This window comes from Streptomyces sp. NPDC051315, from assembly GCF_044455165.1.
Lineage (GTDB): Bacteria > Actinomycetota > Actinomycetes > Streptomycetales > Streptomycetaceae > Streptomyces.
On sequence record NZ_JBITEN010000022.1, the window covers coordinates 1 to 56082 of the forward strand.

Sequence of the window (56082 nt, forward strand, 5' to 3'; positions counted from 1 at the left end):
CGGCCCCCCCGCGGCGCCGGGGCGGGCGCGCCGCCCCCGGGGGGGGGCGCCCCGGCCCCCGCCCCCCCCGCCGGCCCGCGGCCCCCCCCCCCCCCCCCCCCCCCCCCCCCCCCCCCCCCCCCACCGCTACTTCATCGGTGCCGCCGGTCCCGCCGGAGTGATCGGCGTAGCCGCCTGGGCCTGCGGGGACGCCGAGTTCGAGTACACCGACGGGGGCGCCACGGCGGCCGTCGGGTCCGCGTCCGGGGTCTCCTCCGCGGGAGCGGTCGCGCCGCCGACGATGCGGATGTCGGCGGCGTCGAAGGCGCGCTTGATGCGCCAGCGCAGCTCGCGCTCGACCGCCAGGGCCTTGCCGGGCATCGTCTTCGCGGAGACCCGGACGACCATCGAGTCCAGCAGCACGCTGTCCAGGCCGAGCACCTCGATCGGGCTCCACAGGAGCTCGTTCCAGGGCTCCTCCTTGCCCATCTTGTCGGCGACCTCGTCGAGGGTGGCCTTGACCCTGTCCAGGTCCTCGCTCGCCTTCACGGTGACGTCGACGCCGGCCGTCGCCCAGCCCTGGGAGAGGTTGCCGATCCGCTTGACCTCGCCGTTGCGGACGTACCAGATCTCGCCGTTGTCGCCGCGCAGCTTGGTCACGCGCAGTCCGACCTCGATGACCTCGCCGGTGGCGACGCCCGCGTCGATCTGGTCGCCGACGCCGTACTGGTCCTCGAGGATCATGAACACACCGGAGAGGAAGTCCGTGACCAGGTTGCGGGCGCCGAAACCGATCGCCACGCCCGCGACACCGGCGGACGCCAGCAGCGGGGCCAAGTTGATCTCGAACGTGCCCAGCACCATCAGCCCGGCCGTGCCGAGGATGAGGAAGCTCGCCACCGACCGCAGCACCGAGCCGATCGCCTGCGAGCGCTGGCGGCGGCGCTCGGCGTTGACCAGCAGACCACCCAGGGCCGTGCCGTCCACCGCCTGCACCGTGCGGTTCATGCGGTCGATGAGCTTGGTGATCGCCCGCCGCACCACCACTCTCAGGATTCCGGCGATCACCAGGATCAGCAGGACCCGCAGACCGATCGCGAGCCAGGTCGACCAGTTCTGCTCGACCCAGCTGGCGGCGTTCGTCGCGCTCTCCTGGGCGTCCTGGAGCGTCGGGACCGTCACCGTCGGCGACTCCGAGGGGGTCGGCGACGGCGACGAACCGGCGGCCAGTAGGACGGCGGGCAAGGACACGGCAGGTACCTCCACGTGCGGCACTGCTCCGTCCGGTGCGGCGGTCAAGGTGTTCAAGGTCACGAAAAGGTCACCGGACGGGCAGGAGAACCACACTAACGGGGCATCGTGTGTGCTTCGGCGGGATACGAGAAGGAGAGACCGTACTCACCCGCGCTTGAACAGGTTGTCGGCCGGGGGATGCTTTTTCCTGTGGTCGAAAACACTCCCAGCCCGTTACCGGGACATGGTGGCGCGTCCACCAGGCGAGAGGGGAGACTGACCACAGATCGTCCCGGCGCGAGCCACGCGCCGCCGACGCCCGAGGAGGCATCCGTGCCGCATGTCCTGGTCCTGAACGCGTCGTACGAGCCACTCGGCGTCGTACCGCTCCGCCGCGCGCTCGTCCTCGTCCTGGAGAACAAGGCAGTCTCCCTCGAGGAATCCGGCGCCTTCCTGCACAGCGCGACCGTCACTGTCCCCGCACCCAGCGTGGTCCGGCTCAAGCGATTCGTCCGGGTCCCCTATCGGGGGCCCGTTCCTCTCACCCGTCGCGCGCTCTTCGCCCGTGACGGGGGCCGGTGCATGTACTGCGGTGGCGTCGCAACCAGCGTCGACCACGTCATCCCGCGCAGCCGCGGGGGCAAGCACGTCTGGGACAACGTGGTGGCGTCCTGCCGCCGCTGCAACCACGTCAAGGCCGACCGGCACCTGGTCGAGCTCGGCTGGCGGCTGCGCCACAAACCCGCCCCGCCCACCGGTCTGGCCTGGCGCATCATCGGCACCGGCCATCGGGACCCGCGCTGGCTGCCGTACCTGCAGCCGTTCGGCGCGGACGACGCCCTGGCCCGGATCGACGGCATCTCCGCCTGACGACCCGGGCTCTCGCACGCCCCGTGGCCCGACGGACGGCCCGGCCACGGGGCCCTTCGGGGCGGGCGGGGCCCGATCTGCGGCCATGCGCTCAGGTGCGCGGTCCCTCCGGACGGGCCCCCCGGGCCGCGTACAGGGCGGTGCCCGCCGCGCAGGCCGCCGCGGCCGTCAGCCACGCGGCCGGTGTGTGCCCCGGCTGCGTCGGCCACGCCCACACGGTGACCGCGTGGCCGTGCACCCCCTCCGACGCCAGGTACACCGACCAGACGTAACCGCAGGCCGGCAACCAGCTCAGCCGGGCGCCCAGCAGGACGGCCGCGGCCGCCGTGAGGCCGGTGCAGCCGAGCAGGTTGCGGACCATGCCCCAGGGATCGGCGGCGAGCCCGTCGCCGCCGAGCACCGCGAGCGGCAGCAGCACGGCCATCGGGGCGGTCAGACCGAGCAGGTGCACCAGCCGGCGCGGCCACCAGGGGCGTACCGCCGTACGGTCCAGCTCGTCGCAGGCCGCGTACAGGCTCGTGCCGATCAGCGCGGCCGCCAGCAGCGGGGCCAGCGCCAGGACCGGCATCCCCCCGCCGGGGGCCGGCCCGGACGCCGCCCACAGGACGAGTCCGGCGGTCCCGGCGAGTCCGGCGAGGGTGCGCGGGAGGACGCGGGAGCGGACGTAGAGACGGACACCGGTCACAGGGCCGGCACCCCGCTCGGGTCGCAGTCGCCCACCGTCGCGAAGTACGCCGACAGCCAGGCCCGGCGCTCGTCCGCGTCCATCGCCGCCAGCCGGGCGCGGGCCGCCCGCCGGTCCTGGAGCTCGGCCCGCTCGGCCGCGTCGCCCTCGGCGGCGATCTCGTCGAAGACCCGCTGCGCGGGGCTCGGCGCGAGGAGGTTCTCCACGGCGTCGTCCGCCCGCCTCACGCGCGCGTCCAGCCTGTCGCAGTCCCCCCGGCCCAGCAACGCCATCACCGCCTCCCACGCGTACTGCTCCGGATCGGTCAGCCGCCCCCGCACCACCGACCAGCCGATCGGTGTCAGCATCGGCAGCTCCGCCTCGTCGGGCCCGGGAGCGCCCGGCCGGTCCTCGAACCGGACCGGCAGGTTGCGTACGCCCTCCAGCCGGCCGGTGACCCCCGACAGGGCCTCGGTGACCTGCGGCAACAGCTCGCCGTAGCGGGCGTTCACACAGACCTGCGGGCTGACGGAGGTGTCGCACACCTGCCGGGTCCGGTCCGGGTCGGTGTGCCACAGCCCGTCCCCGGTCTGCACCAGCAGTGCCCCGGCCGCCGTCGCCGCCGCCAGTGGCAGCAGGGCCGTGTACCGGCGGCGGGCCGCGTACGCCAGCACCGCGGCCGCCGTCAGCCCCGCCGTCCACACGGCCATCGCCGCCGGCTGCCACGCCACCGGGAGCAGGCTCTCCCCGACCGGGAGCACCGGGCTGAGGTAGCGGCCGGGGCCGACGTCCGCCCGGCCCGACAGGCCCAGGACGACATACCCGCCCAGCGCCAGGAGCGGGGCCGCCGCCCGCCAGGTCACCAGCCGCCCCACGACGTGACCCGCGACCGCGGCGGCCGCGACCACCACCGCGTCCGTCGCCAGCAGGTCCGGGCAGGGCCGGTCGCCGCGGGCGTACGGCCAGGTCGCGAGCAGCGCGCCGACCGCGGCGAGCAGATACCCGGCCGCCATCCACGACGCGAGCGGCAACGCCGCCGCCAGGAACCGCGCCAGCGGCCCGCGCACGGCCGTCTCCCACAGCTCCTCCGTGCCCCGTCGCCGCTCCCGCCCGCCCTGCCAGCAGCCCGCGGCCGCCGCCAGCGGCACGATGACCAGCAGCACGCCGTGCAGTTGGGTGCGGGTCTCGGCCCAGCCGCCCTGCCAGCGTTCCGCCTCGGCGGCCAGCAGCACGGCCGGCACGAGGAAGGCGGCGGCTCCGGCCCAGGGGGCGAAACCGCGGGTCGTCTCGGGGCGCAGCGGGTGGGCCGGGGGGCGCCGCGTCCGCGTGCGTTCCGTCATGAGGGTCACCGCGCCGACCCCAGGGGCGTGCGGGCGGCCCGGTGGGCGCGCAGGGCCGCCGTGTAGCCGCGTTCGATCGGGTTGTCCCCCACGCCGTCCGCGGTGTCCTCGCCCAGCGCCGTCAGCGAGGCCGGGGTGCCGCGGTACGCGACCCGGCCCGCGTCGAGGAGGGTGACCTCGGTGCAGGCGGCGGTCACGTCCTCCACCAGGTGCGTCGAGACGACGACCGTCGCGGAGGCGCCCAGCTCGCGCAGCAGCGCGCGGAACTCGACGCGCTGCTCGGGGTCCAGGCCCGCGGTCGGCTCGTCGAGGAGCAGGACGTCGGGCTCGTTGACGATGGCCTGGGCGATGCCGACGCGGCGGACCATGCCGCCGGACAGCGTCCTCACCTTCGCGTCGATGCGGTCGCCGAGGCCGACCCGGGCGACGGCCCGTTCCACGGCGGCCGGGGTGCCGGCGGCGGGCAGCTCCTTCAGCCAGGCCACGTACGCGACGAACTCGCGGACCGTGAACCCCGGGTAGTGGCCGAACTCCTGGGGCAGGTAGCCGAGCCGGCGGCGGACCGGGCCGCGCCGCCGGGGCTCGCCCACGTCCTCGCCGAGGAGCTCCACCCGCCCGGCGTCCGGCCGGGCGACGGTGGCCAGGACGCGGATCAGGGAGGTCTTGCCGGCGCCGTTCGGGCCGAGCAGGCCGTGCACGCCCGGGCCGAGGTCGAGGTCGACCGCGTCGAGGGCGACGGTCTTGCGGTGCCGGACGCGCAGGCCGGTCACTCGTATCGTGCTCAAGGGGTCTCCGTGTTCCGGGGAGGGGGTCACCGTCGGACCGGGCGGTCGTAGGCGGAGCGGCGGACGGCCAGCGCCGCGGCGCACAGCGCGGCCGCGCCCGCCCACGCGCCCTGGGCGAGCGGGCCGTCGAGGCAGGTGGACAGCTGGTCGGTCAGCCGGGTGAGCGGGGCGTCGGCGGATGAGGTCAGCGCCGGGGCGAGGACCGCGACCAGCCAGCCCGCGCCGGTCACCGAGGTGGCGGCACGGCAGCCGACGTACCCGGCCAGGGCCAGGGACGCGAGCGTCAGCGCGAGCCCCGGCAGCAGCCAGGCGGCCGCGCCCGGCGCACCCGAGGCGGGCAGCAGCAGGGCGGCGAGGGTGAGCAGCGGCAGGCTGACCGCCAGCACGGCGGCCGTCCGGGTCAGCAGCAGCCGCAGTCCGCCGGACGGGGTGGCGGCCGTGATCTCGTGCAGCGGGTCGGCGTGCGGCCCGTAGGACAGGGCGACCCCGAGGACGGGGACGACCGGTGCGACGGCCAGCAGCAGCGGGCGGGCCGCCTCGACACCGGCCCCGTACGCGAGCCCGACCGCCCCGAGGGCGACGAGCAGCACGGCCACCGGCCACGTCCCGCGCACGGCGGGCCCGGCGGCCCACCGGACCCGCGCGAGCGGGACCGAGACACGCGAGGACCAGAGCCGGGCGCGCGGAGACGGGGAGAGGGAAGGGGACGGGGACGTGGAGGGGGTGGGCGAGGGTCGCGGGGAGGGAGTGGGGGAGGGGGCCGGCGAGGGCCGTGGAGAAGAGGGGACGGGGGACGGCAGCGGGGCGGCGGCCGCCGGTGCCGACTCCCGCAGCACTGCCTCCCGCAGCACTGCCTCCCGCAGGTCTGACTCCCGCAGGTCTGACTCCCGCAGCGTCGCCTCGCGTACGTCCCGCAGCGTCGCCTCCAGCACCGCCTCCCGTACGTCCCGCAGCACCGCCCCCGCCGGTCCTTCCCGTACCGCGCGGGAGACGCGGGAGGCGCAGCCGGCGCAGTGCTCCAGGTGCTTGTCCAGGGACCAGGCGTCCGCCTCCGGGAGGGAGCGGTCGGCGTAACGGGCGACCATGTCGTCGGACGCGTGCCAGGGGGTCGTGGTCATGCCGGGCCTCCCGCCGGGGTCGGGCTCATCTGGGCCAGGGCCGCGCGCAGTTCGGCGCGGGCGCGCATCGCGCGGGTCTTGACCGTGCCCTCGGGTATGCCGAGCAGCCGCGCCGTCTCCCGGGTGGTGAGCCCGTCGACGACGGTCGCGCGCAGCACCTCCCGCAGCTCGGGGGAGATCCGCTCGAGGGCGGTGCCGACGTCGCCGAACTCCAGACCGGCCAGCACCCGTTCCTCGGCGGACGGCAGGGCACCCGCGGGCGCCCGCTCCACACGGGCCGTGTCCATCGGTGCCGTCTCGATCCGGGTGGCCCGCTCCTGGGCCCGCCGGGCGTCGACCAGACGCCGGGCGGCGATCGTCCACAGCCAGCCGCCGGCCTCCCCGCCGCCGTGTCCGGCCGCCGACCGCCACACGGTCACGAAGGTGTCCTGCACGACCTCGCGCACCACCTCGGCGTCGGCACAGCGCCGGGTCAGCCGCGCGTGCAGCCAGCCGGCGTGCCGGTCGTACAGCGCGGCCAGCGCGGCCGCGTCCCCGCCCGCGACGGCCCGCAGCAGCGCCGCGTCGGTGTCGCTCTCCCCCTGGCCCCTCATGGGGCGGAACAGTTTCACACCCTCTCTGTCGGTCGGCCCGTCGCCGACGGTTCACGGTCGCGCCCCGATGTCGGCCGACATGTCTGGATCGCGGGGTTCTGTAAAGAATGTCCGGGTGAGGAATGTGACGAGATGCGCGTTGTCCCCTCCCCGACGTCTGCGCGCGCGCCCGCTGGGTAGGGCTGCGGTTGACCCGTCAGACGCCGTACCCGACAAGGAGGCCGCCATGGCCGCATCGACCCACTCCTTGCTGCCGGTCCACTCCAAACGCCCGGCGGAGCTGACCGCCGTCCTCGAAGAGACCCACTTTTGCGTGTTCAGCGCGGAGGGAACCTGCGCCGAGGCCCCGCTGACCAGCGAGCCGCCGCTGCCCGACGCCGAGCCCCTCACCAGCGAGCCGCCGCTCGCCGCCGCGGATTCCGACGTCACGAGGCCCTAGATGACCGCACCCCGGCCGGCCACACCCCCCGACGAGGAGCTGACCCGTCTCGCCGCCCTGCACGGCGTCGCCTCCTCCTACAGCCCGTCCCCGGGCCGTACGGTCACCACCTCGGCCACCGCCGTCATCCGCGCCCTGGCCGCCCTGGGCGTCGACGCGAGCGGCCCGCGAGCCGTCCGCGCCGCGCTCGCCGCCCGGGAACGGGAGCTGGACGAACGGCTGCTGCCACCGACCGTCGTGTCCTGGACCGGCAACGACAGCGACAGCCGCGGTGGCGGTGAAGGCGACGGTGGCAGCGGCGATGGCGGTGGTGGTGCCGTGCCGGCCGCGTTCGCCGCGCTCCCGCCCGGCACCCGGCTGCTGGTCGAGACCGAGCAGGGCGAGACCCACGCGTCCGTCGAGGGACTGCCGCCGGGCGTGCACCGGGTGACCGCCACCGCGCCCGACGGGCGCACCGCCCGCGCCCACCTGATCGTGGCCCCGCCCCGCCTGCCCACGCCCGCGGGACGCATGTACGGACTCCTCGTCCAGCTCTACTCCCTGCTGTCCGAACGGTCCTGGGGCATGGGGGACCTCGGTGACCTCGCCGAGCTGGCCGGCTGGGCCGGGCGGGCGCTGGGGGCCGGGTTCGTGCAGGTCAACCCGCTGCACGCGGCCGTGCCGGGGGCGCCGACCGACCCCTCCCCGTACCGGCCCTCCTCACGCCGTTTCCCCGATCCGGTGCATCTGCGGGTGGAGGACGTCCCCGAGTTCGCCCACGTCGCCGACCCGGAGCTGGTGCGGACGCTGCGGGAGCGGGCGGGCCGGCTGCGGGAGACCGTGCTCGACAAGGGGGCGTTGATCGACCGGGACGCGGTCTGGGAGCTGAAGCGGGAGGCCCTGGAACGGGTCGCCGGTGTGCCGCTCGGACCCGGCCGCCACGCCGCCTACCGCGACTTCCTCGCCGAGGAGGGCCGGGCGCTGGAGGACCACGCCACGTGGTGCGCGCTGGCCGAGGTGCACGGCTCCGACTGGCACCGGTGGCCGGAGGGGCTGCGGGACCCCCGGTCCGCGGACACCGTGCGGGCCCGCGGTGAGCTGATGGACCGGGTCGACTTCTGGTCGCGTCTCGCCTGGCTCACGGACGCCCAGCTCACCGCCGCCCAGCGCGCCGCGCGCGAGGCGGGCATGCCGGTCGGGATCGTGCACGACCTCGCTGTCGGCGTGCACCCCGTCGGCGCCGACGCCTGGGCCCAGCAGGAGTATCTCGCCGCCGGCATGTCGGTCGGCGCGCCGCCGGACGCCTTCAACGCGCGCGGCCAGGACTGGGGCCTGCCGCCGTGGCGCCCGGACCGGCTCGCCGAGTCGGGCTACGCGCCGTTCCGCCGGCTGCTGAGGGCGCTGTTCCGTTACGCCGGCGCCCTGCGCATCGACCACGTCATGGGCCTGTTCCGCCTGTGGTGGGTCCCCCAGGGCGAGCCGCCCACCGAGGGCACCTACGTCCGCTACGACGCCGAGGCCATGCTCGCCGTCCTGGTGCTGGAGGCGTCCCGGGCGGGCGCGGTGGTGATCGGCGAGGACCTCGGCACCGTCGAGCCGGGCGTACGGGAGGCCCTGCGTGACCGCGGGGTGCTCGGCACGTCCGTGCTGTGGTTCGAGCGGGACTGGGAGGGCGACGGCCGCCCCCTGCCCCCCGACCGCTGGCGTGCCGACTGTCTCGCCACCGCCACCACCCACGACCTGCCGTCCACCGCCGCCCGCCTCACCGGCGACCACGTCGAACTCCGCGACCGGCTGGGTCTGCTGACCCGGCCCCTGGAGGAGGAGCGCGCGGAGAACGCCGCCGACACGGGGGAGTGGCTCGACCTGCTCGCCCGGCTGGGACTCCTGCGGGGCACCGGCGGGGGCGGCGGCCCGTCCGCCGAGGAGGCCGAGGTCCAGGCCGTCCACCGCTTCCTGCTGCGCACCCCCGCCCGGATGATCGGCGTCTGGCTCCCGGACGGCGTCGGCGACCGCCGCCCCCAGAACCTCCCCGGCACCTGGGACCAGTACCCGAACTGGCGACTGCCGATCGCGGACGCGGAGGGGCGCCCGGTGACACTGGAGGAGCTGGTGGCGTCACCGAGGCTCCACGCGCTGATCAACGTCCTGCGGGACACCGATCCGCCCGCCGCCTCCCGGGCGACGGGGGACGGGGCCGGTGCCGACGGCCCGTCCGGGTGAGTTCGCCGACGAGGTCCGTACGGGTGAGTGCGCGGCGAGTCGGGGGTTCGGGGGGGGCGGCCGGTCAGGGCCCAGGGGGTGGCCGGTCAGGGGCCGGAGGGGCGGACGGTGGCCGGGGTCCGGGACGGTCGGCGGTGGGTCCGGGGTGGTCGGCCGGGTCGTCGGAGGGCGGCCGGGGTCCGGGACGGGCAGCCCGCGGCCCCGCCGGCCGCGGCGTCGGCCGTCCATACGGCACCCCGGCCGCGCGTCCCCGCCCGCCGTTCGCTAACTTGGGCACCGTGGACAAGAAGAACGCCCTGCGCGCCGGCGCCCTGGCCGCCGGTACGACGCTGATGATGCTGCTCATGTCGTCCCCCGCGCTCGCGCTGACCCGCGACGACGGCGACGACCCCGGCCCGGGCCTGAGCGTCATCGAGACGCTGGGCCTCTTCGTGGTGGCCCCGATCGTGCTGTTCGTGGGCATCGCCGCCCTGGTGTGGGTGCTCGACAGGTCCAAGGACCGGCAGGACCCCACCAGCTCCAACATCACCGTCAAGGGCGGGGCGAAGGCCGAGGCCTGACCGGGGCGCTCCGGCGCTCCCTCCCCCCCGCCGGGCCCGCACCGGGCCCGCCGCACGCACCGCCGAGGGCGCCGCCCCCGTCGTCGTCCGCGCTTCCGCGGTCCGACGAGGGGAGCGGCGCTTTCGTGCGCGACGCCTGAGTGCGTGACGCTGGCGTGGGCGACGCCTGCGCGCGCCGCTCGCGTGCGGGACGCGGGGAACGCGTGCCGCAAGGGGAAGCGTGCCGCTAGGGAACGCGCGACGGTAGGAAGGGGACGTCAACGGCCGTCCGAAACCGGTCGGTGCGGGTGCGGGTCACCGTCATGGTTGACTCGTCGGCGTTGGCACCAGGAGGCCCCCATGAACGGCACCTCGCACGACGTGAGCACCCCCCACCCCCACTCGGTCGTCGTCGTGGGTTCCGGGCCCACCGGTCTCCTGCTCGCGGGTGACCTCGCGACGGCCGGCGTCCCCGTCACCGTCCTCGAGAAGCGGCCCCACAGGATCAGCAACCTCTCCCGCGCCTTCGTCCTGCACGCCCGCACCCTCGAACAGCTGGACGCGCGGGGCCTCGCCGACGAGCTGGAGGCCGTCGGCCGTCCCCTCGACCGCCTCCGCCTCTACGAGCGGCTCACCCTCGAGCTCGACACGCTCCCCTCCCGCTACCCCCACGTCCTCGTGATCCCGCAGTACGAGGTCGAGAAGGCCCTGGAGCGGCGTGCGGTCGAGGCCGGGGCGCTGTTCCGCCACGAGACCGAGGTGACCGGCCTCGCCCAGGACGCGGACGGCGTGACCGTCGAGACCCGCACGGCCGCCGGCGCCACCGAGACGCTGCGCGCCGCCTACGTCGTCGGCGCCGACGGGATGCGCAGCGCCGTGCGGAACGCCGTCGGCCTGCCCTTTCCCGGCCGGTCGGCCATTCGTTCCGTGGTCCTCGCGGACGTCCGTCTCGCCGAGGAGCCCGAGACACTGCTCACCGTCGACGCCGTCGGTGACGCCTTCGCCTTCCTCGCCCCCTTCGGCGACGGCTACCACCGGGTGATCGGCTGGGACCGGAGCCGTGACGTGCCCGAGGACGAGCCGCTCGACATCGAGGAGGTCGCGGAGATCACCCGTCTCGCCCTCGGCCGTGACTTCGGGATGCACGACGCCCGCTGGCTGTCCCGCTTCCACAGCGACGAGCGCCAGGCACCCGCCTACCGCGTCGGCCGGGTCTTCATCGCGGGCGACGCCGCACACGTGCACACCCCGGCCGGCGGTCAGGGCATGAACACCGGGCTGCAGGACGCGGCCAACCTGAGCTGGAAGCTCGCCCAGGTGATCCACGGCCACGCGGGGGACGCCCTCCTCGACACCTACCACGCCGAACGCCACCCCGTCGGCCGGACGGTGCTGCGCAGCAGCGGCGGCATCGTGCGCATGGCGATGGCCAAGAGCCCCTGGATGCGCGCGGTGCGCGCCGTGGGCGCGTCCTTCCTGAACTTCGTGGGCCCCGCCCGCCGCCGGGCCCTCGGTCAGGTCACCGGCATCGGCTACCGCTATCCGGCCCCCCGTGGCGCCCATCGCCTGACCGGCCGCCGCGCCGACGACGTCTCCCTCGCCGGCGACCGCCGCCTGTACGAGGCCCTGCGCGGCGGCCGCTTCGTCCTGGTCACCCCGCCGGACGCGTACGACGAGCGGAGCGGCGCCCGCAAGGAGCGGCTCGCCGTGGAGCACTGGGCGGACGACCGGCGTACGGCGCTGCTGGTGCGCCCCGACGGGTACGTGGCCTGGGCGGCCGACACCGCCGATCCGGCCGCGATCGAGGGCGCCCTCGCCACGCACGTCGGCTGAGCCGGCGCGGCCCCTCCGAGAGGGCCGCCACCTGGGCGCCGCCCTCTTCTCGTCGCTGTCTCCGCGCCACTGCCGCTGCCCCCGCCACCGCTCCTTCGCCACCTCTGCCCCGCTCCCGCTCCTCAGCTACCGCTCCGTCGCGAGCAGCAACTCCCGCAACAGGCCGGCCAGGTGGCCGGCCTGTTCGGCGTCCAGCGCGGCGGACAACGCCTGCGTCTGGACGGCGAGGCCCGCGCCGACCGCCTCCTCGACCAGGGCCAGCCCCTGCTCGGTGAGCGTCACCTGCAGGCCCCGGCGGTCGTGCGGGTCGGGGGAGCGGCGCAGCAGTCCGGCCCGTTCCAGCTTGTCGAGGCGCCCCGTCATGCCGCCGGTGGTGAGCATGAGCGTCGCCGACAACTGGCGGGGCGAGAGGGCGTACGGCGCGCCGGAGCGGCGCAGCGTGGCGAGGACGTCGAACTCGCCGCGCGAGATCCCGAGGGCCGCGTAGGCCTGCTCCATCCGGTCGCCGATGGCGCGGGAGAGGCGGTTGATCCGGCCGAAGACCTCCATGGCGGTGGTGTCGAGGTCGGGCCGCTCGACCGCCCACTGCTCGATGATCGCGTCGACCGGATCCCTGCGCTGTGCACTCATGCGGGGAGTATCGCCGCGCTCACGGTCACCCGCAAGAAAGTGGCTTGACGGCAAGTTGCTTAGCATTAAGCTACTTGCAGCCAAGTTATTTGTCTCGCCTCGGAGAAGGGTGCCGGCCATGCAACGGCCCGCGACCGTCCTGATCACCGCCCTCGCCCCCGTCTCCTGGGGCACCACCTACGCCGTCACCACCGAGTTCCTCCCGGCCGACCGTCCCCTCTTCACCGCGCTGACCCGCGCCCTGCCCGCCGGTCTGCTGCTGCTCGCGATCGCCCGGGTGCTGCCGCGCGGCATCTGGTGGGGCAAGGCGGCGGTGCTCGGCGCCCTCAACATCGGCGCGTTCCTGCCGCTGCTCTTCCTCTCCGCCTACCGGCTGCCCGGCGGTCTGGCGGCGGTCGTCGGCTCGGTCGGCCCGCTCTTCGTCGTCGGTCTGTCGGCCCTGCTGCTCGGACAGCGGCCCACCGCCCGCACCCTGCTCACCGGCATCGTGGCCGCGTCCGGCGTCAGCCTGGTCGTCCTGAAGGCGGCCGGGGCGCTGGACGCGCTCGGCGTGCTGGCGGCACTCGCCTCCACGGCCTCCATGTCGGCCGGCACCGTCCTGACCAAGAAGTGGGGCCGTCCCGACGGCGTGGGCCCCCTGGCGCTCGCCGCCTGGCAGCTCACCGTCGGCGGCCTGCTCATCGCCCCCGTCGCCCTCCTCGTCGAGGGCGCACCGCCCGCCCTGGACGCCCGTGCCGTCGGCGGCTACCTCTACCTGGTCCTCGCGAACACGGCGGTGGCGTACTGGCTCTGGTTCCGCGGCATCGGCCGGCTCACCGCCACCCAGGTCACCTTCCTCGGCCCGCTCTCCCCGCTGACCGCCGCGGTCGTCGGCTGGGCCGCGCTCGGGCAGGCGCTGACGGCGGTCCAGCTGGCGGGCATGGCGCTGGCGTTCGGCGCCACGGTGGCGGGCCAGCTCGGCCCGCGCACGACACCGGCGCCGACCGCCCGACCTCTCACTTCCTCCGAGAGGAATGCCCGAGAGGACTCGATGGACCTGACGGGTCCGGCGCTGCGACGGTAGAGCGGAACCCGCCCACCGCCCGAGAGGCGCCCCGCGGAGGAGGCCCCGGCGGTGGACGCGTCCTGGCGGCGCTGCGGGAGGTGGCCGCCGAGTCGGGCCTAGGGAAGCCGGCGCAGCAGCCGCACGCCGGGGCGGCCGGCGATGTCGACCTCCGCCACGGTGGTGAAGCCGTTGCGGGCCAGCACGGTCCGGGAGGCGAGGTTGTCGAGGGTGGTGACGGCGGTGAGCGCGCAGAGGCCGTACTGGTCGGCGGCGAGGCGGCAGACGTCCCCGACGGCGGCCGTGGCGACGCCCCGGCCCGCCCAGCGCTCGCCGATCCGGTAGCCCAACTCGGCGGAGCCGTCCGTGACGTCGATGAGATTGACGCGGCCGGCCAGTTGGCCGTCCTGGTCGAGAACCACGTGGAAGTGACAGACGCCGGCCTCCTGTTCCGCGAGGAGGGCCCGGTGCCGGGAGGGGAACTCGGCGAAGTAGGCGTCTCCGCGATCGGGGATGGACCGTGCGAAGTAGACGCGGTTCTCCCGCTCGAACGCGAGCAGGGCTTCCGCGTGGTCGGCCCGCAGCCTTTCCAGCCGTGTCATGCCGCCAGCATAGGGACGCGGCCAAAGGAGCGCGCCCGCCGCCCTCACCTGCCCGCCCGCCGGCGGCGTCCGCGCCGGTGCGCGGTGGACGACAGGCGGGCGTCGCCTCCGGGGCCCGGTCGTCGCCCAAGGCCGTGGTCGCGTGGAAGGATGACGCAACCGACACATCACGAGGAGATGACCGCGTGCCTGGCACAAACCTGACTCGCGAAGAGGCGCAGCAGCGGGCGAAGCTGCTCACCGTTGACTCGTACGAGATCGATCTCGACCTCTCCGGCGCGCAGGAGGGCGGCACCTACCGGTCCGCGACCACAGTGCGTTTCGACGTCGCCGAGGGAGGCGCGCAGTCCTTCATCGACCTGGTGGCGCCGACCGTCCACGAGGTGACGCTCAACGGCGACGCCCTGGATCCCGCCGAGGTCTTCGCGGACTCGCGGATCGCCCTGCCCGGCCTGCTCGAGGGCCGCAACATCCTGCGGGTCGTCGCCGACTGCGCCTACACCAACACCGGTGAGGGTCTGCACCGGTTCGTCGACCCGGTCGACGAACAGGCCTACCTGTACACCCAGTTCGAGGTGCCGGACGCCCGTCGCGTCTTCGCCTCCTTCGAGCAGCCCGACCTCAAGGCCACCTTCCAGTTCACGGTGAAGGCGCCGAGCGGCTGGACCGTCATCTCCAACTCCCCGACGCCCGAGCCCCAGGACGACGTCTGGGTCTTCGAGCCGACGCCCCGGATCTCGACGTACATCACCGCGCTCATCGTCGGCCCGTACCACTCGGTGCACAGCGTGTACGAGAAGGACGGGCAGTCGGTGCCCCTCGGTATCTACTGCCGGCCCTCGCTCGCCGAGTTCCTCGACTCGGACGCGATCTTCGAGGTCACCCGGCAGGGCTTCGACTGGTTCCAGGAGAAGTTCGACTACCAGTACCCCTTCAAGAAGTACGACCAGTTGTTCGTGCCGGAGTTCAACGCGGGCGCGATGGAGAACGCGGGCGCCGTCACCATCCGCGACCAGTACGTCTTCCGGTCCAAGGTGACCGACGCCGCGTACGAGCTGCGCGCGGAGACCATCCTGCACGAGCTGGCCCACATGTGGTTCGGCGACCTGGTCACCATGGAGTGGTGGAACGACCTGTGGCTGAACGAGTCGTTCGCCACGTACACCTCCATCGCCTGCCAGGCCTACGCCCCCGACAGCCGCTGGCCGCACTCCTGGACCACCTTCGCCAACTCCATGAAGACGTGGGCCTACCGGCAGGACCAGCTCCCCTCCACCCACCCGATCATGGCCGAGATCCGCGACCTGGACGACGTCCTGGTCAACTTCGACGGCATCACCTACGCCAAGGGCGCCAGCGTCCTGAAGCAGCTCGTCGCCTACGTCGGCATGGACGAGTTCTTCACGGGCGTGCAGGCCTACTTCAAGCGCCACGCGTTCGGCAACACCCGCCTCTCCGACCTCCTCGGCGCCCTGGAGGAGACCTCCGGCCGCGACCTCAAGGCCTGGTCGAAGGCCTGGCTGGAGACGGCCGGGATCAACATCCTCCGCCCGCAGATCGAGACGGACGCCGACGGCGTCATCACCTCCTTCGCCATCCGCCAGGAGGCCCCCGCCCTGCCCGCCGGCGCCAAGGGCGAGCCGACCCTGCGCCCGCACCGCATCGCCGTCGGCTTCTACGGCCTCGACGAGGCGAGCGGCAAGCTGGTGCGCGACGAGCGCGTCGAGCTCGACGTCGACGGCGAGCTGACCGCCGTACCGCAGCTGGTCGGCAAGCGCCGGCCGGACGTCGTGCTGCTCAACGACGACGACCTGTCGTACGCGAAGGTCCGCCTCGACGAGCAGTCCCTCGCCTTCGTCACCGAGCACCTCGGCGACTTCGAGGCGTCCCTGCCGCGCGCCCTGTGCTGGGCCTCGGCCTGGGACATGACCCGCGACGCCGAACTGCCCACCCGCGACTACCTCTCCCTGGTGCTGTCCGGCATCGGCAAGGAGTCGGACATCGGTGTGGTCCAGTCGCTGCACCGGCAGGTCAAGCTCGCCATCGACCTGTACGCCGACCCGACCGCCCGCGAGGCCCTGCTGACCCGCTGGACCGACGCCACCCTGGCCCACCTGCGGTCCGCCGCGGCGGGCAGCGACCACCAGCTGGCGTGGGCGCGCGCCTTCGCGGCCACCGCCCGTACGCCGGAGCAGCTGGACCTGCTGGAGGCGCTGCTGGACGGCTCGCAGACGGTCGAGGGCCTCGCCGTCGACACCGAGCTGCGCTGGGCGTTCGTGCAGCGGCTCGCGGCCGTCGGCCGGTTCGACGAGACGGACATCAGCGGCGAGTACGAGCGCGACAAGACGGCCGCCGGTGAGCGCCACGCGGCGACCGCCCGCGCCGCCCGCCCGACGCCGGAGGCCAAGGCGGAGGCCTGGGCGCAGGTCGTCGAGTCCGACAAGCTGCCCAACGCCGTCCAGGAGGCCGTGATCAGCGGCTTCGTCCAGACCGACCAGCGTGAGCTGCTCGCGCCGTACACGGACAAGTACTTCGACGTCGTGAAGGACATCTGGGACTCCCGCTCGCACGAGATCGCCCAGCAGATCGCGGTCGGCCTCTACCCGGCGGTCCAGGTCTCCGAGGAGACCCTGCGCAAGACCGACGCCTGGCTGACCTCCGCCGAGCCGAGCGCGGCCCTGCGCCGCCTCGTCTCCGAGTCCCGCGCGGGCGTGGAGCGCGCGCTGAAGGCCCAGGCGGCCGACGCGCGGTAGACCGCCCGTACGCCAGGAGGGGGCGCCCGGTGCCACGGCACCGGGCGCCCCCGGCGTTCACCCGAGCCCGGCGCACCGGGTACGACGTCCGGATCCCGCCGGTGAGCGGGAGCGGCGCGCGCGAACCTGGGACGCATGACCACCACGATCACCGACAGGACGTACACCGCACGGCCCATCGGCCCGGAGGTCCTGGAGGAACTGCGCGCCACGGACGACGCCGGCCGTGCCCCGACCCCGCTCACCGACGACGAGGGCGGCAACCCCCTGCGCTGCTGCCTGCGCCACAGCGAGCCGGGAGAGCGGATCACGCTGGTCTCCTACGCCCCCCTGCGCCGCTGGGCGGCCGAGACGGGCGCCGACCCCGGCGCCTACGACGAACAGGGCCCCGTCTTCGTCCACGCCGAGCCCTGCCCGGGCCCGGCCGGCGACGGCCCGCCCTTCACCAACGCCCACCGCATGGTCCGCCGCTACTGCGCCGAGGGCCGCATCCTGGGCGGCCGCCTCGTCGAGGACCCCTCGGACGAGCGCGAGGGCCTCACGGCCGCCTTCCGGGAAGCGTTCGACGACCCGGCCGTGGCGCTCGTCCACGTCCGGGCCGTCGAGTACGGCTGCTTCCTCTACGAGGTCAGGAAGGGCTAGCCCTTCAGCTCGGCCGCCACCAGCTCCGCGATCTGCACCGCGTTCAGGGCCGCGCCCTTGCGGAGGTTGTCGTTGGAGATGAACAGGGCGAGGCCGTTCTCCACGGTCTCGTCCTGGCGGATGCGGCCCACGTACGACGGGTCCTTGCCGGCCGCCTGGAGCGGGGTCGGGATGTCGGTGAGGACGACACCCTCGGCGTCCGCGAGCAGCTCCGTCGCGCGCTCGGCGCTGATCGGGCGCGCGAAGCGGGCGTTGACCTGGAGGGAGTGGCCGGAGAAGACCGGGACGCGCACGCAGGTGCCGGAGACCTTCAGCCCGGGGATCTCGAGGATCTTGCGGGACTCGTTGCGGAGCTTCTGCTCCTCGTCCGTCTCGTTCAGGCCGTCGTCGACGATCGAGCCCGCGAGCGGTACGACGTTGAAGGCGATGGGCCGCTGGTAGACCTGCGGCTCCGGGTAGTCGACGGCCTCGCCGTCGTGGGTGAGCCGGTCGGCGTCGGCGATCACCTTCTGCGCCTGGCCGTGCAGCTCCGCGACGCCCGCGAGGCCCGAGCCGGACACCGCCTGGTAGGTGGCGACGACGAGGGCCTCCAGGCCCGCCTCCGCGTGCAGCGGCTTCAGCACCGGCATCGCGGCCATCGTCGTGCAGTTCGGGTTGGCGATGATGTCCTTGGGGCGGTCCGCGATCGCGTGCGGGTTCACCTCGGAGACGACCAGCGGCACCTCCGGGTCCCTGCGCCAGGCGGAGGAATTGTCGATCACGACCGCGCCCTGCGAGGCGACCTTCTCGGCCAGCGCCTTCGAGGTCGCGCCGCCCGCGGAGAACAGCACGATGTCCAGGCCGGTGTAGTCGGCGGTCGCCGCGTCCTCCACCGTCACGCCGTCCAGGACGGTCCCCGCGGAACGGGCCGAGGCGAACAGGCGCAGCTCGGTGACCGGGAAGTTCCGCTCCTTGAGGATCCTGCGCATGACCGTGCCGACCTGACCGGTGGCTCCGACGATTCCGACCCTCACGGCGACTCCCTCTGTCTCGTTACGTGCGTATTGCCTGGCCGAGGCCTTTCCATCATGCGGCCGACCCCTGGCAGCCTGTCCAATTCTTTGGGCGCCATGCCCGAGGTGTGGGACGCCACGTCGCGATCGACGGTTGCGGAACTCCGGTCCGCACCCCTGCTGAGCTGGAGGAATTCGCCCGGCGGGCGTCCCGTGCCGCAAGCTGTGCTGCCCGGCGCGCCGGTGTGACGTACGCCTCTGCGCGATTCCCGGCGGTTCCGCCGAACGTTTCCGCGCACCCCGGCGTCATAGGGGAAACGCGGGAGGGGAGGGGTGTCCGTGCTGCGCAGAAGGACGGCCCGCCGCGCCCAGGGGGACGCACACGGTGATCCTCTGGACGCGGCGCAGGAACGCCGGGTGCGGGCGGTGCTCGCGCTGGGCGGGGTGCCGCAGGCGGACCTGCCGGACGGGGTACAGCAGGTCCGCCTGCGGCTGCTGGAACGCGCGGCGAGGGGGGACGAGGCGCCGCGGGACGTCTCGGCGTGGGCGGCGGTCGTCGCCTCCAACCTCGCCATGGACTGGCACCGTGCCAAGCGGCGCCAGGAACGCCTCGGCGAACGGCTGGCCTCGCTGCGCCAGCACGAGCACTCCTCCGGCGAGGACACCAGCGTGCTCTCCCTCGCCGTCGCCCAGGGCCTGGACGACCTGCCCGACGCCCAGCGGCAGGTCCTCGTCCTGCGCTTCTACGCCGATCTGCCGGTGCGCTCCATCGCCCAGGAGCTGGGCGTCCCCGAGGGCACGGTCAAGAGCCGCCTGCACACGGCGGTCCGGGCCCTGCGCGCCCGCCTGCACGAGGACGAGGTGGTGTGACGTGACCGCCGGACACGAACACGGGACACACGACGGCCGCGACGGCTACGACGGCCGGAACGGTCGCGGCGGCCACGCCGGCAACGGCAGCCAAGACGGTCACTCGAACCACGATCGCCATGGCAGCCACGAAGGCCACCCGAACCACGGCAGCCACGGCGGCCACGACAGTCACCGAGACGACACTCACGACGGTCCCGCCAGTCACGGCGGCACGGACGCGCTGATGGCCGTGATCCTGGACGCCCCGCTGTCCGAGGAGGCCCGCGCCGACCCCGTCTTCATGGCGGGCCACCGCGCGGCGACGGCCGACGTGGCGCTGCTGCGCGAGCAGCTGGGCGTCCTCGCGGACGCCCTCACGGAGCCCGCCGAACAGCCGGTTCACCGGCCCGCCCCGCCCGCCCCCGTACACCCGCCCCGGCGCCGCCTGCTGCCCCTCGCCCTGCGCACCGTCGGCGCCGCCGCCGCCGGTGCCCTGGTCGTCGGGGCCGGCTGGCTGGTCGTCCAGGTGGGCCGGGGCGCGGCCGACATCGGCGCGTCCAGGAGCGTCGACGACAGCGCCGCGGCCGACGAGAAGGAGGCGGCGTCGGGCGCGGCCGCCGACAGCCCGCTCGGTGATCCCGGCTACCTGGCCTGTGAGGCACGGCTCGTCGTCGAGGGCGAGGTGACGGACGTCGAACGGGTGCCGGGCAGCACCCAGGAGCGCGTCACCCTGCGCGTCACCCGCTCGTACAAGCCGGAGCAGCAGGCGGCGCCCGAGGTCGACTTCGTGATGGAGCGGGACATGGACCCGCTCCTCGCCGAGGGCGACCACGTCCTGGTCGGTCTGGCGCAGGGGTCGGCGTCACCGGACGTCTGGGCCGTCGGCGCGGCCGACATCGCCGCCGAGCGGTCGGCGATCGCCCGGGCGGCGGGCCGCACGGACGGCGTCACCTGCGAATGAGAGAGGGGCGGGCGCCCGTACGGACGCCCGCCCCACCGGTCTCGACGAGGTGCTACGGCGTGACCTTCTCGATGGCCACGCTGCCGGTGCCCGCGACCGTGCCGCGGGCGTTGACCAGCTGGACCTGGCCGAAGAAGGCGCGGCCCTCCGGCGCGGGGGCCAGGGCGGTGACGGTCGCGGAGACCGACGCCGAGGCGCCCGTGGCCAGCTTCACCGGCGTGGACTCGTCGACACTGACCGTGCCGAGCGCGGACGAGAAGAACACGTCCAGGTAGTCGTACTCGGTGGAACCGGCCGGGACGGAGTAGCCCGCGACCTCGATGGTGTAGGTGCCGGCGGCGGGCGACGGGATGGAGACCGCCTCCTCCGAGTCACCGTCGGCCTGCTGCGCGACCTGGTTGCCGTCCGCGTCGTAGACCGTCAGGTCCAGGTCGGCGGAGGCGTCCGAGACGCCGCCGATGGAGACGTCCAGCGACGTGGCGCCCGCGGGGACCTCGACCGTGGTGGTCCGGTTCTCGTGGTCCTTGATCGTCGGTCGGGCCGCCTTGGACGAGCCGAGCGGGCCGCCCGCGAGCGTGCCGTCGACGGCGGCGAAGTTGTTCGTCACCTTCCAGGAGACGGCGGCCGGGGTGCCGACCTTCGCCTCGGGCACGGTCACGGTCTGCGGGTCGAAGGCCGCGCCGTACACGGTGACGTCCAGCTTGTACGGGTTGTCGAGCAGCGGTGAGGTACGGCGCGACTCGACCTCGATCTCCCAGACGCCGGGCTGCGGGTCGGCGTAGGAGCGGGCGTCCGGCGCGCAGCCGTTGCCGTCGAGGTAGTTGTTGTAGCAGTAGATGGTGGCGCTGTCCTCGACGGCGACACCGTACGGGTGGATCGAGATGAACCGGGTCTGGCTCTTGTCCTTCAGGCCGCTCATCGCGACCTCGAGGGACGTGGCGCCCTCGGGCACGGTCAGGAAGTAGTGCTGCGAGCTGTTGCGCTGCACGGTGTTCGAGGCGGAGAAGGTGTGCGCCACCGGCGTCGAGACGACCACCGTGTTCAGGATCTGCTTGTCGATGCCCTCGGTCTTCGGGTCGTCGACCTCGAGGATCGCGCTCTTGATGCCCGCGGACTTCGGCGCGGCCTGGACCTTGACGGTCACCGGCTGGTTCAGCGGCAGCTTCACCTCGTCCGAGCCGAGGATCCGGAAGGTGCCGGCCGCGTTGTTCTCCAGGTGCAGCTCGTGGCGGACCGCCTTGTCGGCGCCGGACGTACGGGTGATGGTGACCTCGTACGTCTTCTTCTGGCCGGCCTTGAGGCCGCCCTCACGGTCGTAGATGCCGGTGCCGAAGCCCGGCGTCTTCAGCGCGAAGTCGATCGCGGTGTCGACCGGGGCCTTGACCGTGTAGTCGTGGGCGGTGGCGCCGTCCTCGATGGCGTCCCAGGCGTCCACGATGTTGATGGCGCCCGCGCCCTCCTCGTAGGCCTGCAGGCCCTTGATGTGGTCGGCGGTCGAGGTCAGCGCCGTGCGCAGGGTGGCGGGCGTCAGCTCGATGCCCTCCTGCTGGGCGGCGCTCAGCAGCAGCGCCGAGGCGCCCGCGGCCTGCGGGGAGGCCATCGAGGTGCCCTGGAGCATGGCGTAGCCGGCCGGCAGGGTGTAGCCCGCCTCGGCGACCGGGGCGCCCGGCAGCCAGGTCTGGATGGTGTTGATCGCGGCACCCGGGGCGACGAGCGTCGGCGTGAAGCCGCCGTCCTCACGCGGACCGCGCGAGGAGAACGGCAGCAGCGCGTACTTCTTCTTCACCTGCGAGCCGTAGTTGGCGGCCCAGGTCTCCTTGGAGATGGCCGCACCCACCGAGATGACCTTGTCGGCCAGGCCGGGGTCGCCGATGGTGTTGGCGCCGGGGCCCTCGTTGCCCGCGGAGATGACGAGCTGGACGCCGTAGGTGTCGATGAGGCGGGTGTACAGCTCGGCGCGCGCGTTGTTGCCGTCGTTCAGCGCCGGCAGGCCGCCGATCGACATGTTGACGATGTCGACGCCGCGGTTGACGACGAGGTCGATCATGCCCTCGGTGAGCGCGACGTTGGTGCAGCCGCCGGTCCAGGTGCAGGCGCGGGAGGAGACGACCTTCGCGCCGGGGGCCGCGCCGTTCATCCTTCCGCCGAACAGGCCGTTGGCGGCGGTGATGCCGGCGACGTGGGTGCCGTGCTCGGACTCGATGACGCCGACGTTGACGAAGTCGGCCTTCTTGCCGACCCACTCGCCGCCGTACGGGTCGGTCGGCACGTCCTTGCGGATCTCGACGACGAACGGCTGGCGCTCGACGACGTCGGTGGCCGGGTCGTCGGTGCCGAAGTAGCCGATCTGGAAGCCGTCCTTGTACGGCTTCATCGGCGTGTCGTCGGTGAAGTCGAGGTTGTTGTTCAGGTCGACGCGGACGGTGCCGGCGGCCGGGTCGTACAGCAGGCCCCAGACGTCGGTGGTGTCGCCGTCGCGGTTCGCGTCGCCCTTGGCGTCGCCGCCGGCGGTGACGGACTCGCGGAACAGGTTGACCTGGTAGCTGCCCTCGGGCGCCTTCCAGGACGCGCCGCCGTAGCTGAAGGACGGTCCGCTGACGGGATTGGTCATCCGCCGCCAGGTGCCGTCGCCGTCGACGATCGGGTCGGTCGCCGTCACCCAGTCGACGATCTTGCGCTCGCCGGTGGTGGTCTTCTGCAGCGCCGGGTGGCCCAGGTCCACACCCGAGTCGATGACGCCGATGGTGACGCCGCGGCCGTCCGCCTTCGGGTGGTCCTCGACGAAGTCGACGGCGCCCGTCTCGAAGGAGGGGTTGTACGGGTTCTCGGCGGGCGTCTTCCGGTTCGGCGCCGGGTACGTCGCAGCCGTCGCGGTGGCCCCGGCGCCCTTGGCGGTGTCCGCGCTCGGCGTCGGGTCGTCGAGGACGATCTCCTGGCGCAGGTCGATCGCGTGCACGGAGGACAGCTTCGCCGCCGCGGCGATGGCCGAGTCGGCCTTGGCCGTCGGGACGGTGGCGCGGACGTAGCCGAGCTTGTCGTAGGAGCGGCCCACGGATCCGCCCTTGACGGCGTCCAGCTTCTCGGCGACCTGCTCGGTGCCGCCCGGGGCGGTCGCGACCATCAGCGTGACGTTCTTGTCGCCGGCGGCCTTGGCTTCGGCGAGGAGGTCGGCGTCGTCGGAACCGAGCTTGTCGGCGGCGGACTTCACGCCGGGGTCGGCGGCCGGGGTCTGGTCGGCGGAGAAGGCCATCGGTATCGGCCCGGCCGCGGACAGCGCGGCCACCAGACCCGCGGCCACGGCTATGCGCGCCGCGCGTCTTGCACCCGATACGGGTTCGCGCTGGGGGGTGTGGGTCATCGGCATCCCTTGTTGGTAAAGGACGAGCGTCACGCGACCGGGCCGTTCCTGCCTGATCGCGAGCGTCCGGAATGCGATCCCGGACGACCGCACAGCTTTACCTAAGGGACCGATGTTTGGGGAGAGTTGACCGAATCGATATGGATGTATGGGGAAAACCCGCGATGACGTTTGCGGGCATCGGGGTCGAACGGGGCAAGTCGCCCGTTGAGGTCGTACAGCCCTCAAACAACCGTCGGCCCAGCCCCGGCCACCACTGGGGCCGGTGGCGGCGCGTCAGTTCCGGTCAGGCGTCCTTCGTCCGCGCGTAGTGCCGTGACGCCTTCGCCCGGTTGCCGCAGGCCGCCATCGAGCACCAGCGGCGGGTGCCGTTCCGCGAGGTGTCGAAGAAGTGCAGGATGCACGCCTCGTGCGCACAGCCGCGGATCCGGTCGGGCGCGGTGGTGAGCAGTTCCAGGTAGTTGCGGGCGGCCAGCCAGGCCGGTCCCCAGGTGTCGTCCGTGAACTCCGCCCGCTCGCCGGGGCCGGAGGGGGTGAGCGTGGGGCGGATCCGGCCGTGCCCGAGCACGGCGTCGACGCCCTCCGTGGCCGCCCCGTCCACGGCCGCCTTCAGCGCGTCGCGCGCCCGCAGGACGTGCCGCAGGGTCGCCGCGTCGGCGGAGAACCGCGCGTCCAGTCCGTTCGCGGCGAGCCACACCGCGAGTCCGTCCGTGTCACGCAGCAGGTCCTGCGCGGCCCCCTCCCGCATCCAGCGCGTGTTGAGCAGGTCGAGCGCGAGCGGCTCGCCGGTGAGCGGACGCGGATCGGCGGTGGCGGTGGACATCGGGGGCTCCTTCCGTACTAACCGTTCAAGAGTACGTGACCGGTTGACCCGTTCTTCTCTAACCTCTAACATGAATGAGAGAGGTTAGAAGGACCTCCGTCGGACCAGCTGAAGGGGACAGCCATGACCTTGAACACCGGCCACATCGGCCTGAACGTCACCGACCTCGACCGCTCGCTCGCCTTCTACCGCGACGTCCTGGGCTTCGCCCTGATCGGCGAGGGCAAGGAGGAGGGCAGGCGGTACGCGTTCCTCGGCGACGGCGAGCGGCTCGTCCTCACCCTCTGGCAGCAGGCGGGAGAGCGGTACGACGGCACCCGTGCCGGCCTGCACCACCTGGCCTTCGAGGCCGGGTCGATCGAGCGGGTCCGGGAGTACGAGAGGGCCCTGCGGGCGTACGGCGTGGACTTCGCGTACGAGGGCGTGGTCGCCCACGCCGAGGGCGCGGCCTCGGGCGGCGTCTTCTTCCACGACCCGGACGGCATCCGCCTGGAGATCTCGGTGCCGGAGGGCGCCGAGGGGGCCCCGGCGCCGGGTGGGGACTCCGCGCCGACCTGCGGCTTCTTCTAGGTCATGGGCGTCTATCACGCCGGCTCGCGCGCCCTGCAGGACCGGCTCGGGGTGCGCGGGCTCGCCGACCACGTCGGCCGGTCCGTCGGCGCGGGCATCAAGCCGGTCGCCGCCGCCTTCCTGGAGCTCCAGCCGCTGCTCGTGCTGGGAGCCGCCGACCCGGCGGACTGCGCGGTGTGGGCGTCGGTGATCACGGGTACCCCGGGCTTCGTCCGGGCCACCGGTGCCCACCGGATCTCCGTCGCGGGCGGGCCACCCCCGACCGACCCGCTCGCGACGGCGCTCGGCACCCCCGGCACCCCGGTCGGCACCATCGCCCTCGACCCGCGCACCCGCCGCCGTATGCGTCTCAACGGCCGGCTGCGGCCCACCCCGCGCGGCTTCGCGGTCGAGGCCGACCGGGTCTTCTCCAACTGCCCCAAGTACCTGCAGCGGAGGGAGTCGTACGAGACGGTCCCGGACCGCCTGCCCGGCGCGCCCCGGCGCGGCGGTGAACTCACCGCCGAACAGGCCGGGTTCGTCGCCGCCGCCGACACCTTCTTCCTCGCCACCGTGCACGACGGCGGCGCCGACGCCAGTCACCGCGGCGGCAACCCCGGCTTCGTGCGGGTCACCTCACCGCGCGAACTGAGCTGGCGCGACTACCCGGGCAACTCCATGTTCCTCACCCTGGGCAACCTCGCCGCCGACCCGCGCGCGGGCCTGGTGCTCCTCGACTGGACGACCGGCCGCACGCTCCAGCTCACGGGCGAGGCCCGCACCGAGTTCGCCGCCGACGGCGAGCGCACGGTCCGCTTCACCGTGAGCGCGACCCTCGACACGCCCTCCGCCCTCCCGCTGCGCTGGTCCGCGCCCGAATATTCACCTGCCAATCCGGGCACTGACCGTTAACGTCCCGGTATGCGCCAGAAGTTGAGGGTGGCGGCCTACGCCGTGTGCGTCCGTGACGGCCGGCTCCTGCTCGCCCGCTCGCCCGCGCCCGACGGCACCCCCGAGTGGGTGCTGCCGGGCGGCGGCATGGAGCACGGTGAGGATCCCCACGACACCGTCGTGCGCGAACTGCAGGAGGAGACCGGCTACCGCATCGAGGTGACCGGCCTGCTCGGGATGGACTCCCTCCGCCGCACCTTCCGCCGCGAGGGCCTGCGCGGCCCCGTGGACCACCACGCGGTCCGGATCGTCTACGAGGGGCGGGTCGTCGGCGGGGAGCTGCGCGCCGAGGTCGACGGCTCCACCGACATGGCCGCCTGGCACGACCTGGACGCCGTACCCGGTCTGGTCCGGGTGGGGTTGATCGACGTGGCGCTGCGGCTGTGGCGGGAACGCCCGGTGAACGGCCGGGTGGCCGTCCCGGAGCCGTAGGGCCGCGCGGGGCCCGCGTCCAGGAGTTCGGTCCGCCGGCGTACGAGGAGGGGCCGCCGGGTCGGATCCCGCGCGGCCCCTCCTCTCCCCTCCTGATGCCGGCCCCCGGTCCGTCACTACCGGGGCAGCACCACGACACACGCGGCCGGATCGCGGTCGCCGGACGCCATCAGCGCCGTACGCACCACCGTCGCCTGCTGCTCCATCGCGTCCCGGAGTTTCCTGGGCGTGATGTACACGACCGTGATGCCGAGCCGCTCCAGGTGCTCGCGTTTGCGCGCGTACTCCGACCAGAGCGCGTCGTCGTCCTGGCGGGGAGCCCGGGTGTCCAGTTCCACCGCCACCGCGTGCTCCGGCCAGTAGGCGTCCAGGCCTCCCAGGTGCGGGCCGCCCGGCAGTCGGAGGTCGACGTTCCACACCGGGTTCGGCAGGCCGTACTCGCGGACCATGGTGTAGAGGCGGTCCTCGGCGATGGCCCGGCCCTCGGCGAGCAGCGAGTCCACCGCGTCCACCACGTGCGGGCGGCCGAGCAGCTTCGCGTCGTTCAGCTCCCGTACGACGGCGGCCGGTTCGCAGTGCCCCCCGCGTACCGCCTCCGACAGCAGCCGCCGTACCGCGCCCGCGTCCGTCAGCCGGCTCACCGCGTCGGCCAGCGCGCGCGGCACCGGCGCCACCGGAACCCCCGTCACCTGCTCGGGTGCCGGGAGGTCGGGCGTGCGGACGACGTGCGCGCAGCCCGTCGAGCGCAGCCGGCGCGGACGGGGGACCAGGACGTCGATCTCCTCCAGGGAGACCAGTGAGGGAGCGGAGGTGAAGCCGTGGAGGGTGAGGGCCGCGAGGCCCGTGATCATCGCCCCCTCGTACACCGGCCGGTGGGGTTCCCCGGCGCCCGGCTGGACCGGCACCCCGGACGTCGACACCTCGCGGGCCGCGTACAGCAGCACCGCGTGCAGTCGCTCCTCGCTGGTCGGCCGGCCCGGGTGGAGCAGGTAGACGCCCGGCAGGATCTGCTGCCAGGGGCCGCCGGGGCGGCACCGCTCGCCGGTCTCGCCGGACGAGACGCCGTGCGAGCGCAGCTGGGCCGCCGTCATCACGCGGCGCTGGACGTCCGAGAGGTGGCACACGGGGCGGGGGGTGGCCGGGGGGAGCGGCGTGTTGTGGTTCATGACCCGCAGATTCCCGCGCCCGGTCCGGCCCGTAACCGTTGTTACACGCTCGTCGACAAATCCGGACAAGATCGCCCTAAAGGACGGGTGTTCGGGCGCCGAGTAGGGCCGAAAACCCCTGGTCCCTCAGGTGGGGCCCAGGGGTCACGGTTCCGATTGACTGAATTCCGTAACGGTCACCGACAGCGGAATGCATGGCCAAAGGCACTGGCCAAAGGTGCCGGCCGAGGACGGCGCCCTGAGCCGACGGCCGAAGACGCCGGCGAAGACCTCAGCCGGCTTCGGCCCGCGCGTCACACGCCTGGCCGCGCAGCCCCCGCGCCAGGTCGTCCCACGCCTCCAGGACCAGACGGCGCAGCGCCGGGGGCGCCGAGTCGTGCGCCGCCAGCCACACGTCCGTCGCCACCAGGGTCGCCGGGGAGTCCTGGAGGGCGGGGTACAGGCCCTTGACGATGTTCATCGCGCTCTGGATGGAACGCTCCGACCAGATGCGGGCGATCGCGGCGAAGTACTTCTCGGCGTACGGAGCGAGCAGCTCCCGCTGCGAGGGCTGGTTGAAGCCCGCGATCGTCGCCTCCACCAGGGCGTTGGACAGGACGTCGGACTCCACCAGCTGGGCCCACGCCTGCGCCTTGACCGCCGCCGAGGGGCGGGCGGCGAGGCAGCGGACCTGGTGGCGCTTGCCGGACGCCGTGTCGTCGCGGGCCAGTTCCGCCGCCAGCACGGCCTCGTCCGCGAAGCCGTGGGCCGCCAGGGGCTCCAGGAACGCCCAGCGCAGCTCCTGGTCCACCTCCAGGCCGTCGACCTTCGCCGTGCCGTCCAGCAGGCCCTGGAGCAGCTCGAAGTCGGCGGGGGAGGACGCCGCCGACGCGAAGAAACGCGCCCACGCCAGCTGGTGCTCACTGCCCGGCGCGGCCGCCCGCAGCTCCTTCAGCGCGCCCTCGGCCAGCAGCCGCTCGCCGGTCCTGCGCAGGGGCGGCGCCACGTAGTGCACCAGCGCCGACTGCGCCCACGCGTGCAGCATCTGCAGCACCCCGATGTCGGACTCGCGGCCGGCGAACCGCAGCACCAGGCCGATGAAGTCCCGCGCGGGCAGCATCGCGTCCCGGGTGAGGTTCCACAGCGCCGACCAGCACAGGGCGCGGGCCAGCGGGTCGGTGATGTCCCCCAGGTGCGCCCGCAGCGTGTCCAGCGAGTTCTCGTCGAAGCGGATCTTGCAGTACGTCAGGTCCTCGTCGTTGACCAGGACCAGCTCCGGCGCCTCCTCGCCCGCCAGCTCCGTCACGACCGTACGCGGGCCGTCGACGTCCGTCTCGGTGCGCGCGTAGCGCACCAGACGGCCCTCCTCCCGGCGGTACAGGCCGATCGCCACCCGGTGCGGCCGCAGCTCGGGGTGCGACTCCGGCGCCTCCTGGACCACCGCCAGCTCGCTGATCCGGCCCGCCGGGTCCAGCAGCACCTGGGGGGTGAGCGAGTTCACGCCGGCCGTCTGGAGCCAGGACCGTGCCCAGGCGCCCATGTCCCGGCCGCTGGTCTCCGCGAGGACCGACAGCAGGTCACCGAGGCGGGTGTTGCCGTAGGCGTGCCGCTTGAAGTAGCGGCGGGCGCCCTCCAGGAACGCGTCCTGCCCGACGTACGCCACCAGCTGCTTCAGGACGGACGCGCCCTTGGCGTAGGTGATGCCGTCGAAGTTGAGCTTGGCGTCCTGCAGGTCGCGGATGTCGGCGGTGACCGGGTGGGTGGAGGGGAGCTGGTCGGCGCGGTAGGCCCACGCCTTGCGGCGGTTGGCGAAGGTGATCCAGCCGTCGGTGAAGCGGGTGGCGCCGACCAGCGAGAAGGCGCCCATGAAGTCCGCGAAGGACTCCTTCAGCCACAGGTCGTCCCACCACTCCATGGTGACCAGGTCGCCGAACCACATGTGCGCCATCTCGTGCAGGATCACGTTGGCCCGCGCCTCGTACGAGGCCTGCGTCACCTTGCCGCGGAAGATGTACTCCTCCCGGAAGGTCACCAGGCCCGGGTTCTCCATCGCCCCCAGGTTGTACTCGGGCACGAACGCCTGGTCGTACTTCCCGAAGGGGTACGGGTAGTCGAAGTGGTCGTGGAAGAAGTCCAGTCCCTGCTTGGTGACCCGGAACACGTCGTCGGCGTCGAAGTGGGGCGCGAGGCCCTTGCGGCACAGGGCGCCGAGCGGGATCTCCAGTCGCGTGCCGTCCTCGAAGACCCGCTCGTAGGAGTCCGTGACGTAGTGGTAGGGCCCCGCCACCACGCAGGTGATGTACGTCGAGATCGGCTTCGTCTCGGCGAACCGCCACACGCCGTCCGTCCGCTCCCCGGCGCCGTTGCTCCACACCACCCACTCCTCGGGCGCCCGCACCTCGAAGCGGAAGGGGGCCTTGAGATCGGGCTGCTCGAAGGTGGCGAAGACCCGGCGGGAGTCGGCCGGCTCGTACTGCGTGTAGAGGTAGACCTCGCCGTCCTCGGGGTCGAGGAAGCGGTGCAGGCCCTCGCCGCTGCGGGAGTAGGCGCACCGGGCGTCCACGACCAGCTCGTTCTCGGCGGCGAGGTCCTCCAGCAGGATCCGGGAGCCGTCGAAGACCTCGCCGGGGTCCAGATCGCGGCCGTTGAGGGTGACGGCGGACACACTCGGGGCGATGAGGTCGGCGAACGTGGAGGCGCCGGGCTCGTTGCAGCGGAAGCGGATCGTGGTGACCGAGCGGAAGGTGCGCGGGCCGTCCCCGGCGTGGTCGCCCACGGCCGAACGCACGTCGAGCGACACGTCGTACCCGTCGACGGAGAGCAGGGCGGCCCGCTCCCGGGCCTCGTCGCGGGACAGGTTCTCACCGGGCACGGGCGGTACTCCCTCAGGGTGGTGCGGATGACGCTGGACAGGACCGATCCTGCCACGCACCCCTGACGCCGGACAGCGGGGAATGACCTGCACGGACGGCGGTGTTCACCGGGGAAACGGTTCGCCTTGAGGAGAGACATGTCGGAGAAGACCCCCGTCGACTTCTGGTTCGACCCGCTCTGCCCCTGGGCGTGGATGACGTCCCGTTGGGTGCTGGAAGTGGAGAAGGTCCGTGACATCGAGGTCCGCTGGCATGTGATGAGCCTCGCCGTCCTCAACGAGGACAAGCTGGACGAGCTGCCCGAGGAGTACCGGGACATGCTCGCGACCAAGGCCTGGAAGCCGGTCCGGGTGGTGACCGCCGCCTGGCAGAAGCACGGGGACGACGTCCTCGGCCCGCTCTACACCGCGCTCGGCACCCGCTTCCACAACAACGGCGAGGGCCCCACCCCGGAGGCGATGGCCGGCGCGCTCGCGGACGTCGGTCTGCCCGCCGACCTCATGGACTACGCCGACCAGGAGAACTTCGAGTTCGACGCCGAGCTGCGCGCCTCCCACAAGGAGGGCATCGAGAAGGTCGGCCAGGACGTCGGCACCCCGATCATCGCCGTCCCCGGCCCCGACGGCGAGCAGATCGCGTTCTTCGGCCCGGTCGTCACCCCGGCCCCCCGGGGCGAGGAGGCCGCCCGCCTCTGGGACGGCACCCTCGCGGTCGCCTCGGTCCCGGGCTTCTACGAGATCAAGCGGACGCGCACCAAGGGCCCGGACTTCAGCAACCTCTAGGACCCCGGGGACTCGTCGGGCCCGGGCATCCTCTGCGGCGGATCCAGGGGCTTCCACGAGTAGCCGGTGCGGATGTTGCGGCAGTCCCGCTCGGTGCTGACGCAGATCCAGTACTCGTCCACGTACGCACGGGGCCCGAGCCCCTTGAGTTCGCGGATCACGTTTCTCTCACGGTCGTCCCCGACCTGCCGGTGCGCCTGGTACGAACCGCACGTGTAGCAGGGCATCGTCCTCTCCATCGGCATCCCCCCACGATGGCCCGGAATCCGGTCCGCCGAAAGCCCCCGCGAGGCGTCTCGCGGGGGCACGATGTTGCCGGCCGCGAGGCTGCCCGGCGCCCGGACGAAGAAACCCCCGCGCGTCACGTCCTCGCGGGGGTTTCCTTCCGCCCGCCACCGTGAAGGGTGAGAAGACGATCACGAGGCGGGACGACCGGGGCGCACCGACCGGCGCGCCGGCGGCAGCCCTTACTGCAACTAGGTTGCAACTGCACGTTAGCAACAAAAAGTCGGCGAGAACACCGAGGAAGGCCCTCACGTGAGAACACGTGAGGGCCTTCCTCCGGTGACCCGAGGCGGGTCAGGCCGTGGCGCGCCGGCGCTGCCAGACGTACCCCACCACCGCCAGGAACGCCGTCATCCCGCCCGTCGAGTACAGCTGCACCCGCGTGTCGGGCTCCCGGGCCATCAGGACGAGGATGGCCGCCATGCCGGCCAGCGCGACCCAGGTCAGCACCGGGAACGCCCACATCCGCACGACCAGCTTCCCGGGTGCCTCCCGCTCCAGCCGGCCGCGCAGCCGCAGCTGCGAGACGGCGATGAAGATCCATACGACCAGGATGACCGCGCCGATCATGTTCAGCAGCCAGGGGAAGACGTCGTCGGGCCGCCAGTAGCTGAGCACCACGCAGACGAAGCCGAAGACGCAGGAGGCGAGGACCGCGATCCTCGGCACCCCGCCCGACACCCGGCCCAGCGCCTTGGGGCCCTGCCCCCGCTCCACCAGCGAGTAGGCGATGCGCGAGGAGCCGTAGATGTTGGCGTTCATCGCGGACAGCAGCGCGGCCAGGACGACCACGTTCATCACCTGGCCGGCGCCCGGGATGCCGAGCTGGTCGAGGGCGGCGACGTACGGGCCCTTCTCCACGACGTCCTCGGAGTCCCAGGGGACCAGGGTGACGACGATCGCCATCGAGCCGATGTAGAAGAGCGCGATGCGCCACATCGCCGTACGGACCGCGCTCGCCACACCGCGCACCGGGTTCTCCGACTCGGCCGCGGCGATGGTGACCGTCTCCAGGCCGCCGTAGGCGAAGACGGAGGCGAGGAGGCCGACGACCAGGCCCTCGCCGCCGTTCGGGAGGAAGTCGGTGAGGTGCGAGGCGCCCGGGGAGTCCGTGCCGGGCAGGATCCCGGCGACGGCCAGGACGCCGAGCACCAGGAACAGCGTGATCGCGCCGACCTTCAGGGCCGCGAACCAGAACTCGAACTCGCCGAAGTTCTTCACGGCGGCCAGGTTCGTCCCGCAGAAGACGACCATGAACAGCGCCACCCACGCCCACTCGGGCGTGCCCGGCAGCCAGCCGGTGACGATCTTCGCGGCACCGATGCCCTCCAGCCCGACGGCCGTGCAGAGCAGCACCCAGAAGGACCAGCCGGCGGTGAAGCCCGCCCACGGGCCGATCGCCCGCTCGGCGTGCGCCGAGAACGACCCGGACGACGGGTACGCGGCCGACATCTCGCCCAGCATCCGCATCACCAGCATCACGAGGAGACCGGAGAGGGTGTAGGCGAGGACGATCGACGGACCGGCGGCGGCGATGCCCGCCCCGGAACCGACGAAGAGGCCCGCGCCGATGACCCCGCCGAGGGCGATCATCGACAGGTGGCGCTGTTTGAGGCCGTGCGAGAGGGAGGCGTCGTCCGACTCCGGCGGAGTCCCGACCGTGGTGCTGGGCATGGGCGCGGCTCGTCCAATGCGTGAGAGGGCAAAAACGCCCACAGTCTGGGCGGTCCGTCCGCTCAGACGGACGGACCGCCCACCATCCGGACGCCTTCGGTACGCGCTGTGCCTACGCCGCTACGGACGTGTAGTGCCCGGCGTCGCCCTCCACCGCCCAGCTCTCCTTGCCGTCGATGCCCACCGGGACGTCACCGGCCACGGTCACCCGGTGCAGCCGGCGCGGCCGCCGGTCGTAGTTGTCGACGGCGTAGTGCTGGGTGATGCGGTTGTCGAACAGGACGAGCTGGTTCGGCGACCAGCGGTGGCGCAGGATGTTCTCCGGCCGGGTCACGTACGACTGGAGCAGGTCCAGGATCGTGCGGGACTCGCCCGCCGACAGGCCGACGATCCGCTGGGCGAACCCGCCGATGAAGAGCCCGCGCTCACCGGTCAGCGGGTGCACGCGGACCACCGGGTGCGCGGTGCGGTACGTGATCGAGGTGAACTGGGCGCGCTGGGCGGCCCGCTCCTCGTCGATGTCCTCCACCGGCACCGCGTAGTCGTAGTCGTTGGTGTGCTCCGCCCACAGCCCGTCGGCCAGCCGCCGCAGCGGCTCCGGCAACCGGCGGTAGGCGGCCGCCGCGTCCGCGATCAGCGTCTCGCCGCCGTACGGCGGGAGCGTGATGCTGCGCAGGGTGCTGGCCTGCGGCGGGTTGAGGACGAAGGTGACGTCGGTGTGCCAGTGGTTGGCGCTGCCCTGCTCGCTGTCGACGGGCAGCACGTTCGGGGCGCCGGCGACGGCGGGCACGGTCGGGTGGGCGGTGGTCAGGTCGCCGAAGTGGCGGGCGAAGGCCTGCTGGCCCTCGTCGTCGAGGCCGACGTCGTCGAAGACCAGGGCCTTGTGGACGTTGAGGGCCTCCCGCAGCGCGGTGACCGTCTCCTCGTCCAGCGGTTTGGAGAGGTCGGCGCCGAGGACGTGGGCGCCGATGTGGGCGGTGACCTTGCGGATCTCGAGGGGCATGGCGGGTTCCTTTCAGACGAGGGCGGGAGCGGAGGCGGCGGGGGCCTGGGCGTACTGGTTGGCGGGGCGCGGGAGGCCGTAGCGCTCCCGCAGGGTCCGCCGGGGGCCGTACTCGCCGCGGAGCAGGCCGCGGGCGCGCAGCAGCGGGACGACGTGGTCGACGAAGGCGTCGAGACCGGACGGCAGGACCGCGGGCATGATGTTGAAGCCGTCGGCGGCGCCCTGGGTGAACCAGGTCTCGATGGCGTCGGCGACCTGCTCGGGCGTCCCGGTGAAGGTGAGGTGGCCGCGCCCGCCGCCGAGCCGCTCGATCAGCCGGCGCACGGTGAGACGTTCGCGCCGGGCCAGCTCCACCACGAGCGTGTAGCGGCTCTTGGCGCCCTCGATGGCGTCCTCGGGGGGCAGGTCGGCGGGGAGCCGCGCGTCCAGGTCGAGGGTCCCAGGGTCGAGGTGCAGCAGCCGTTCCAGGTGGGCCACGCCGTGCGCGTGCACGATGTGGTCCTCGAGGATCCGCTCCTCGGCCCGCGCCTCGGCCTCGGTGGAGCCGAGCACCGGGACGATCCCGGGCAGCACCTTGATGTGGCCGGGGTCGCGGCCGGCCCGCTCGGTACGGGACTTGAGGTCGGCGTAGAAGGCCCGCGCGTCCTCGATCGTCTGCTGGGCGGTGAACACCGCCTCCGCGTACCGGGCCGCGAACCGCTTGCCGTCCTCCGAGGAGCCCGCCTGCACCAGCAGCGGGTACCCCTGCGGTGTCCGGGGCACGTTGAGGGCGCCCTCGACACCGAAGTACGTGCCCCGGTGCCGGGGCGGGTGGATCTTCGCGTCGTCGGCCCAGACACCGGCGGCCTTGTCGGCGAGGACCGCGTCGTCCTCCCAGCTGTCCCAGAGTTTCAGCGCCACGTCGAGGAACTCGGCGGCACGGGCGTACCGCTGGGCGTGGGCCGGTTCCGCGTCCAGCCCGAAGTTGCGGGCGGCCTCGGCGCCAGCCGTGGTGACGATGTTCCAGCCCGCCCGGCCGCCGCTGATGATGTCCAGCGAGGCGAACCTGCGGGCCAGGTCGTAGGGCGGGTTGTAGGAGGTGGAGGCGGTGGCGATCAGGCCGATGTGCTCGGTCGCCGTGGCCAGGGCGGTGAGCAGCGTGAGCGGCTCCAGGGCCCCGGCGGGACGCTGCCCGACACTGCCCCACAGCTGCGGGGCGTCGGCCAGGAAGAGGGAGTCGAAGGTGCCGCGTTCGGCGATCCGCGCCAGGCGGACGTAGTGGTCGAGCTCGACATGGGCGTGGGGGTCGCTCTCCGGGAGCCGCCAGGAGGCCTCGTGGTGGCCGGTGTTCATGAGGAACGCGTTGAGGTGGAGTCGGCGGGTCATGCGGTGTCCTTTGCTGTACGAGTGCCGGTCGGCTGCGGTCGGCCCGTTCGGCGTCCGAGGACGAGGCCCCGTCCGGGCCGGAGCGGGCGTCCGGGGCGGCGGCCCCGGGGACGGTCACGGCGGCCGGCGGTCACCCGGCGTCCTCGGTCACGCCCAGGGCGGCGAGCAGCCGCACCCGGTACTCGCCGAGGAGCGGGTCGCGGTACGAGCGCGGGTGCGGGCGGTCGATGGTGAGGTCGAGGCCGATCCGGCCGTGGTCGAGGACGAGGACCCGGTCGGCGAGCACGATCGCCTCGTCCACGTCATGGGTGACGAGCAGCACGGAGGGCCGGTGGCGCTCCCACAGCTCCCGCAGCAGGGCGTGCATCCTGATGCGGGTGAGCGCGTCGAGCGCGCCGAACGGCTCGTCCGCGAGGAGGAGTTCCGGTTCGCGCACCAGGGAGCGGGCCAGGGCGGCGCGCTGGGCCTCGCCGCCGGACAGCTCGTTGGGCCAGGCCCGCTCACGGCCCGCGAGGCCGACCTCGGCGAGCGCCTCGCGGCCCTTGCGTTCGGCCTCACCGCCGTCGAGCCCGAGCAGGACGTTGGCCAGCACGCGCCGCCAGGGCAGCAGCCGCGAGTCCTGGAACACCACTGACACCCGGTCCGGGGCGGTGAGCTGCCCGCTCCCGGTGACCTCGTGGTCCAGGCCCGCGACCGCCCGCAGCAGGGTGCTCTTGCCGGAGCCGCTGTGCCCGAGCAGGGCGGTGAACTGTCCGGCGGGGAGGTCCAGGTCGATGCCGTCGAGGACGGTACGCCCGTCGAAGGACCGGGTGAGTCCCCTGAGCTGCACGGCGGGACGGGTCAGTTGCTCAGTGTGCGGCGCCACGACAGCACCCTCCGTTCGATGAGGCGGACCGTGCTGTCGGAGACGAGACCGAAGATCCCGTAGACGACCAGGCCGACGAGGATGACGTCCGACTGGCCGTAGTTCTGGGCCTGGAACATCATGTAGCCGAGGCCGCTGGTGGCGTTGATCTGCTCGAGGACCACCAGGCCCAGCCAGGAGCCGGTCACACCCAGCCGCAGCCCGACGAAGAAGCCGGGCAGCGCGCCCGGGACGACGATCTCCCGGATGAAGCGCGCCTTCGACAGGCCCTGCACCTCGGCGAGTTCCACGAAACGGTGGTCGATGCCGGACAGCGCGGCATGCGTGTTGAGGTAGATCGGGATGTAGACGACGATGGCGATGATCGCGATCTTGAAGGTCTCGCCGATGCCCAGCCAGAGGATGAACAGCGGGATCAGACCGAGGGTGGGGATCGCCCGGTTGAGGTTGACCGTCCCGTCGATCAGCGCCTCCCCGGTGCGGGTCAGCCCGGACGCGAGCGCGAGCAGCACCCCGGCCGCCAGACCGATCGCGAAGCCGGAGCCGGCCCGCTGCAGCGAGGTGAGGACGTCGGTGGTCAGCGTCCCGTCGGTCCACAGGCGGACGCCGGTCTCCACCACCGTCCAGGGGGCGGGGACCGCACCGGGGTCGAGCCGTCCGGCGGCGGAGGCCACGGCCCACAGGGCGACCAGCAGCAGCGGCCCGGTGAGCCGGGCGGCGGGCAGGCGCTTGCCCGGGGCGAGCCCGCGGCGGCGGGTGCGGGGGCGTGCGTCGGCGGCGACGACGGTCGCCGTGTCCAGGGTGGTCGTGGTCATGGCGGTCACTTCCGGTACTCGGCCGGTACGGACCGGGCGGCGATGCCTTCGAAGCGGTGGTCGAAGAGCACGCCCACGTCGAACTTCTTCACGAAGCCGCCCTCCGCGAGCAGGTCCGCGGTCTCCTGCTCCCACGTGATCGCCTCGGTCCAGCTCGGCGGGAACAGCGGCTTGTTGGCGAGGGCGGTGACGGACCGCGCCTGGGCGAGGGTCAGGTTCTGCGTCTTGACGTAGAACTCCTCGTTCCAGACGTCCGGGTTCTCGTACTGCCAGACCTGGCCCCTGGCCCACTGCGGGATGTACGCGGCGACCGCGGCCGCCTTCGCCCGGTCGTTCAGCACGGAGACCGGCGCCCACAGCAGGTTGAGCAGGTCGACGACGTCGGTGGTGATGGCGCGGGCGCCCTCGGCCTCGTACTGCTGGAGGTAGGCCGGTGCCTGCTGGTTGGCGAGCGGGGCGATGTCCACCTGGCCCGACTGCAGGGCCGTGAGGAACTGGTTGCTGGTCAGCGGGACGAGCTTCACGTCGTCGTACCCCAGGCCGGCCTTCTTCAGCGCCCGCAGCAGGACGACGCCCTGCGCCTGTCCCTGCGAGAACGCCAGCTTCTTCCCGCGGAAGTCCTCGACGCTGCCGATGTCGCTGCCGGGTTTGGTGGCGAAGAGGTAATTCGGCTTACGGGTGACGTTGATCGCGACGATCTTCGCGTCGAAGCCCTGGAAATGCGCCTGGATCGGCGGGATGCCCGCGTTGTTCGCGAGGTCCAGGGACTTCGCGCGGAAGGCGTTGATGACGTCCGGACCGGCCCCGATGTTCAGCCAGCTCGACACCCTGAACGGCAGCTCGGGCAGTTTCGCCAGCCTGAACTGGAGCTGCTGGGTGTTCTGGAAGGAGGCGATCTTCAGACTGGTGCCGGCGGGCACCTTGTCCGCGAGCGGGGCCGCGGAGGAGCCCTCGGACCCGGTGGCCGCGCTGCTCTCGGCGCAGCCGCTCAGACCGGCGGCAGCGGCGGTGGCACCGAGCACGGAGGCGAGGAAGAGACGCCGGTCGACACCGGACGCACGGGAAGCGGGCATGGGAGGACCCCCAGGAATGAGCGGTGGAAAGGCAGGCGGAACAGCGACGCGAAAGCGAGGGAGAAATGCCGTCGAGGCATGCGGAATTCCGGCGCGGCAGGGCGCGGCACAAGGGAATTCACACGGGGGAGGGAAGGGAGAAGGGCGCGCTCCCGGCGCGCCGGGGCGTCAGCAACAGAAGGTGCGACAGCTCATGAGAAGGATGTTCCAGGTCACGCTCGACTCCTGTCAACATTCCGAGAATCTGAATTAATTCAGCTCGGACGGCACGGTGAGGGGATCCCGGTAGAGCACGTCCAGAGCCACCGCTCCGCCCGCCACCGCCAGCACGGCATCCGAGGGGAAACTCGTCGAGGAGACCGAGGCCGCGCGCGCCGCCCCGACCTCCTCCCGCATCGCGCCCAGGCAGTCCTCCCGGACCATGGACCCGATCTCCGTCACGACCACGCTCTCCGGATTGAGCACGTCCAGCAGCAGCGCCGCCGCCCGCCCCACCATCCGGGCGCGCTCCAGCAGCAGCCCCACGGCCACCGCGTTCCCCTCGGCCGCGGCGGCGACCACGTGCATCGGGTTCACCCCGTCGATCACCCCGGCCGCTCGGGCCCGCCGGCACAGCGTCCGTTCGCTCAACTCCGCCTGGAGGCAGCCGGCCCGCCCGCACCCGCACGGCTCGGTCCCACCGGCCAGCGGCAGATGGGCGATGGCGCCCGCCTGCGAGCGCGGCCCGTGGTGCACCTCGTCGTGGGTGGCGAACGCCGCGTCGACGACGTTGCCGACGAACAGGTGCAGCACGCTGCGGCAGCCGCGCGCCCGCCCGAACAGCCGCTCCGCGTTGACCAACGCCCGCGCGTGCCCGTCCACATGGACCGGCAGCCCGGTGCGTGCCCCGACCGCCTCCCGCACCGGCACGTCCCGCCAGCCCAGCAGCGGATGCTCGACGACCGTGCCCGAGTCCCGGTCCACCCAGCCGCCCACGGCCACCCCCACCCCCAGGGCGCGGCGGCCGGAGGCCGAGGCGAGCAGCGCCCCCAGCCCGTCGGCGGCCCGCGCCAGCACCGGGCCGGGCTCGGTCCCCCGGTGCTTCAGCTCCCGCCGCGCCACCACCCGGCCGCGCAGATCGAGCAGCGCGACCGTGGTGTACGGCACGGCCACGTGCACCCCGCCCACCACGAACCGGCCGTCGTCCAGGTCGACCGGCACGTGCGGCCGCCCCACCCCGTTGCTGCGCCGGGGCACGTCGGCGTCCCGGATCAGCCCGAGGCCGGCGAGGCGGGCGCAGTGGTCGGTGACGGAGGCCGGGGACAGGCCGGTCAGCCGGGCGATGGTGCTGCGCGCCACCGGCCCGTGCTCCAGCACGGACCGCAGGATCACACTGGCGCTGGTGCGCCGCCGGTCGCTGTCGGCGACGCGCGGAACGGAGGAACCGGGCGGGGGATATGTCGCGGTGCGGGGCATGGGGAACTTCCTCGGGGCCGGTCCGACGCTGCGCCGTCTGCACAGGAGGCGCGACGGATCGGCTCCGCCCGCCTCACTCCGGACGGCGACAGGCGGCCGCGCCCACGCGTCGCAGGTCGACGTGGCGACGCGACGAGAAGTTCCGGGCTTGGGCGACCATGCGCCCGAAGCTAGCAAAACGTCCCACCGCTGCCCAGACGGCGACCGACGGGCGAGACGGCAGGGATCCCCGCGGGCGGACGATTTGGCGAGACCCTACAGACGTCGCTCACCGGTTCTCCGTAACCGGAACCACCTCACCTCAGTGACCGGCGTCACGCGGTACCGGGTGTAACCCACACCCTTTGTCAGGAGCCCACCAAGCCGCCGTTCCCCCCTTTGTCGAGCGGTGACGGTGTCCGCTCCGAGGGCGCTGGGATAGCGTCACCGAGTCCCTGCCGTTCACACTCTCGCGGAGTCCTCCATGAGCACCGCCGTCGCCCCCGCCCGCACCGGCCAGGTCCTCGCCGACCTGCTGCCCGCCTCCCGTGTCCGGGACATCGCGCTCGTGGTGGGCGGCGCCGCGCTCACCGGCCTCGCCGCCCAGATCGCGGTGCCGGTGCCGGGCTCCCCGGTGCCGGTGACCGGCCAGACCTTCGCCGCGCTGCTGGTCGGCACCTCCCTGGGCGCCCGCCGCGGGGTCTCCTCCCTCGCTCTGTACGCGCTGGCCGGTCTCCTCGGTGTGCCGTGGTTCGCCGGCGGCACCTCCGGCATCGGCGCCTCCTTCGGCTACATCCTCGGGATGGTCCTCGCGACCGCCGCCGTGGGCGCCCTGGCCCGCCGCGGCGCGGACCGCAACGTGTGGCGCATGGCGGGCGCGATGCTGGTCGGCGAGGCGATCATCTACGCGATCGGCGTCCCCTACCTGGCCTTCGCCGCCGACCTGACCGCCTCCGGCGCGATCGCGGCCGGCCTCACGCCGTTCCTGATCGGCGACGTCATCAAGGCGGTCCTGGCGATGGGCCTGCTGCCCACCGCCTGGAAGTTCGCCGACCGCTGACACCGCCGACGCCAGTCGGTGCCGAAGAGGCTCGCCGGGTCGTACGCACCTCGACCCCGGCGAGCCTCTTCGGCGTTTCCCCGTCTGCGGCGGCCCTGGGCCACTGGCCAGGGTGATCCGTCGCGGGTCGTATCGGCAGACCCCGAAGGTGACGAGCTCCGTGTCCTGGCCGACGGCGCCATCCGGAACCCCTGACGGAGCGTTGTTCCCCTTGCCCGTGGCTGCGAGCCGGGGCGGCGTGCGTACCGGTGAACGTACTCGCCGTACTCGGCTCGCGACGGAAAACGGAGAAGGGACCCGCGCACGCGGGTCCCTTCCCCTCGGTCCCCAGGACCGGACGGCACTACTTGGCGGCGTCCTCCAGGACGGCGTCCCGCCCGCTGCCGGTCTTCCCCTTCATCCTCTCCTTCACGAAGGCGATGACGAGGACGACGGCCGCGACGAGCAGCGACAGCAGGACGGTGTCGCGCCCGTTGTGCTCCGTGTCGGTCAGCATGTAGCCGAGGACGAAGACGATCAGCGCGGCCGTGGCCCAGGTCAGGTACGGGTACAGCCACATCCGCACGACCAGCTTCTCCGGCGCCTCGGCCTGGATGATCTTCCGCATGCGCAGCTGCGAGAAGCAGATGACGAGCCAGACGAACAGGGCGACGGCGCCACTGGAGTTGACCAGGAAGAGGAAGACGGAGTCCGGGAACTTGTAGTTGAAGAAGACGGCGACGAACCCGAACACCACGGAGGCGATGATCGCCGCCACCGGCACACCACGGGACGTCGTCCGGGCGAACGCCTTCGGCGCGTCCCCGCGCTGACCGAGCGAGAAGGCCATGCGGGAGGCCGTGTAGAGCCCGGAGTTGAGGCAGGACAGCACGGACGTCAGCACGATGAAGTTCATGATCTGACCGGCGTGCGCGATGCCGAGGGAGTCGAGGGCGGCGACGTAGGAGCCCTTCTCCTTGATGGAGGGGTCGTTCCACGGCAGCAGGGAGACGACGACGAAGATCGACCCGAGGTAGAAGACGGCGATACGCCAGATGATGCTGTTGGTCGACTTGGTGACGGCCCGCTGCGGGTCCTCCGACTCGCCCGCCGCGAGGGTCGCGATCTCGCTGCCCATGAAGGAGAAGACGACGAGCAGCACACCGGTGAGGATGGCGCCGGGACCGTTCGGCAGGAAACCGCCGTGGTCGACGAGGTTGCCCAGCCCGGCCTTCTCGCTGTCGGCTCCGGGCAGGACGCCGAACACGGCGAGCCCGCCGATCACGATGAAGGCACCGATGGCGACGACCTTGATGCCGGCGAACCAGAACTCGAACTCGCCGTAGGAGCCGACGGAGACCAGGTTGGTGGCGGTCAGCACCACCATCACGATGAGGGCCCAGCCCCACTGGGGAACGGCGGGGATCCAGGACTCGAGGATCGCGGCACCGGCGGTGGCCTCGACGGCGAGCACGACGACCCAGAAGAACCAGTACAGCCAGCCGATGCTGAACCCGGCCCAGGGCCCGAGCGCGCGGTCGGCGTGAGCGGAGAACGACCCGGAGGTCGGGTTGGCCGCGGACATCTCCCCGAGCATCCGCATCACCAGCACCACGAGCGTGCCGACGAGGGCGTAGGAGAGGAGAATGCCGGGCCCGGCGGTGGCGATACCGGAGCTGGAACCGACGAACAGTCCGGCGCCGATGACACCACCGATGGCGATCATCGACAGATGGCGGTTCTTGAGTCCCGCCTGGAGACCATTACCGGGATCGCCGGGGGCTCCGGGGCCGTTTTCGGCCTTCGTCAGGGTCGGCTGCGAAGTCATGGAACGGATTTCCTTTGCGCCGCGTGGGGATGTCTCCCGTACGAGCGGTGTACGGGCCGCACAGGGGGTGTACGAGCCGGACCAGTGAATCGGAGGCGTGCCGATTCGGGAACCTTTGAATCCGGATCGTTACTTGAGGTTTCCCTGAGGTTCTATAGTGTTGCTCACACTTTTCAGGCTCGACACCCCGCGCTGCTACCCGGCAACACGCGTGTCACACTCATCCCATGCGCGTGTATCTCGGCTCCGACCATGCGGGCTTCGAACTCAAGAACCACCTCGTCGAATGGCTGAAGGCGGCGGGTCACGACCCGGTCGACTGCGGCCCCCACATCTACGACGCCCAGGACGACTACCCGCCCTTCTGCCTGCGCGCCGCGGAGCGCACGGCGGCGGACCCCGACTCCCTCGGCATCGTCATCGGCGGCTCCGGCAACGGCGAGCAGATCGCCGCGAACAAGGTCAAGGGCGTTCGTGCCGCCCTCGCGTGGAGCGAGGAGACGGCCTCCCTCGGCCGCCAGCACAACAACGCCAACGTCGTCGCCGTCGGCGCCCGCATGCACACCCAGGACGAGGCGACGAAGTTCGTCGAGACCTTCCTCGGCACGCCGTTCTCCGGTGACGAGCGCCACGTCCGCCGCATCGACATGCTCGCGGCGTACGAGACGACCGGCGACCTCCCGCCCGTCCCGGCGCACCACCCGCAGCAGGACTGATCGCCCCCCAGGGGGCTGGAAGGAACCGGCACCGTGCCAGAGGGGCACACCATCCACCGGCTGGCGTCCGACTACGCCGACCGCTTCTCCGGCACGGCACCCCGCGTGACCAGCCCCCAGGGCAAGTTCTCCGACGCCGCCGACCTCCTGGACGGCGCCGAGCTCACCCGCACCGAGGCCCACGGCAAGCACCTCTTCCTCGGCTTCCGCGACACCGACTGGGTCCACATCCACCTCGGCCTCTTCGGCAAGGTCGGCTTCGGCGACGCCCCCGCCCCGCCGCCCACCGACACGGTCCGGCTGCGCCTCGCGAACGCCACGGCCTACGTCGACCTGCGCGGCCCGACGACCTGCGCGCTCATCACGGACGCCGAGAAGCAGGCGATACACGCCCGCCTCGGCCCCGACCCGCTGCGCCCGGACGCCGACCCGCAGGCGGCCTACCGGCGGATCTCCCGCAGCCGCACGACGATCGCCGCCCTCCTCATGGACCAGAAGGTCATCGCCGGCGTCGGCAACGTCTACCGCGCCGAGGTCCTCTTCCGGCACGGCATCGACCCGTACCGCGCGGGCAAGGACGTCACACCCGCCGAGTGGGACGCCGTGTGGGGCGACCTCGTGGACCTGATGCGCGAGGGCGTGCGCAACAACCGGATCGACACCGTCCGTCCCGAGCACACCCCGGAGGCCATGGGCCGCCCGCCGCGCGTCGACGACCACGGCGGCGAGGTGTACGTCTACCGGCGGGCCACCCTGCCCTGCCACGTCTGCGGCGACGAGATCCGCACCGCCGGCCTCGCCGCCCGCAACCTCTTCTGGTGTCCCGGCTGCCAGAAGTCCTGACGCCGCTTCAGAAACCGTGCGGCAGCCACGGGGCCACCGAGGACCCGAACGCGAGGGACGCCTGCGCCAACGCCCCCGCCCGCAACTCCCGCACCCGCCCGGCCGCCGCCAGCGAGGCAAGGCTCACACCGCCGAGATACGCCGCCCCCAACTCCCGTACCGTCACGGCGAGATCGGCCGCGTCCGCGGTAGGGGCGCAGCTCGCGCCCTTCGTGTCGCCCGACAACCGCCAACGCCCCGCGTTCCACGGGCAGAAGTGGTCCTCCACCTCCACCACCACGTCCACCGGCGCCTGATAGGTCCGTGCCTCCAGCGCGGCACCCACGTCGACCAGCCGCACGAACAACCCGTCCCGCACCCGCAGCCGGCACCGCCGTACGTCGGAGACGAGGTGCTGCCAGGCCTCGTCGAGCGGCCGGCCCCGCACCGTCAGGGAGGTGGTGAGGTCGATGCCGAACAGGAACCGCCACAGCGCCGCCTCCGCCGCGGGCTCCACCGCCGCCAGTTCCTGCACCACCACCTGCCCGTTGTGCCCGGTGTCGGTCCACTCGGGCCTGACCCGGAACCGCGCGTACCCGACCGGCTCCCCGTCGCGCTCGGCGACCACGCACTGCAACGGCGACGCCCCGCCCCGCTCGCTCTCCGGATCGAGCACCGCCAGCCGCTCCCACCCGGGTCGCCGCGCCAGCATCCCGGGGCGCCTCGGCACGGTCCGCGCGTACACCGCCTCGCACCGGTCGAGCACGCCGACCGGATCGGCGTACCGCAGCCGTACGTCGTCGGTCCCCTCCGGGACGGACAGCCGCACCCGGCCGGTGTCGATCTCGGCGCTCAGCCCGAACGTCGCCGCCCCGTACCCGAACCGCCCGTAGATCGCGGCCTCGGAGGCGGTGAGCACCGCCAGCGGCTCCCCCCACGCGCGGACGTCGTCCAACTGCCGCCGCATCATGGACGTCAGCACCCCGCGCCGCCGGTGCGTGGCGGTCACGCCGACCATCGTCACGCCCGCGGCCGGCACCGAGGCCCCGCCGGGCACCGTCAGCCGGAAGTCGAACGCCCCGGCCGTCCCCACCATCTCGTCCGCGTCCCAGGCCCCGAGGGACCGCTCGCACGGGGTGAGCCCCTTCCACAGCGCACGTTCCTCGTCCGACTCGTCGACCCCGCCGAAGGCGAGCAGCAGGGTGTCGTACCACGCGTCCCAGTCCTGCGGCCGCACCACCCGCAGCTCGGTCACCGGGGAACGGCCGCGGCCCGTCGTACCCGTCGCCTCAGTCGTCATGGACCCATGCCTAGCAGCCCATTGCGGGACGAGCCAGGGAATTTCTCCCTCTGCGCGGCGCGAGCGCTTTCCGTGCCGTTCACTGTGAAGTCGGGCCTCGGAGGGGGGACAAGTGGGACCTCCCGTGCCAAGCGGCGGGTTGGATGGATAGGGTCCCGAACTAATGGCAGCAGGACGACAGCGGCGCTCGAAAGCCGAGACGTTGGCGGCCCGGTTCAAGCACCTGGTGCACCGGGTCCGCACCGGTGTGCGCAGAAGCGCCGTCGACTACTTCCGCGGCGACGGTTCGGACTGGATCGCGCTGGCCGGCCTGCTGCTCACCGTCCCGCTGATCGCCGCCACCACACTCGCCAACTCGGTGTGGTGCTCACCGGCCGCGCTCGTCCTGCCGATCGTGGCCGGCGGCCTGCTGCTGCGCCCGGCGAGCCTGCTCGGCCTGTACGCGGCGGCGGCCACCGCCCTGATCGTGGAGTCGGTGCAGCTCGGCCCCTACACCGAGGGTCCCTCGCGGGTGACCCCGGGCGTGGTCCTGGTGGTGGCGGCCTGTGGCTTCTTCGGCCTCCTCATCGCCCAGTTCCGCAGCCGGGTCGGCGTGCCCTGGCGGCGCGGCGGCACCATGCTCTTCGACCTGCGTGAACGCATCCGGGTACAGAGCAAGCTGCCGAAGCTGCCGCAGGGCTGGCACCGCGAGATGGCGCTGCGGCCGGCCGGGGGCCAGTCGTTCTCCGGTGACTTCGTTGTCGCGGCCCGCACCAACGGCGGCCGCACCCTGGAGGTCGTCCTCACGGACGTCTCCGGCAAGGGCATGGACGCCGGCTCCCGTGCCCTCCTGCTGTCCGGCGCCTTCGGCGGCCTGCTGGGCAGCCTTCCCCCGCACGCCTTCCTGCCCGCCGCCAACGGCTACCTCCTCCGTCAGGACTGGGACGAGGGCTTCGCCACCTCCATCCACCTCGTCCTCGACCTCGACTCCGGCGACTACGAGCTGTACTCCGCGGGGCATCCGCCGGGCCTCCAGCTCAGCGCGGGCACCGGCCGCTGGGAGGAGAAGGCCGCGGAGGGCCCGCTGCTCGGCGTCTACGAGGGCGCCCAGTTCGACCCGGTGAAGGGCTCCCTGCGCCCCGGTGACGTGCTGATGCTCTTCACCGACGGCCTGGTGGAGACCTCCGACCGCGACATCGTCGAGGGCATCGACCGCCTCACCGGCGAGGCCGACCGCTATGTCGCCGGCGGTTTCCAGGGCGCCGCCTGGCACCTGATCGAGGCGGTCGCCAAGGACGTCAACGACGACCGGGCCCTGCTGCTGATCTGCCGCGAGGGCCCGACGGCCCAGACGGCCCCGGTCCGCTGACCCACACGCGACACGCGGGAGATCCCATGCTCACCCTGACCGAGGTCGAGGCGCTCGCCCGCGCCGCCCACGAGGGCCGGACCGACAAGGCGGGCCGCCCCTACGCCGAGCACCTCCGCGCGGTCGCGGAGGGCGTACGGTCGCGGGGCGGCGACGCCGACCAGATCGCGGCGGCCTGGCTGCACGACGCCGTCGAGGACGACGCCCTCACCGAGGAATGGCTGCGCGGGGCCGCGCTGAGCGACCGCACGAAGGCCATCGTCCTGGCGGTCACCAAGCGGGCGGGGGAGACGCCACAGGCGTACGCGGCCCGCATCCGGGCCACTCCGGGCGCGCTGCTGGTGAAGGAGGCGGACCTGGCGCACAACGCGGACCCGGCCCGCCTGGCCGTACTGGACGAGCCGACCCGCACCCGGTTGACCGGGAAGTACGCCCGGATGCGCGCACTGCTCGGCCTCGACGAGCACGCCTAGGCGTCGACCTTCTCGCGTTCCGGCGGCGTCTTCTGCGGCTCCCGCTCCCGGGCGAGCTCGGCCGCGTCCCGCTTGAAGGCCCACTCCATCCTCGGTTCCATCACGCACCGGAACACCCGCCGCACGGGCCGGGTGCACAGCAGGGTGACGAACACGGCCACCGCGACGGTGACGGCGAGCTCCCCGAGCGGGCGGTGCAGCGCGGGGTGGTCGAACCAGCCGCGGTAGTCGGCGGCCTTGAGCACCAGGCCGTGCATCAGATAGCCGTAGAGCGTGCCCGCGCCGAGCGCCGTGAACCACATCGTGCGGCCCGGCACCCAGGACAGGAAGCAGGCGGTCAGCAGCAGGGAGCAGCCGAACAGGGCGAGCTGCATGACGGGACCCACCCACCACGGGACGCCCAGCTCCTGCGCGGAGTTGCGGTGGTAGAGCCATCCGCTGTTCATCCGCGGCACCGCCCACCAGCAGAAGGCCAGCGCGAAGGCGAACACCGGCACCGCCGCGATCCGGACCGAGCTCCGGCGCACCAGCCGGAAGTGCTCCGGCTTCAGGTTCAGCCCCAGCACGAAGAACGGCAGGAACTGAAGGACGCGCTGCAGGTCCAGGTCGTCACCGATGTCCGGGGTGACGGACGCCAGCATCGCGATGCCCAGCGCGAGCGGCAGCGGATACCGGACCAGCTTCCAGAAGGGTGTGGTCAGCCGCCAGATGAACAGCGCGCACAGGAACCAGGTCAGGTAGTAGGGGTCGAGCAGGCTGATGTCCTGGGGGACGCCGTCGACGTACGTCTTCAGGAGCGGGTACGCGGTCTCGAAGACGACGTACGGCACGACGATGCCCGTGACCAGCCGCTTCAGCTTGCCGGGGCTCCCGTCGAAACTGCGGGAGAAGAAGCCGGAGATGACGATGAAGGCCGGCATGTGGAAGGCGTACACCAGCACGTACGCCGCCGTGAGGACCCGGCTGTCGCCTTTCAGCGGCTCCCAGGCGTGCCCGACGGCCACCAGCACGATCGCCAGGTACTTGGCGTTGTCGAAGAAGGCGTCACGCTGCTTGGACCGTCTGTCGGGGGACTGGTGGTGCTGATCTTTCTGGCTCTGGGGTGAGCGCGGACTCGGCACGAGAGACGAAGCGGCGTGGAACATCTGAGGCACCCTAGCGTTGTCTGTGGCAATGCGTAAAACGTGCCACGTCATCGCGATGTCATTCCTCAATTGACGGAGCGTGAGGTGCGATCACCATCCTGAATGTCACGATTCATCCCGACTAAAAGGTGCATAACGCCGGTTGTGGTGGTGTTGTTGACGCCTCTGTGCCCGCAATTCGAATTACCTGCGCACCCGTTGTGAATTTCCGGGTGGAAAACGTGACCTCGAATTGTTGTGCGGCAGGCTTCCGGCGGACCTTCGGTGCCGTCCGGGGCGGAAGTTGTCACCGGGGATGTCTCACCGGCCGCATAGGGAGGCCGGGTTGGTGGCACGATGGTCTCTGGCGGGGGTGCGGAGGGTCGCGTCCCCGGGCCGGGAGAGCGGACCGACCAAGGGTGTGATCAGTTGTGGCCATTTCACTGTCAGTGGTGCTGCTGTTGGCGATCGTCCTGGTCGTACTGATCCGGGGAGGGTCGATCAAGGCCGGCCCCGCCATAGTCGCGATCCTGTTCGGTTTCTTCCTCGCCTCGACCGGCATGGCCCCGTCGATCAACCGCTTCCTGAACTCCCTCGCGGAAACGATCAACTCGATCAGCTTCTGAGGCCTCGACCGCCTCATGCGCCTCACCGGTTCCGACCTTCCACCCCGCCCCTGGCGTACGGAGCGGGCGACGGGAATCGAACCCGCGTAGCCGGTGTGGAGCCGCTCGCCGTCCGGTCGGGCCCGCAGAGGGGGCATACACGGCGCTCTCCCCCTCTCTGTGGGCCGTCGGTTGTCCCAGCGTCGGCCACCGGCGCGAGTGATCACGGCCCCGTGAACTTCCGGCGCGTCGGGCAGTCTGCGGCCCTGCCGTGCCTCGCCACGCACACGAAGGTGTACGCCGAGAGCGGTGCCGCCGGCCGCGCGTTCGCCGGAGAGAAGCAGGCCGCCCCGCGCCGTCACCACTTCGACAGGCTGTGGCACAAGGCTGTGCCGACGCCGGAGTGAAAGGGCTGCGGTTCCATGATCTTCGGCACACCGGCAACACGCTCGCGTCACGGACGAACGCCAGTACCGAGGAACTGATGGCCCGCCTCGGCCGCAGCACGGCCCGCGCGGCGTTGATCCATCGGCACGCCGACTACGACCGGGAGCGTGGGATCGCCGGCGCTGTTGACGACTTGATCCTCAAGGCGTTCGAGACAGGTTCCGGCCGGAACGGGCACGCGGGGGCACGGAGGGCTGATCCGGCCCACGGAACAACTCAGACCCAGGAAGCGGGGAAAACACCCTCGCACCTGGGCCTGAGCCGTGCTGGAGCGGGCGACGGGAATCGAACCCGCGTAGCCAGTTTGGAAGACTGGGGCTCTACCATTGAGCTACGCCCGCACGCGACGCGCCGCAGGTCAGGTGACCGCGGCACTGCAGGCATCGTAGCGGGTCGGCCCCCTCGCCCGCACACCCCGTTTCCGGTCGGCGTCGCCGCGCGCCCGGGAGCCCGGCAAATGCGGCGGTCGGGCGGCCTGCGGGCATGTACCCTACGTGTCGCACCAGACGGGGTGTGGCGCAGCTTGGTAGCGCGTCCGCTTTGGGAGCGGAAGGCCGTGGGTTCAAATCCCGCCACCCCGACCACCTGCGCGATCTTGCCGGGCGCCTCGCCGGTGATCGTCTTTTGGGCGGCTGAGCTGCTGCGGTTACTATGCAAGCTGCGCGCCCGTGTGTCCCGGCCCACTCGGCCTGTGAACTCTCCCGGGCGTCGAATCGCCGGACCTGTCTGGCTCCGGCGAAAACCAAGAAGTCAGCCACAAGGAGACCGAACCGTGAAGAGCGCCGTGGAGACCCTGAACCCGACTCGGGTTCGGCTCACTGTCGAGGTGCCCTTCGAGGAGCTCAAGGACAGCCTCGACGCGGCGTACAAGAAGATCAACCAGCAGGTCACGGTGAAGGGCTTCCGCAAGGGCAAGATCCCCGCGCGGGTCATCGACCAGCGCTTCGGCCGTGGTGCCGTGCTGGAGGAGGCCGTCAACGACGCGCTGCCGAAGTTCTACACCGAGGCGGTCAACGAGGCCGAGATCGACGTCCTCGGCCAGCCCGAGGTCGACATCACGGAGCTGAAGGACGGCGAGACGCTGAACTTCACCGCCGAGGTCGACGTCCGCCCCGCCCTGGAGCTCCCCGAGGACTTCTCCTCCATCGAGGTCGAGGTCGACGCCGTCGAGGTGACGGACGAGGACGTCGAGAAGTCGGTCGAGCAGCTCCGTGAGCGCTTCGCCTCGACCTCCCCGGTCGAGCGCGCCGCCGAGGACGGCGACGTCGTCACGGTCGACCTGCAGGCCAAGGTCGACGGCGAGATCCTCGAGGACGGCGTGGCCAACGGTGTCTCCTACACCATCGGCTCCGGCGAGCTCCTCGAGGGCATCGACGACGCCGTGAAGGGCCTGGAGGCCGGTGGCGAGACCACCTTCACCTCCGAGCTCAAGGGCGGCTCCGCGGCCGGCCGGGAGGCCGAGGTCACCGTCAAGGTCACCCAGGTCGCCGCGCGTGAACTCCCGGAGCTGGACGACGAGTTCGCGCAGCTCGCCTCCGAGTTCGACACCCTCGAGGAGCTGAAGGCCGACAGCCGCAAGCGCCTCGCGAACATGAAGCAGTACGACCAGGCCACCCAGGCCCAGGAGCGCGTCCTGGAGAAGCTCCTGGAGCTCGTCGAGGTGCCCGTCCCCGAGAAGCTGCTCGAGGACGAGATCAACACCCGCAAGCACAACCTGGAGCACCACCAGCTCGGCCAGATGGGTCTGACCCTCGACAAGTACCTGGAGATCCAGGGCAAGACCGCCGAGGAGTTCGAGACCGAGACCCGCGAGGCCGCGGTCAAGGGCATCAAGACCCAGTTCGTCCTCGACGAGCTGGTCAAGCGCGAGAAGCTCAACGTCAACCAGGAGGAGCTCACCGAGCACCTCATGCGCCGTGCCGCCTCCTCCGGCATGTCGCCCGACCAGTTCGCCCAGGCGGTCGTCGAGGGCGGTCAGGTTCCGCTCCTCGTCGGCGAGGTCGCCCGCGGCAAGGCGCTGGCCCTGGTCGTCGAGTCCGCCACGGTGAAGGACACCAACGGCGAGGTCATCGACCTGGACGACGAGGAGGAGGAGACCGCGGAGGCCGCCGCCGAGGCGGAGACCACGGACGCCTCCGAGGAGAAGCCCGAGGCCTGAACGGCCTCGCATGGCTCATGACGTAGGCAGGAGGGGCCCCGGTGCGCATCAGCTCCGGGGCCCCTCCCCGTTTGCCGTTCGCAGGGGGAAGCGGCCTGGAGGGGCGCGGGGAACCACGCCACGGGCCACGGTCGGCCCGCACTCCGCCACCGTCCGTATCCGGCCCTCCGCCACAGGCGCTGCGCTACGCCCCCGGCGAACACCCCTCTCTCCGGGATTCTCCGAAGGGACCCGCGCGTTAGGGTCCATGAATACGAGGGCAGGGGAGTCGCCGAACCGCCGGACGGCTCCACGCCCCGGCAGAACACGTGAGACGGCCCGGCGCCGTCGTAAGACGAGCAGGTGGATACGTGACGAATCTGATGCCCTCCGCCGCCGGCGAGCCTTCCATCGGTGGTGGCCTCGGTGACCAGGTCTACAACCGGCTGCTCAACGAGCGGATCATCTTCCTCGGCCAGCCGGTCGACGACGACATCGCGAACAAGATCACCGCACAGCTGCTGCTCCTTGCCGCCGACCCGGACAAGGACATCTACCTGTACATCAACAGCCCCGGCGGTTCGATCACGGCCGGCATGGCGATCTACGACACCATGCAGTTCATCAAGAACGACGTGGTGACCATCGCCATGGGCCTCGCGGCCTCGATGGGACAGTTCCTGCTCAGCGCGGGCACCCCCGGCAAGCGCTTCGCCCTGCCGAACGCCGAGATCCTGATCCACCAGCCCTCCGCGGGTCTGGCCGGCTCGGCCTCGGACATCAAGATCCACGCCGAGCGGCTGCTGCACACCAAGCGGCGCATGGCCGAGCTCACGGCCCAGCACACGGGCCAGACGATCGAGCAGATCACCCGCGACTCGGACCGCGACCGCTGGTTCGACGCCTTCGAGGCCAAGGAGTACGGCCTCATCGACGACGTGATCCCCACGGCCGCCGGCATGCCGGGCGGCGGCGGTACCGGGGCGGCGTAAGGGCCGGCCACGGCAAGGGCCGCGCGGGGCTCACAGGGCCCCCAGGGTCCCACCGGAGTCCCTCGGGTCTCCCCGGGACCGGCGCGGCCCCGCGGGGCCTCCACGGGCCCCTCAGGGCCCCCGCGGACCCCGAGCCGTCAGCGCCCCCACCCAGCCCCTCCAGCCCACCGCCCCAGCCCTCTTTCCAGGAGACACCGTGAACGACTTCCCCGGCAGCGGCCTGCACGACCGCGCCAGCGCCGAGTACACCGGCCCGAGGGCCGAGTCCCGCTACGTCATCCCGCGCTTCGTCGAGCGCACCTCCCAGGGCATCCGCGAGTACGACCCGTACGCGAAGCTCTTCGAGGAGCGGGTGATCTTCCTGGGCGTCCAGATCGACGACGCCTCCGCCAACGACGTCATGGCGCAGCTGCTGTGCCTGGAGTCGATGGACCCCGACCGGGACATCTCGGTCTACATCAACAGCCCCGGCGGCTCCTTCACGGCGCTGACGGCGATCTACGACACGATGCAGTTCGTGAAGCCGGACATCCAGACGGTCTGCATGGGCCAGGCGGCCTCCGCCGCCGCCGTCCTGCTGGCCGCCGGTACGCCCGGCAAGCGCATGGCCCTGCCGAACGCGCGCGTGCTGATCCACCAGCCGTACAGCGAGACCGGCCGCGGCCAGGTCTCCGACCTGGAGATCGCCGCGAACGAGATCCTGCGGATGCGCTCGCAGCTGGAGGAGATGCTGGCCAAGCACTCCACCACGCCGATCGAGAAGATCCGCGAGGACATCGAGCGCGACAAGATCCTCACGGCCGAGGACGCGCTGTCGTACGGCCTGATCGACCAGATCATCTCGACCCGGAAGATGAACAACACCTCGCTGCGCTAGCGGGCGAGGGGGAGTATCGTCTGCCGCCCCTTGGCACGGTGTGGCACGGTCCATGTGGAAGTGCGTGGACGTGAACCGTGCCAAGGGGGGCCCGAACGGGGGGCCCGGCAAGGTACCGTCGACATAAGGCAGCACCAGGAGCCGTTGGACTCTCGCAGTCCAGGCGGTTCCCAGGCGAAGGGGAAGCACACCGTGGCACGCATCGGTGACGGCGGCGATCTGCTCAAGTGCTCGTTCTGCGGCAAGAGCCAGAAGCAGGTCAAGAAGCTCATCGCAGGGCCCGGTGTGTACATCTGCGACGAGTGCATCGACCTCTGCAACGAGATCATCGAGGAAGAACTCGCGGAGACCAGCGAGGTCCGCTGGGAGGAACTCCCGAAGCCGCGGGAGATCTACGAGTTCCTCGAGGGCTACGTGGTCGGCCAGGAGGCCGCCAAGAAGGCCTTGTCGGTCGCGGTGTACAACCACTACAAGCGCGTCCAGGCCGGTGAGAACGGCGGCGCCCAAGGCCGCGACGACGCCATCGAGTTGGCGAAGTCCAACATCCTCCTGCTGGGCCCCACGGGCTCCGGCAAGACGCTCCTCGCGCAGACCCTGGCGCGCATGCTGAACGTCCCGTTCGCGATCGCGGACGCCACGGCGCTCACCGAGGCCGGGTACGTCGGCGAGGACGTCGAGAACATCCTGCTGAAGCTGATCCAGGCCGCCGACTACGACGTCAAGAAGGCCGAGACCGGGATCATCTACATCGACGAGATCGACAAGGTCGCCCGGAAGAGCGAAAACCCGTCGATCACGCGTGACGTGAGCGGCGAGGGCGTGCAGCAGGCCCTGCTGAAGATCCTCGAGGGCACCACGGCCTCGGTGCCGCCGCAGGGTGGCCGCAAGCACCCCCACCAGGAGTTCATCCAGATCGACACGACGAACGTGCTCTTCATCGTGGGCGGTGCCTTCGCGGGCCTGGAGAAGATCATCGAGTCCCGGGCCGGCGCCAAGGGCATCGGCTTCGGCGCGACGATCCGCTCCAAGCGGGAGCTGGAGGCCAAGGACCAGTTCGAGGACGTCATGCCCGAGGACCTGGTCAAGTTCGGCATGATCCCCGAGTTCATCGGCCGTCTGCCGGTCATCACCTCGGTCCACAACCTCGACCGCGAGGCCCTGCTCCAGATCCTCGTCGAGCCGCGCAACGCGCTGGTGAAGCAGTACCAGCGCCTCTTCGAACTCGACGGCGTGGAGCTGGACTTCGAGCGCGAGGCCCTCGAGGCCATCGCCGACCAGGCGATCCTCCGCCAGACCGGCGCGCGCGGCCTGCGCGCCATCATGGAGGAAGTCCTCATGTCCGTGATGTACGAGGTCCCCTCCCGCAAGGACGTGGCCCGCGTCGTCATCACCGCGGACGTCGTCCACTCCAACGTCAACCCGACCCTGATCCCGCGCGAGGCGCGCAACGGACGGGGGCCGGGGGAGCAGAAGACGGCGTAACCGCCGCCCGGCACACGACGAGGGGCCCCGGTCGACCGGCCGGGGCCCCTTCGTGGTCGTCGGCGTCAGGCCTTGACGCGTACTTCCTCGCGGAGCTTCGCGGTGATGTCGATCGCCACGTCCTTGGTGATGCCCTTCGTGGCGTCACCCGGCGAGACCATGGCGATGGTGCTGTAGTCGGCCCAGGCGCAGAACCAGTCGGTCTTCTCCTGCTTGGTCGTCGGGTCCGTGCCCTTGGCCGCCTGGCACTTCATCACCGCGCCGTCGAGGTCGGCCTCCTCGGGCTCGCCGACCAGCTCGGTCTTCGTGCCGCTGCTGCTGTCGGAGGAGTTCTCCTCCGACGACTTCTTGAAGTTGGTGAAGAACGTGTCCAACGCCTTCTCCGGGTCGTCGATCTCGCCGTAGGCACCGGCGTAGGTGACGCCCTTGGCCGTCGCGAGCTCGGTCTCGTCGGGCAGCGTGCTCGGGTCGTCGGGGTCGTAGTCGGAGAGGTCCGCCGTCGAGTACATGCCGATGACGGTCTTCCCGCCCTTGACGCCGCTCTTCTCCAGCTCCGATGCCGACTCGTCGCCCGCGCTCGCGCCGTCGTCGGAAACTCGCTTGTAGTCGCTGAGCACCGTGGCCGGAGTCGCCAGCGTGTGGGCGCCGTCGTCCTCGAGACCCCCCGCGCCGCCACCCCCGCCGATCACGAAGTACGCGCCCACGCCGATCGCCGCCACGACCGCGACCGCGCCGATGATGATGCCCGTCTTCTTCGCGCCGCCGCCCGGGGCCGGCGGCTGCGGGACGCCGTACGGGGCCTGGCCGTACGGGGGCTGCTGGCCGTAGGGGGCCTGGCCGTAGGGCTGGGCGGGCGGCTGCTGGCCGTAGGGCGGGGTCTGGGGCTGGACGCCCTGCGGTGGCTGCTGGGGGTAGCCGTAGCCGGGCTGGGGGGCCTGCGGCGGCTGGCCGTACGGACCCGGCTGGCCGTACGGTCCGGGCTGCTGAGGCTGCCCGCCGTACGGGCCCGGCTGGTTGTAGCTCATCTCTGGGTTCCCCTCCAGATGCTTATGTGGTTTTCACATCCTGGCCCAGACTCCGTGCGGCCACGGCGGCGGGGGCCCCACCGTTACAGAACAAACGCGTTTCGGGACCGCGTCGTGACACCTCTAAACTGAGCCCGTGACCGAGAACGCTCAGCAGCAGCCATCAGCGCCCCACACCGAACTGCCGACCCAGTACGCGCCGGCCGATGTAGAGGGGCCGCTGTACGAGCGCTGGGTAGAGCGCGGTTACTTCGAGGCCGACGCCAAGAGCGACAAGCCGCCGTACACCGTCGTCATCCCGCCGCCGAACGTCACGGGCAGCCTGCACCTCGGGCACGCCTTCGAGCACACGCTCATCGACGCCCTCACCC

The 56082-nt window shown here is 72.3% G+C and carries 51 protein-coding genes and 2 tRNA genes (1 of these 53 only partly in view); 27 read left to right on the top strand and 26 right to left on the bottom strand.

All coding sequences use genetic code 11. The features are described 5' to 3' along the window. Positions 1-126: 126 nt before the first annotated feature. Positions 127-1230 carry a mechanosensitive ion channel family protein gene (locus ACIBBD_RS32545; RefSeq protein ID WP_399423159.1) on the bottom strand — a complete coding sequence of 368 codons (1104 nt, stop codon included), beginning with the start codon at positions 1228-1230 and terminating at the stop codon, positions 127-129. A 315-nt stretch (positions 1231-1545) separates the two neighbouring features. Here ACIBBD_RS32545 and ACIBBD_RS32550 point away from each other — a divergent pair, with 315 nt between their 5' ends. Then, on the top strand, positions 1546-2082 hold the full coding sequence (locus tag ACIBBD_RS32550) for an HNH endonuclease (RefSeq protein ID WP_399423160.1): 537 nt from the start codon (positions 1546-1548) through the stop codon (positions 2080-2082). Positions 2083-2173: 91 nt separating this feature from the next. Here the strand turns inward: ACIBBD_RS32550 and ACIBBD_RS32555 are convergent, their stop codons facing one another. The 5 genes from ACIBBD_RS32555 to ACIBBD_RS32575 are packed head-to-tail and all read right to left on the bottom strand — an operon-like array spanning position 2174 to position 6582. Beyond that, the gene (locus ACIBBD_RS32555; protein ID WP_399423161.1) at positions 2174-2767 is read right to left on the bottom strand and encodes a hypothetical protein; all 594 of its coding nucleotides are present in this window, start codon (positions 2765-2767) and stop codon (positions 2174-2176) included. Further along, positions 2764-4086, bottom strand: coding sequence for a hypothetical protein (locus tag ACIBBD_RS32560; protein WP_399423162.1), 1323 nt, complete (start codon positions 4084-4086; stop codon positions 2764-2766). Before ACIBBD_RS32560 ends, ACIBBD_RS32555 begins: the two co-directional genes overlap by 4 nt. Before the next feature lie 5 nt (positions 4087-4091). Further along, entirely contained in the window at positions 4092-4871 is a 780-nt protein-coding gene (locus ACIBBD_RS32565; RefSeq protein WP_399423163.1) for an ABC transporter ATP-binding protein, read from the bottom strand. A 26-nt stretch (positions 4872-4897) separates the two neighbouring features. Then, complete coding sequence (locus tag ACIBBD_RS32570) at positions 4898-5989, bottom strand: zf-HC2 domain-containing protein (RefSeq protein ID WP_399423164.1); 1092 nt, start codon at positions 5987-5989, stop codon at positions 4898-4900. Further along, positions 5986-6582 carry an RNA polymerase sigma factor gene (locus tag ACIBBD_RS32575; RefSeq protein ID WP_399423165.1) on the bottom strand — a complete coding sequence of 199 codons (597 nt, stop codon included), beginning with the start codon at positions 6580-6582 and terminating at the stop codon, positions 5986-5988. The genes ACIBBD_RS32570 and ACIBBD_RS32575 overlap by 4 nt, the downstream gene beginning before the upstream one ends. A gap of 226 nt (positions 6583-6808) precedes the next feature. Here ACIBBD_RS32575 and ACIBBD_RS32580 point away from each other — a divergent pair, with 226 nt between their 5' ends. From ACIBBD_RS32580 to ACIBBD_RS32595, 4 genes are all read left to right on the top strand, one after another. Beyond that, complete coding sequence (locus ACIBBD_RS32580; protein ID WP_399423166.1) at positions 6809-7021, top strand: hypothetical protein; 213 nt, start codon at positions 6809-6811, stop codon at positions 7019-7021. Continuing rightward, positions 7022-9223, top strand: coding sequence for a 4-alpha-glucanotransferase (gene malQ / locus ACIBBD_RS32585; RefSeq protein ID WP_399423167.1), 2202 nt, complete (start codon positions 7022-7024; stop codon positions 9221-9223). 278 nt (positions 9224-9501) lie between these two features. Then, the gene (locus ACIBBD_RS32590; RefSeq protein ID WP_399423168.1) at positions 9502-9783 is read left to right on the top strand and encodes a hypothetical protein; all 282 of its coding nucleotides are present in this window, start codon (positions 9502-9504) and stop codon (positions 9781-9783) included. A gap of 339 nt (positions 9784-10122) precedes the next feature. Then, the gene (locus ACIBBD_RS32595) at positions 10123-11595 is read left to right on the top strand and encodes an FAD-dependent monooxygenase (RefSeq protein ID WP_399423169.1); all 1473 of its coding nucleotides are present in this window, start codon (positions 10123-10125) and stop codon (positions 11593-11595) included. Between the two features lie 126 nt (positions 11596-11721). Here the strand turns inward: ACIBBD_RS32595 and ACIBBD_RS32600 are convergent, their stop codons facing one another. Beyond that, positions 11722-12225, bottom strand: a complete 504-nt coding sequence (locus ACIBBD_RS32600) for a MarR family winged helix-turn-helix transcriptional regulator (RefSeq protein ID WP_399423170.1) — start codon at positions 12223-12225, stop codon at positions 11722-11724. 118 nt (positions 12226-12343) lie between these two features. Here ACIBBD_RS32600 and ACIBBD_RS32605 point away from each other — a divergent pair, with 118 nt between their 5' ends. Further along, a complete protein-coding gene (locus tag ACIBBD_RS32605; RefSeq protein WP_399423171.1) occupies positions 12344-13288 on the top strand; it encodes an EamA family transporter in 945 nt (314 codons plus the stop codon). A 98-nt stretch (positions 13289-13386) separates the two neighbouring features. Here ACIBBD_RS32605 and ACIBBD_RS32610 read toward each other — a convergent pair whose 3' ends face one another. Beyond that, entirely contained in the window at positions 13387-13869 is a 483-nt protein-coding gene (locus ACIBBD_RS32610; RefSeq protein ID WP_399423172.1) for a GNAT family N-acetyltransferase, read from the bottom strand. 185 nt (positions 13870-14054) lie between these two features. Between ACIBBD_RS32610 and pepN (ACIBBD_RS32615) the strand changes: the two genes are divergently transcribed. Both pepN (ACIBBD_RS32615) and ACIBBD_RS32620 read left to right on the top strand, forming a co-directional pair. Beyond that, positions 14055-16622 (top strand): aminopeptidase N, encoded by a 2568-nt coding sequence (gene pepN, locus ACIBBD_RS32615; protein WP_399423173.1) that lies wholly within the window; start codon positions 14055-14057, stop codon positions 16620-16622. Positions 16623-16757: 135 nt separating this feature from the next. Continuing rightward, complete coding sequence (locus ACIBBD_RS32620; protein ID WP_399423174.1) at positions 16758-17264, top strand: DUF1203 domain-containing protein; 507 nt, start codon at positions 16758-16760, stop codon at positions 17262-17264. Here the strand turns inward: ACIBBD_RS32620 and ACIBBD_RS32625 are convergent. Continuing rightward, positions 17261-18277 carry an aspartate-semialdehyde dehydrogenase gene (locus ACIBBD_RS32625; RefSeq protein WP_399423175.1) on the bottom strand — a complete coding sequence of 339 codons (1017 nt, stop codon included), beginning with the start codon at positions 18275-18277 and terminating at the stop codon, positions 17261-17263. The two genes, ACIBBD_RS32620 and ACIBBD_RS32625, sit on opposite strands and share 4 nt — an antisense overlap. A gap of 321 nt (positions 18278-18598) precedes the next feature. On the opposite strand from ACIBBD_RS32625, the gene ACIBBD_RS32630 reads away from it, so the two are divergent. Then, complete coding sequence (locus ACIBBD_RS32630) at positions 18599-19126, top strand: sigma-70 family RNA polymerase sigma factor (RefSeq protein ID WP_399423262.1); 528 nt, start codon at positions 18599-18601, stop codon at positions 19124-19126. 226 nt (positions 19127-19352) lie between these two features. Next, on the top strand, positions 19353-20069 hold the full coding sequence (locus ACIBBD_RS32635) for a hypothetical protein (protein WP_399423176.1): 717 nt from the start codon (positions 19353-19355) through the stop codon (positions 20067-20069). A gap of 52 nt (positions 20070-20121) precedes the next feature. Here the strand turns inward: ACIBBD_RS32635 and ACIBBD_RS32640 are convergent, their stop codons facing one another. Beyond that, on the bottom strand, positions 20122-23427 hold the full coding sequence (locus ACIBBD_RS32640; RefSeq protein WP_399423177.1) for a S8 family serine peptidase: 3306 nt from the start codon (positions 23425-23427) through the stop codon (positions 20122-20124). A gap of 286 nt (positions 23428-23713) precedes the next feature. After that, the gene (locus ACIBBD_RS32645) at positions 23714-24250 is read right to left on the bottom strand and encodes a CGNR zinc finger domain-containing protein (RefSeq protein ID WP_399423178.1); all 537 of its coding nucleotides are present in this window, start codon (positions 24248-24250) and stop codon (positions 23714-23716) included. A 123-nt stretch (positions 24251-24373) separates the two neighbouring features. On the opposite strand from ACIBBD_RS32645, the gene ACIBBD_RS32650 reads away from it, so the two are divergent. Genes ACIBBD_RS32650 through ACIBBD_RS32660 form a run of 3 tightly spaced genes read left to right on the top strand, consistent with a single transcriptional unit; the run spans position 24374 to position 26182 of the window. Next, complete coding sequence (locus ACIBBD_RS32650; RefSeq protein ID WP_399423179.1) at positions 24374-24820, top strand: VOC family protein; 447 nt, start codon at positions 24374-24376, stop codon at positions 24818-24820. 3 nt (positions 24821-24823) lie between these two features. Beyond that, positions 24824-25711: a pyridoxamine 5'-phosphate oxidase family protein gene (locus ACIBBD_RS32655; protein ID WP_399423180.1), complete on the top strand. Its 888-nt coding sequence runs from the start codon at positions 24824-24826 to the stop codon at positions 25709-25711. Between the two features lie 9 nt (positions 25712-25720). Next, complete coding sequence (locus ACIBBD_RS32660) at positions 25721-26182, top strand: NUDIX hydrolase (protein WP_399423181.1); 462 nt, start codon at positions 25721-25723, stop codon at positions 26180-26182. A 116-nt stretch (positions 26183-26298) separates the two neighbouring features. Here ACIBBD_RS32660 and ACIBBD_RS32665 read toward each other — a convergent pair whose 3' ends face one another. Both ACIBBD_RS32665 and pepN (ACIBBD_RS32670) read right to left on the bottom strand, forming a co-directional pair. Next, positions 26299-27348: a hypothetical protein gene (locus ACIBBD_RS32665; RefSeq protein ID WP_399423182.1), complete on the bottom strand. Its 1050-nt coding sequence runs from the start codon at positions 27346-27348 to the stop codon at positions 26299-26301. 271 nt (positions 27349-27619) lie between these two features. Beyond that, a complete protein-coding gene (gene pepN, locus ACIBBD_RS32670; protein WP_399423183.1) occupies positions 27620-30199 on the bottom strand; it encodes an aminopeptidase N in 2580 nt (859 codons plus the stop codon). A gap of 138 nt (positions 30200-30337) precedes the next feature. Here pepN (ACIBBD_RS32670) and ACIBBD_RS32675 point away from each other — a divergent pair, with 138 nt between their 5' ends. Further along, positions 30338-30982, top strand: coding sequence for a DsbA family protein (locus tag ACIBBD_RS32675; protein WP_399423184.1), 645 nt, complete (start codon positions 30338-30340; stop codon positions 30980-30982). On the opposite strand, the gene ACIBBD_RS32680 is transcribed toward ACIBBD_RS32675, so the two are convergent. The 8 genes from ACIBBD_RS32680 to ACIBBD_RS32715 all read right to left on the bottom strand — a co-directional run bounded on the left by ACIBBD_RS32680 (position 30979) and on the right by ACIBBD_RS32715 (position 39517). Beyond that, positions 30979-31209, bottom strand: a complete 231-nt coding sequence (locus tag ACIBBD_RS32680; protein ID WP_399423185.1) for a hypothetical protein — start codon at positions 31207-31209, stop codon at positions 30979-30981. The two genes, ACIBBD_RS32675 and ACIBBD_RS32680, sit on opposite strands and share 4 nt — an antisense overlap. 352 nt (positions 31210-31561) lie before the next feature. Further along, positions 31562-32941 (bottom strand): amino acid permease, encoded by a 1380-nt coding sequence (locus tag ACIBBD_RS32685; protein ID WP_399423186.1) that lies wholly within the window; start codon positions 32939-32941, stop codon positions 31562-31564. 112 nt (positions 32942-33053) lie between these two features. Next, on the bottom strand, positions 33054-33944 hold the full coding sequence (locus ACIBBD_RS32690; RefSeq protein ID WP_399423187.1) for a TauD/TfdA dioxygenase family protein: 891 nt from the start codon (positions 33942-33944) through the stop codon (positions 33054-33056). A gap of 12 nt (positions 33945-33956) precedes the next feature. Further along, positions 33957-35309 carry an LLM class flavin-dependent oxidoreductase gene (locus ACIBBD_RS32695; protein WP_399423188.1) on the bottom strand — a complete coding sequence of 451 codons (1353 nt, stop codon included), beginning with the start codon at positions 35307-35309 and terminating at the stop codon, positions 33957-33959. 130 nt (positions 35310-35439) lie between these two features. Then, positions 35440-36174 (bottom strand): ABC transporter ATP-binding protein, encoded by a 735-nt coding sequence (locus ACIBBD_RS32700; RefSeq protein ID WP_399423189.1) that lies wholly within the window; start codon positions 36172-36174, stop codon positions 35440-35442. Continuing rightward, positions 36150-36989, bottom strand: coding sequence for an ABC transporter permease (locus ACIBBD_RS32705; protein WP_399423190.1), 840 nt, complete (start codon positions 36987-36989; stop codon positions 36150-36152). Before ACIBBD_RS32705 ends, ACIBBD_RS32700 begins: the two co-directional genes overlap by 25 nt. Positions 36990-36994: 5 nt before the next feature. Then, the gene (locus tag ACIBBD_RS32710; protein ID WP_399423191.1) at positions 36995-38062 is read right to left on the bottom strand and encodes an ABC transporter substrate-binding protein; all 1068 of its coding nucleotides are present in this window, start codon (positions 38060-38062) and stop codon (positions 36995-36997) included. A 249-nt stretch (positions 38063-38311) separates the two neighbouring features. Continuing rightward, entirely contained in the window at positions 38312-39517 is a 1206-nt protein-coding gene (locus ACIBBD_RS32715; protein WP_399423192.1) for an ROK family protein, read from the bottom strand. A 463-nt stretch (positions 39518-39980) separates the two neighbouring features. Here ACIBBD_RS32715 and ACIBBD_RS32720 point away from each other — a divergent pair, with 463 nt between their 5' ends. Further along, entirely contained in the window at positions 39981-40556 is a 576-nt protein-coding gene (locus tag ACIBBD_RS32720; RefSeq protein WP_399423193.1) for a biotin transporter BioY, read from the top strand. Between the two features lie 343 nt (positions 40557-40899). Here ACIBBD_RS32720 and ACIBBD_RS32725 read toward each other — a convergent pair whose 3' ends face one another. Further along, the gene (locus ACIBBD_RS32725; protein ID WP_399423194.1) at positions 40900-42363 is read right to left on the bottom strand and encodes an amino acid permease; all 1464 of its coding nucleotides are present in this window, start codon (positions 42361-42363) and stop codon (positions 40900-40902) included. A gap of 227 nt (positions 42364-42590) precedes the next feature. On the opposite strand from ACIBBD_RS32725, the gene ACIBBD_RS32730 reads away from it, so the two are divergent. Beyond that, a complete protein-coding gene (locus ACIBBD_RS32730) occupies positions 42591-43079 on the top strand; it encodes a ribose-5-phosphate isomerase (protein WP_399423195.1) in 489 nt (162 codons plus the stop codon). Between the two features lie 33 nt (positions 43080-43112). Next, entirely contained in the window at positions 43113-43922 is an 810-nt protein-coding gene (locus ACIBBD_RS32735) for an Fpg/Nei family DNA glycosylase (protein ID WP_399423196.1), read from the top strand. 7 nt (positions 43923-43929) lie between these two features. Here ACIBBD_RS32735 and ACIBBD_RS32740 read toward each other — a convergent pair whose 3' ends face one another. After that, a complete protein-coding gene (locus ACIBBD_RS32740; RefSeq protein WP_399423197.1) occupies positions 43930-45201 on the bottom strand; it encodes a GNAT family N-acetyltransferase in 1272 nt (423 codons plus the stop codon). Positions 45202-45364: 163 nt separating this feature from the next. Here ACIBBD_RS32740 and ACIBBD_RS32745 point away from each other — a divergent pair, with 163 nt between their 5' ends. Continuing rightward, the gene (locus ACIBBD_RS32745; protein ID WP_399423198.1) at positions 45365-46549 is read left to right on the top strand and encodes a PP2C family protein-serine/threonine phosphatase; all 1185 of its coding nucleotides are present in this window, start codon (positions 45365-45367) and stop codon (positions 46547-46549) included. A gap of 26 nt (positions 46550-46575) precedes the next feature. After that, entirely contained in the window at positions 46576-47022 is a 447-nt protein-coding gene (locus ACIBBD_RS32750; RefSeq protein ID WP_399423199.1) for an HD domain-containing protein, read from the top strand. Here ACIBBD_RS32750 and ACIBBD_RS32755 read toward each other — a convergent pair. Beyond that, positions 47019-48167: an acyltransferase family protein gene (locus tag ACIBBD_RS32755; protein WP_399423200.1), complete on the bottom strand. Its 1149-nt coding sequence runs from the start codon at positions 48165-48167 to the stop codon at positions 47019-47021. The two genes, ACIBBD_RS32750 and ACIBBD_RS32755, sit on opposite strands and share 4 nt — an antisense overlap. 410 nt (positions 48168-48577) lie before the next feature. Between ACIBBD_RS32755 and ACIBBD_RS32760 the strand changes: the two genes are divergently transcribed. Together ACIBBD_RS32760 and ACIBBD_RS32765 are read left to right on the top strand one after the other, a co-directional pair. Beyond that, positions 48578-48772 (top strand): hypothetical protein, encoded by a 195-nt coding sequence (locus tag ACIBBD_RS32760; RefSeq protein ID WP_073491582.1) that lies wholly within the window; start codon positions 48578-48580, stop codon positions 48770-48772. A 212-nt stretch (positions 48773-48984) separates the two neighbouring features. Beyond that, a complete protein-coding gene (locus ACIBBD_RS32765) occupies positions 48985-49158 on the top strand; it encodes a hypothetical protein (RefSeq protein ID WP_399423201.1) in 174 nt (57 codons plus the stop codon). A gap of 307 nt (positions 49159-49465) precedes the next feature. On the opposite strand, the gene ACIBBD_RS32770 is transcribed toward ACIBBD_RS32765, so the two are convergent. Further along, positions 49466-49539: transfer RNA gene (locus ACIBBD_RS32770), tRNA-Gly, on the bottom strand. Positions 49540-49705: 166 nt separating this feature from the next. Here ACIBBD_RS32770 and ACIBBD_RS32775 point away from each other — a divergent pair. From ACIBBD_RS32775 to clpX, 5 genes are all read left to right on the top strand, one after another. Beyond that, a tRNA-Pro gene (locus ACIBBD_RS32775) sits at positions 49706-49782 on the top strand. 188 nt (positions 49783-49970) lie between these two features. Then, positions 49971-51356 carry a trigger factor gene (tig, locus tag ACIBBD_RS32780; protein ID WP_399423202.1) on the top strand — a complete coding sequence of 462 codons (1386 nt, stop codon included), beginning with the start codon at positions 49971-49973 and terminating at the stop codon, positions 51354-51356. A gap of 362 nt (positions 51357-51718) precedes the next feature. After that, the gene (locus tag ACIBBD_RS32785; protein WP_385065311.1) at positions 51719-52327 is read left to right on the top strand and encodes an ATP-dependent Clp protease proteolytic subunit; all 609 of its coding nucleotides are present in this window, start codon (positions 51719-51721) and stop codon (positions 52325-52327) included. A 196-nt stretch (positions 52328-52523) separates the two neighbouring features. Then, positions 52524-53204 carry an ATP-dependent Clp protease proteolytic subunit gene (locus ACIBBD_RS32790; RefSeq protein WP_399423203.1) on the top strand — a complete coding sequence of 227 codons (681 nt, stop codon included), beginning with the start codon at positions 52524-52526 and terminating at the stop codon, positions 53202-53204. 192 nt (positions 53205-53396) lie between these two features. Then, a complete protein-coding gene (gene clpX / locus ACIBBD_RS32795; RefSeq protein ID WP_399423204.1) occupies positions 53397-54686 on the top strand; it encodes an ATP-dependent Clp protease ATP-binding subunit ClpX in 1290 nt (429 codons plus the stop codon). Positions 54687-54751: 65 nt separating this feature from the next. Here clpX and ACIBBD_RS32800 read toward each other — a convergent pair whose 3' ends face one another. After that, complete coding sequence (locus ACIBBD_RS32800) at positions 54752-55711, bottom strand: hypothetical protein (protein ID WP_399423205.1); 960 nt, start codon at positions 55709-55711, stop codon at positions 54752-54754. Between the two features lie 136 nt (positions 55712-55847). Between ACIBBD_RS32800 and ACIBBD_RS32805 the strand changes: the two genes are divergently transcribed. After that, on the top strand, positions 55848-56082 hold the start of the coding sequence (locus ACIBBD_RS32805) for a valine--tRNA ligase (protein ID WP_399423206.1). Its footprint extends 2390 nt past the window's final position; the window shows 235 of its 2625 coding nt (coding positions 1-235); the start codon lies at positions 55848-55850; its stop codon lies off the right edge, out of view.

Bases quoted from the DNA above. Each gene is read 5' to 3' on its own strand.
- ACIBBD_RS32570 (WP_399423164.1), bottom strand. From the start codon at position 5,989: ATGACCACGACCCCCTGGCACGCGTCCGACGACATGGTCGCCCGTTAC.
- ACIBBD_RS32715 (WP_399423192.1), bottom strand. From the start codon at position 39,517: ATGCCCCGCACCGCGACATATCCCCCGCCCGGTTCCTCCGTTCCGCGC.
- ACIBBD_RS32695 (WP_399423188.1), bottom strand. From the start codon at position 35,309: ATGACCCGCCGACTCCACCTCAACGCGTTCCTCATGAACACCGGCCAC.
- ACIBBD_RS32650 (WP_399423179.1), top strand. From the start codon at position 24,374: ATGACCTTGAACACCGGCCACATCGGCCTGAACGTCACCGACCTCGAC.
- ACIBBD_RS32665 (WP_399423182.1), bottom strand. From the start codon at position 27,348: ATGAACCACAACACGCCGCTCCCCCCGGCCACCCCCCGCCCCGTGTGC.
- ACIBBD_RS32710 (WP_399423191.1), bottom strand. From the start codon at position 38,062: ATGCCCGCTTCCCGTGCGTCCGGTGTCGACCGGCGTCTCTTCCTCGCC.
- ACIBBD_RS32750 (WP_399423199.1), top strand. From the start codon at position 46,576: ATGCTCACCCTGACCGAGGTCGAGGCGCTCGCCCGCGCCGCCCACGAG.
- ACIBBD_RS32800 (WP_399423205.1), bottom strand. From the start codon at position 55,711: ATGAGCTACAACCAGCCGGGCCCGTACGGCGGGCAGCCTCAGCAGCCC.
- ACIBBD_RS32640 (WP_399423177.1), bottom strand. From the start codon at position 23,427: ATGACCCACACCCCCCAGCGCGAACCCGTATCGGGTGCAAGACGCGCG.
- ACIBBD_RS32595 (WP_399423169.1), top strand. From the start codon at position 10,123: ATGAACGGCACCTCGCACGACGTGAGCACCCCCCACCCCCACTCGGTC.
- ACIBBD_RS32680 (WP_399423185.1), bottom strand. From the start codon at position 31,209: ATGCCCTGCTACACGTGCGGTTCGTACCAGGCGCACCGGCAGGTCGGG.
- ACIBBD_RS32745 (WP_399423198.1), top strand. From the start codon at position 45,365: ATGGCAGCAGGACGACAGCGGCGCTCGAAAGCCGAGACGTTGGCGGCC.
- ACIBBD_RS32660 (WP_399423181.1), top strand. From the start codon at position 25,721: ATGCGCCAGAAGTTGAGGGTGGCGGCCTACGCCGTGTGCGTCCGTGAC.
- ACIBBD_RS32560 (WP_399423162.1), bottom strand. From the start codon at position 4,086: ATGACGGAACGCACGCGGACGCGGCGCCCCCCGGCCCACCCGCTGCGC.
- ACIBBD_RS32580 (WP_399423166.1), top strand. From the start codon at position 6,809: ATGGCCGCATCGACCCACTCCTTGCTGCCGGTCCACTCCAAACGCCCG.
- ACIBBD_RS32645 (WP_399423178.1), bottom strand. From the start codon at position 24,250: ATGTCCACCGCCACCGCCGATCCGCGTCCGCTCACCGGCGAGCCGCTC.
- ACIBBD_RS32725 (WP_399423194.1), bottom strand. From the start codon at position 42,363: ATGACTTCGCAGCCGACCCTGACGAAGGCCGAAAACGGCCCCGGAGCC.
- ACIBBD_RS32655 (WP_399423180.1), top strand. From the start codon at position 24,824: ATGGGCGTCTATCACGCCGGCTCGCGCGCCCTGCAGGACCGGCTCGGG.
- ACIBBD_RS32600 (WP_399423170.1), bottom strand. From the start codon at position 12,225: ATGAGTGCACAGCGCAGGGATCCGGTCGACGCGATCATCGAGCAGTGG.
- ACIBBD_RS32755 (WP_399423200.1), bottom strand. From the start codon at position 48,167: ATGTTCCACGCCGCTTCGTCTCTCGTGCCGAGTCCGCGCTCACCCCAG.
- ACIBBD_RS32620 (WP_399423174.1), top strand. From the start codon at position 16,758: ATGACCACCACGATCACCGACAGGACGTACACCGCACGGCCCATCGGC.
- ACIBBD_RS32675 (WP_399423184.1), top strand. From the start codon at position 30,338: ATGTCGGAGAAGACCCCCGTCGACTTCTGGTTCGACCCGCTCTGCCCC.
- ACIBBD_RS32605 (WP_399423171.1), top strand. From the start codon at position 12,344: ATGCAACGGCCCGCGACCGTCCTGATCACCGCCCTCGCCCCCGTCTCC.
- ACIBBD_RS32635 (WP_399423176.1), top strand. From the start codon at position 19,353: ATGGCCGTGATCCTGGACGCCCCGCTGTCCGAGGAGGCCCGCGCCGAC.
- ACIBBD_RS32690 (WP_399423187.1), bottom strand. From the start codon at position 33,944: ATGCCCCTCGAGATCCGCAAGGTCACCGCCCACATCGGCGCCCACGTC.
- ACIBBD_RS32730 (WP_399423195.1), top strand. From the start codon at position 42,591: ATGCGCGTGTATCTCGGCTCCGACCATGCGGGCTTCGAACTCAAGAAC.
- ACIBBD_RS32705 (WP_399423190.1), bottom strand. From the start codon at position 36,989: ATGACCACGACCACCCTGGACACGGCGACCGTCGTCGCCGCCGACGCA.
- ACIBBD_RS32575 (WP_399423165.1), bottom strand. From the start codon at position 6,582: ATGAGGGGCCAGGGGGAGAGCGACACCGACGCGGCGCTGCTGCGGGCC.
- ACIBBD_RS32720 (WP_399423193.1), top strand. From the start codon at position 39,981: ATGAGCACCGCCGTCGCCCCCGCCCGCACCGGCCAGGTCCTCGCCGAC.
- malQ (WP_399423167.1), top strand. From the start codon at position 7,022: ATGACCGCACCCCGGCCGGCCACACCCCCCGACGAGGAGCTGACCCGT.
- ACIBBD_RS32740 (WP_399423197.1), bottom strand. From the start codon at position 45,201: ATGACGACTGAGGCGACGGGTACGACGGGCCGCGGCCGTTCCCCGGTG.
- ACIBBD_RS32685 (WP_399423186.1), bottom strand. From the start codon at position 32,941: ATGCCCAGCACCACGGTCGGGACTCCGCCGGAGTCGGACGACGCCTCC.
- ACIBBD_RS32785 (WP_385065311.1), top strand. From the start codon at position 51,719: ATGCCCTCCGCCGCCGGCGAGCCTTCCATCGGTGGTGGCCTCGGTGAC.
- ACIBBD_RS32610 (WP_399423172.1), bottom strand. From the start codon at position 13,869: ATGACACGGCTGGAAAGGCTGCGGGCCGACCACGCGGAAGCCCTGCTC.